The sequence below is a fragment of the Bradyrhizobium ottawaense genome (genome assembly GCF_900099825.1).
Classification (GTDB): domain Bacteria; phylum Pseudomonadota; class Alphaproteobacteria; order Rhizobiales; family Xanthobacteraceae; genus Bradyrhizobium; species Bradyrhizobium ottawaense_A.
The window spans coordinates 1247915-1305585 of record NZ_LT629693.1; the positions used below are offsets into that span (position 1 = coordinate 1247915).

The following is a 57671-nucleotide window of genomic DNA, read 5'->3' on the forward strand; positions in this document are numbered from 1 at the left end:
TCGAACTGACGACGGCCAACGTCGCCGACAACCAGCCGCAGCCGTTCGATGCGCAGCGCGCGCTGGAACTGCTGGATGTTTCATTCCAGCATCCGATCAAGCTGATCGCGAATGCGCTGGGCGTGCCGCCGAAGGCGATGATCGACAAGGGCAGGAAGCATAATGTCCCGGTCGCGGCTTTGGTCGGCGCCAAGGAACACGCGCTGCGCCAGGTCGCGGCCGGCGTCGACATTCTGGTGGTGCAGGGCACCGAGGCCGGCGGCCATTGCGGCGAGGTCTCGACCATGGTGCTGGTGCCCGAGGTGATCAAGGCGATCAAGCCGATCCGCGACGTGCCGGTGCTCGCCGCCGGCGGCATCATGACCGGACGCCAGATGGCGGCCTGCATGGCGATGGGCGCGGCCGGCGCCTGGACCGGCTCGGTCTGGCTCGCCACCGTCGAGTCCGAAACCACCGAAATCTTCCGCGAGAAGATGATCGCGGCCTCCTCCCGTGACGCCATTCGCTCCAAGGGCCGCACCGGCAAGCCCGCGCGGCAACTGCGCTCGGTGTGGACCGATGCCTGGGACCGTGGCCCCGACAGCCCCGGCGCACTGCCGATGCCGCTGCAAAGCATCATCAGCCGCGACGCCTTCAACTCGATCGACCGCGCCGCTGCCGCCGGCAATGCGCAGGCACGCGACCTCGTCAGTTATTTCGTCGGTCAGGGCGTCGGCCTGATCGACAGCGTGAAATCCGCCGGCGCCGTGGTGCAGGAATTCAAGGAAGATTTCGTCGACGCGGTCGAGCACATGAACGCGTTAATGGAGGAGTGATCCCCTCTCCCGTCATTGCCTGCAACAAACGCGAAGTGTTTGTGCAAGGGAGCGCAGCGACGAAGCAATCCATACTTTCTTTGCCGCGCCATGGATTGCTTCGCTTCGCTCGCAATGACGGATGAAAGAGCGGCGCCCGCGCAAAGAACCAATCGTCCAGAAAGCAAAGCAAGAAAAAATGTCAAAAACCTCCCTCCCCGAAGACCGCATTCCCGTCATCGTCGGCGTCGGCGAAATCGTCGACCGGCCGGCGGATATTGCCGCCGGCCTCGAACCGCTCACGCTGCTCGAACAGGCGGTGCGGCGCGCGGAAGCCGACAGTGGCGCCAAGCTGCTGGGCGAGCTCGGCTCGCTCGACGTCGTCAACTTCCTGAGCTGGCGCTACCGCGATCCCGAAAAACTACTGGCGGCGCGGCTTGGCGTCAGCCCCGCGCACAACTATTACGGCCCGGTCGGCGGCGAGAGCCCGATCCGCTACATCCATGAGGCGGCGCAGCGGATCGCGCGCGGCGAATGCAGCGTGGCCGCGGTCTGCGGCGCCGAAGCGCAATCGACCGCGACCAAGGCCGAGCGCGGCGGCATCACGCTGCCGTGGACGCCGTTCGCGAGCGACGTCGAGGAGCCGAAGCGCGGCGCGGTATTCCAGAAGCCGATGGCCGTAAAACTCGGCGTGTTCCGCCCGATCACGGTCTATCCGCTCTATGAGTCCGCCACGTCAGCGCATTGGGGCCAGACTCCACGTGAAGCGTTGGCGGAATCCGGGCGACTCTGGTCGACCTACTCGAAGGTGGCGTCGGAAAATCCGAACTCCTGGATGAAGAAGGCGCTCGCGCCGGACGAGATCACGACCGCGACGGCGGACAATCGCCTGATCGCCTGGCCCTATACCAAGCTGATGGTGGCCAATCCGACCGTCAACATGGGCGGCGCGGTGCTGCTGACCTCACTGGCCAAAGCCCGTGCGGCCGGCGTGCCCGAGGATCGCCTGATCTATGTCTGGGGTGGCGCCTCGGCGGAAGAGCCGCGCGACTATCTGGTGCGCGACCAGTTCTACGAAAGCCACCCGCAGAACGCGGTGCTGAAGGCGGTGATGGACCTGGTCGAGGGCGACGGCAAAAAGTTCGACGCGATCGAATTATATAGCTGCTTTCCCTGCGTGCCGAAGATGGCGCGGCGGACGCTGGGCCTCGGCCCCGACGTGCAGCCGACCGTGACCGGCGGGCTGACGTTCTTCGGCGCGCCGCTCAACACCTACATGACGCATGCGGCCTGCGCGATGGTGCGGAAGCTGCGTGACGGCGGCAAGCTCGGCCTGCTCTACGGCCAGGGCGGTTTCGTCACCAAGCATCACGGCCTGGTGCTGTCGCGCGAGGCGCCGAAAGCAGCGCTATCGCAGAACACCAGCGTGCAGACGGAGGCTGACCGAGCTAAGGGCGCGGTGCCGGAGTTCGTCACCGAAGCCTCGGGCAAGGGCAAGGCCGAAAGCTTTACCGTGATCTACAAGGGCAACGGCGAAGTCGAGCACGGCGTGGTGATGATGCGCACGGAGCAAGATGCCCGCGCGCTGGCTCGCGTCCCCGCCAATGACGCCGCGACGCTGGCGCATCTGTTGAATATGGACCGCACCCCGGTCGGCACGCTGGGCAATGTGGTGACGGCGGAAGACGGCGTGCTGGAATGGCGGGTGGGGTAGCAGCTTTTGCCGTCATGGCCGGGCTTGACCCGGCCATCCACGTCTTTGGCGCAACCAAAAGAAAGTAAGTCGTGGATGCCCGGGTCAAGCCCGGGCATGACGAAAGAGAGAGAGAGAGAGAGAGAGAGAGAGAGAGAGAGAGAGAGAGAGAGAGAGAGAGAGAGAGAGAGAGAGAGAGAGAGAGAGAGAGAGAGCCGCCCCTACCCCTTCACGTCCTGCTTTTCCGACGCGGTGGGCTTGCCCTTGGCGCCGGGGCCGACCACGCGGACCGGATCGCCGTCGGCGAGGCCGTCCGGCGGCGCGGTGATGATGCGGTCGTCGGCGGCGACCCCCGAGGCCAGTTCGATCTCCTTGCCGAGATCGCGGGCGATCGTCACGGCCTTGAACAGCACCTTGTCGTCGGGGCCGACGGTCGCGACCCGCAGGCCGTTCTGGTTGAAAATCAGCGCGCTGGAGGGAATGTGCAGCGGCACCGCGTCGCGCTGCAGGTTGAGGCGGACATTGGCGTAACCGCCGGGCATCAGTTCGCCCGCGGAATTGTCGAGCGCCAGCTGCATCCGCGTGGTGCCGGAGGAAATATCGACCGATTGCGAGGACGCCTCGACGGTGGCCGCAAACGTCCGGTTCGGATATTCCGGCATGGTGAGTGCTGCCTTGGCGCCGATCTTGATCGCGGGCACGAAGTTCTGCGGCACGTTGACATAGACGCGCAGCTTGGTGATGTCGGAGACCACGAACATTGCCGGTCCGGCGCCGCCGCCGGCATTGATCAGCGCGCCGACATCGGTGTCGCGCGCGGTGACGACGCCGTCGAACGGCACCGTGATCTTCTTGTAGCCGGCGAGCGCTTCCAGCCGTTCGACATTGGCCTGACCGGAATTGACGGCGGCCACCTTGTTGGCGAGGTCGGCGGTGCGCTCGTCGATTTCCTGCGCCGACACGAAATTCGAGGCGACCAGCGTCTTGCGCCGGTTCAACGTCGCTTCCGACAGTCTGGCACTCGACTGCTGGCTGACGAGATCGGCTCTAGCCTGCAGCAACTGCTGGTCGAGGTCCGGCGCCTCGATCTCGGCGATCACCTGGCCGGCCTTGACCTTGGCGCCAATATCGGCGCTCCAGCTCTTCAGGTAGCCGCTGACGCGGGCCAGGATCGGCGCACGCGAATAGGCCTCCAGCCGGCCCGGCAGATCGATGGTGGGCGTAAGCGCCCGGCCGCTCGGCAGCGCCACGGCGACCGTCGGAACCGCCTGTTCGTCGGTCCATTCCCTCAGCCTGGAACTTGAATCCTCGCGTGCGCGGATGCCGGTTGCAACGACCAGTCCTGCCACGACCACCGCCGCAACCCCGAATATGCCCAGTTTCCGGTGCGAGACCGGGGGGCGCTGTTCAGTGGGCGGCATGCGGAATCTCCGGTGAGGCGGCGACTTTGGCGCCTTGCTTCTTGTGTACCATACTAAATACCACGGGAACAAACATCAGGGTCGCGATGGTGGCGAAGATCAGCCCGCCGATCACGGCGCGGCCGAGCGGCGCGTTCTGCTCGCCGCCCTCGCCCAGGCCCAGCGCCATCGGCGCCATGCCGATGATCATCGCAAGCGCAGTCATCAGCACCGGGCGGAAGCGGACAAAACCGGCTTCCAGCGCTGCAGCTACGGGATCGCCGAGTTCCTCGTAGCGCTCGCGGGCAAAGCTGATCACCAGCACGCTGTTGGCGGTCGCAACGCCCATGCACATGATGGCGCCGGTCAACGCCGGCACCGACAGCGTGGTCTGGGTCGTGAACAGCATCCAGACGATCCCGGCAAGGGCTGCCGGCAACGCGGTGATGATCACGAACGGGTCGGACCAGGACTGAAAGTTCACCACGATCAGGAAATAGATCAGCACCACCGCCCCGAGCAGTCCGAACAGCAGGCCGGAGAACGCGCTGTTCATGGTCTGCACCTGGCCGAGCAGCACCACCGACGAGCCCTTCGGCACATCCTTGGCCGTGTCGGCGATCAGGGCCCTGACGTCGGCGGCGACCGCGCCGAGGTCGCGCCCCTGCGGGGTGGCGTAGATCTGCACCATCGACTGGATGTCGTATTGCGAGACGACGGCGCTCGAGGTCGCGCGCTTGACGTCCGCGATGCCGCCCAGAATCGGCGATTGCGGATTGCCGCTCGCCGTGATCGGCAACGCCTGCAGCGCACTCAGCGAGTCGATCTGGTATTGCGGCGTCTGCATCACGATCGAATAGGACACGCCGTTGTCCGGGTTGAGATAGTAGGTCGGCGCGACCTGTGAACTGCCGGCGAGATTGACGACGAGGCTGTTGGTGACGTCGCGCTCGGTCAGCCCGACATATTGGGCGCGCGTCCGGTCGACATCGATGTTGAAGGTCGGGTTGTTGGGCGACTGCTGGATGCGCGCATCGGCGATGCCGGGGATCCGGCGGATCCGGCCCAGCAACTTGCTGGCATAGGCGAAATTCGCCTCGACGTTGGCGCCGCGGACCTGCAGGTCGATCGGCGCCGGCGCGCCGAAATTCAGGATCTGGCTGACGATGTCGGCCGGCAGGAACGCGAAGCTCAATCCCGGAAACAGCCGGGGCAGCTGCTCGCGCAGCAGCTGGACGTATTCCGCCGTCGGCTTGTGACCTTCCCTGAGCTTGACCTGAACGTCGGCATCCTGCGAGCCGATCACACCGGTGTTGTTGTAGGTCATGTTGATGCCGGAAATCGGCATGCCGATATTGTCGGCGAGCGTTTCGATCTCGCCGGGCGGGATGATCTTGCGGATCGCCTTCTGCACGTCGGCGAGCTGGTTGGCGGTTTCCTCGACGCGGGTGCCGACCTGGGTGCGGACATGCATCAGGATGTTGCCGGCATCGACCGCGGGAAAGAAGTTGCGGCCGAGAAACGGCACCAGCAGGAACGACAGCGCGACCACGGCGAGGAAGCCGGTCACGAACAGCGGCCGGCGCCCCAGCGCCATCGACAGCAGATCGCGGTAACCGGCGCGGATCCGCTCGAAGCGGGCCTCGAAGGCGCGCTGGAAGCGCACCAGCGGATTGCGCGTCGGCGGCGGCCCGCCGTCATGATGGACGTGCGGCTGCAGCAGATATTTCGCCATCGTCGGCACCAGCGTACGCGACAGGATGAACGACCAGATCATCGCAAACATCACGGCTTCGGCCATCGGCACGAACAGGAAGCGCGCCACGCCGGTCAGGAAGAACATCGGCACGAACACGATGCAGATGCACAACAGCGACACGAAGGCCGGCGTCACGATCTGGTTGGCGCCGTCCATGATCGACTGCTCGACCGGCTTGCCCTGCTCCAGATGGTAGTTGATGTTCTCGATGGTCACGGTGGCGTCGTCGACGAGAATGCCGACCGCGAGCGCCAGCCCGCCGAGTGTCATGATGTTGAGCGTCTCGCCGATCGCCGACAGCATGATGATCGCCCCGAGCACCGACAGCGGGATCGAGACCGCGATGATGACGGTGGAACGCCAGCTTCCGAGAAACAGCAGGATCATCACGCTGGTCAAAAGCGCTGCGATAACGCCTTCGGTCGCTACCCCCTCGATCGCGCCGCGAACGAACACCGACTGGTCGCCGATGAAGCCGATCTTGAGCGCATCCGGCAGCGAGTCCTTGACGTCGATCACCTTCTGCTTGATGCCGGAAATGATATCGAGCGTCGAGGTCGCGCCCGCCTTCAGCACCATCATCAGCACCGAGCGGTTGCCGTCGACATGCACGATATTGGTCTGCGGCGGGTTGCCGTCGCGCACGGTGGCGACGTCGCGGACATAGACCATGGCGCCGTTGACCGCCTTGATCGGCAATCCGCCGAGGTCTTCCATCTTCAACGGCGAGTTGTTGAGCTGGATGATGTATTCGAACTGGCCGATCTTCTGGGTGCCGACCGGCGTGATCAGGTTCTGCGCGGCCAGCGCGTTGGCGACATCCTGCCCGGACAAGCCGCGGGCCTGCAGCGCCGTCGAATTGAGGTCGATCTGGACCTGGCGCTGCTTGCCGCCGAACGGATAGGGAATGGCGGCGCCGGGTACCGTGACGAGCGGCGTGCGCAACTGGTTGATGCCGATGTCGGCGAGGTTCTGCTCGGTGAGGCCCTCGCCCGACAGCGCGACCTGGATGATCGGCACGGTGGACGCGCTGTAATTGAGGATCAGCGGCGGCGTGGCGCCCGGCGGCATCTGCTTGATCAGCGTCTGCGAGATCGCCGTCACCTGGGCGTTGGCGGTGCGGATATCGACATTCGGCTGAAAGAAGATCTTGATGATGCCGAAGCCGTTATAGGAATTGGCGACGATATGCTCGATGTCGTTGACGGTGGTGGTCAACGCACGCTGGAACGGCGTGGTGATGCGTCCCGACATCTGATCGGGCGGCAGGCCGGTATACTGCCAGACCACCCCGATCACGGGGATCCGGATGTCCGGAAAGATGTCGGTGGGCGTACGCAGCGCAGCCAGCGGACCGATGATCAGGAGAAGCAGCGCCAGCACGACAAAGGTATAGGGCCGGCTCAGCGCAATACGTACCAGTGCGATCATAGAAGAACTATTCCCGGAGCCTGCCGCAGGACAGGAATCGGCGCTGCGATGGCCAATTCGTTCGGCCTGATTTAGCCGAAATGGGGCCAAAAGGCCAAGGGCCGGCGGCGCGGGCGCCCTTCACTTCCCTGGCATAGCTTGCCGGGACGGTGGGGCCGGCTCCGGGCAAACGAAAACCCGGCCGTTTTGGCGGCCGGGCTTTCGGATTGAGGTCCGTCGGACGGTGTCAGGCCGCCCGGACCGTATCCAGGAACTTGCCGACCTCGAGCTTGAGGCGGTTGGAGTCGCCCGACAGCGACTGCGCCGCCGAAAGCACCTGGGTGGACGCCGAGCCGGTCTCCGAGGCGCCGCGCTGCACGTCGGTAATGTTGGAGGAAACCTGCTGGGTGCCTTGCGCGGCCTGCTGCACGTTGCGGGAGATCTCCTGCGTCGCCGCACCCTGCTCTTCCACCGCAGCCGCAATGGTCGAGGAAATCTCCGACAGTCTTTCGATGGTGCTGCTGATTGCCTTGATCGCGCTCACCGAGTCCTGGGTCGCCGCCTGGATGCCGGTGATCTGCTGACCGATCTCGCCGGTCGCCTTCGAGGTCTGCTCGGCCAGCGCCTTCACTTCCGACGCCACGACCGCGAAGCCTCGGCCGGCTTCACCGGCACGGGCCGCCTCGATGGTGGCGTTGAGCGCGAGCAGATTGGTCTGCTCGGCGATGGTGTTGATCAGCTCGACCACGTCGCCGATGCGGCTCGCCGCCTTCGAGAGTTCGCTGACGCGGTCGTTGGTAGCGCGCGCCTGTCCAACCGCCTCGGTCGCCATCCGCGCCGATTCCTGCACCTGACGGCTGATCTCGTTGACGGACGACGCCATCTCCTCGGTCGCCGACGCCACCGATTGCACGTTGGTGGAAGCTTCCTCGGAAGCCGCCGCCACCATGGTCGTCAGTTGCTGGGCCCGTTCGGCGCTCGATGTCAGCGTGCCGGCGGAGGCTTCGAGCTGGGTCGACGCCGACGACACGGTCTGGACGATCTCGCCGACCGCGCCTTCGAAATCGTTCGCCAGCTTGATCATTTCGGCCTTGCGCTGCTGTGCCGCGACCTGGTCCTGCCGGATCTTGGTCTCGGCTTCATCGCGCGCCTTTTGCTCGGCATTTTCCCGGATGACGACGACCGTCTTGGCGAGGTCGCCGATCTCGTCGCCGCGGCCGGCGCCCGGGATCACCACATCGAGATTGCCGCCGGCCATCTCGCCCAACGCCCCGTTGAGGCGTGTCATCGGGCGCGCAATCCCGAGGAAGGAGAATATCATCGAGGCGATCAGCGAGCCGATGACGATAACGGTCATGACCAGGTTGATGCGATTGGCCTGCGCCATTTCGACCGCGACCTCGTCCTTGGAGACCACCGAGTTCTTTTGCGCGTTGTCCACCACCAGTTCCATCAGGTCGGCGGCGTCGGCAACAACCTTGACCGTGCGATTGACAACGATGTCGGTCTTCAATTGCTCCGTCTTGATCACTTCTTCATTGGCGGCGAGGAACCGCTTGACGACCGAAGACAACGAACTGATCACGACGAGCAACTCGCGGTCGTCGGCTTCGCCGCGCAGCTTGTTGAATACGTCTTTCAGCGAGGCTTCGGTCTTGGCCATCGCCGCGATCATGCTGGCGTCGCCGGTAGCGCCAAGTCGCCAGACCATGGCCCGCAACGAGTTCACTTTCGCATCGGCCTGAAACAGCAGCCGTTCGATGTCACCGCGATTGTCCAGCTTGACCAGCGCCGGCGAAGCCAGTTCGGTATCGAGCGCCTTGGTCCATTCGGCCGAAATCACCTGACGCTTGTCGATCTGCGCCAGCAGCGTGGCCTGTGCTTTCGCAAGGTCCTCAACGGCGGCCGTGAAACTATCCATCGAGGACTTGATCTTCTGCAGCCGCGCCTGGGTCTCCGGCTTCTGGGCGGTCGTCAGCGCGATTTCGATTTGCGTCGCTATCGCGGCCTTGTACCGCTGCAGATCGGCGACGGTCTTTTCGACGTCGGCGGGCGTCCTCGCCAATCTGACATCGCGGGCCGTGAGCTGAATCTTGCGCAATTCGAGATGTGCCGCGAGCGAGACGTCGGCCACCTTCTGGGAGCGGGCGGCGCGCTCATTGGCACCCAATACCGTCGCTTCCGTCATCATCTGGTTGGCCGCCATGCCGACCGCCAGCAGGACGCTGATCGCGCCGGCCAGACCCAGCTTGTAACCGATACGATTGAGCTTGATCATGTCCGTGCCCCACATTTCCCAGGAAATCAGCGATTTGCGACGGCAAGCGGAAGCCGGCGACCAGCGCGCGGATTGAGAGGATATCGGGCTTGGGACTAGGTCTGGTTAATTTTAGTTCAGTGGAACTACGGAACACTCATTCCGATTCTGCGACAAAAGTTCGCGCATCACGCGAAAACCCGGCTCCTGTTCGGAGCCGGGCTTTGGTCGTCATCGATCAGCTGTCAGGCCGCCCGGACCGAGTTCAGGAATTTGCCGACCTCGAGCTTGAGGCGGTTGGAGTCGCCCGATAGCGACTGCGCCGCCGAAAGCACCTGGGTGGACGCCGAGCCGGTCTCGGTGGCGCCGCGCTGCACGTCGGTGATGTTGGAGGAGACCTGCTGGGTGCCTTGCGCGGCCTGCTGCACGTTGCGGGAGATCTCCTGCGTCGCTGCGCCCTGCTCTTCCACCGCGGCGGCAATGGTCGAGGAAATCTCCGACAGTCTCTCGATGGTGCTGCTGATTGCCTTGATCGCGCTCACCGAGTCCTGCGTCGCCGCCTGGATGCCGGTGATCTGCTGACCGATCTCGCCGGTCGCCTTCGAGGTCTGTTCGGCCAGCGCCTTCACTTCCGACGCCACGACCGCGAAACCGCGGCCGGCTTCACCGGCACGGGCCGCCTCGATGGTGGCGTTGAGCGCCAGCAGGTTGGTCTGTTCGGCAATGGTGTTGATCAGCTCGACCACGTCGCCGATGCGGCTTGCCGCCTTCGACAGTTCGCTGACGCGGTCGTTGGTGGCGCGCGCCTGTCCAACCGCCTCGGTCGCCATCCGCGCCGATTCCTGCACCTGGCGGCTGATCTCGTTGACGGACGACGCCATTTCCTCGGTCGCCGACGCCACCGATTGCACGTTGGTGGAGGCTTCCTCGGAAGCCGCCGCCACCGTGGTGGTCAGCGTTTGCGAGCGTTCGGCGGTTGCGCTCAAGGTGGAGGCCGAAGCTTCAAGTTCGCTGGATGCCGACGACACGGTCTCGACAATCTTGCCGACCGCGCCTTCGAAATCGTCGGCCAACCGGATCATGTCCGCCTTGCGCTGCCGCGCCGCGATCTGGTCCTGCATGGCCTTGGCTTCGGCTTCATCGCGGGCCTTCCGCTCGGCATTCTCCCGGATGACGGTGACGGTCTTGGCGAGGTCGCCGATTTCGTCGCCGCGGCCGGCGCCGGGAATCACCACATCGAGATTGCCGCCGGCCATCTCGCCGAGTGCGCCATTGAGACGCGTCATCGGACGCGCGATGCCGAGGAAGGAGAACGCGACCGAGACGATCAGGGATATCATCACAACCATGGCCATTCCCATGCTGACCTGGCTGGCCCAGGCCGTCTGAACGGCGGCTTCTTCCTTCGAGGCCTTGTTGTTGGTCTGCGCCGTTGAAACCGCGGCTTCCATCAGCTCGCCGGCCTCGTTGACGAATTTGAGCATGCGGTTCTGGACGATCTCCTCCTTCAGCGCTTCCGTCTTTACGGATTCGTCGTTGGAGGCCAGGAAGCGTTTGACGACCGATTCCAGCGACCCGATCATGGCCTGGAATTCCTTGTCGTCGTCCCTGCCCTTGACCTGGTTCAGGATTTCTTCGAGCGCCGCCCGGGTTTGACTGACTTGCTGCGGGATATCAGCCTCGCCGGTCGCCCCGAACCGCCAGACCAGTGCCCGCAAGGCATTCACCTTGACATCGGCCTGGTGCAGCAGGCTCTGCATATCGGCAAAATCGTCAAACCTCGAGAGGATCTGCGAGTTCAGCGTCTTCCCGATCGCCTTGGTCCACTCGGCCGAGATGCCGTTGCGCTTCTCGATCAGCCCCAGCGCGGTGCGCTGCGCGGTTGCGAGTTCCTCGGTGCCGGCGATGAAGCTCGCCATCACCGATTTGATTTTCTGCAGCCGCTCCCGGCTTTCTGGCCGGAGCGCGGCAGCATAGGCGGCATCGATTTCAGCGGCTTCGGCTGCGGCAGCCTTGCGCATGTCGGCCAGGCTCCGGTCGATATCGGCAGGTGTCCGCGCCAGTCTGAGATTACGCCCGGCCAGCTGGACCTGACGTAGATCCGCCTGCGCGGCGAGCGCCCCCTCGGTGACCCGTTGGGCGCGATCGGCGCGATCATTCACGCCGGCGACGTTGGCTTCCGTCATCATCTGGTTGGCGACCATGCCGATCGACAGCAATACGCCGACGGCGCCGGCAAGACCGAGTTTGTTTCCGATGCGATTGAACTTGATCATGCTGTCGGGTCCTTGCTGTTTCTCGTCTCGCGTCGACGAATCGCGCGCCTGGTCGAGCCATACCGCGCGCGTCGATAGGACAGGTTAATTTTAGGCGCCGGGAGTTAAGAGCCATCAAATTTTGGCGGGCGCGCGAACGTAAAAAACCCGGCTCCTGTTCAGAGCCGGGCTTTGATCTGTCATCGCACGAATGTCAGGCTGCCCGGACCGAGTCGAGGAACTTGCCGACTTCGAGCTTGAGGCGGTTAGAGTCGCCCGACAGCGACTGCGCCGCCGAGAGCACCTGCGCGGAGGCCGAGCCGGTCTCGGTGGCGCCGCGCTGCACGTCGGTGATGTTGGAGGAGACCTGCTGGGTGCCCTGGGCGGCCTGCTGCACGTTGCGGGAAATCTCCTGCGTCGCCGCACCCTGCTCTTCCACCGCGGCTGCGATGGTCGAGGAGATCTCCGACAGTTTTTCGATGGTGCCGCTGATTTCCTTGATCGCGGTCACCGACTCCTGAGTCGCGGCCTGGATGCCGGTGATCTGCTGGCCGATTTCACCGGTCGCCTTCGCGGTCTGTTCAGCGAGGGCTTTCACTTCCGATGCCACGACCGCGAAACCGCGGCCGGCTTCACCGGCACGGGCCGCCTCGATGGTGGCGTTGAGCGCCAGCAGGTTGGTCTGGCCGGCAATGGTGTTGATCAGTTCGACGACGTCGCCAATGCGGGAAGCCGCCTTCGACAATTCGCTGACGCGATCGTTGGTGACGCGGGCCTGGCCGACGGCATCGGTCGCCATCCGCGCCGACTCCTGCACCTGGCGGCTGATCTCGTTGACCGAGGACGACAGTTCTTCGGTCGCCGACGCCACCGACTGCACGTTGGTGGAGGCTTCCTCTGAGGCCGCAGCCACCGCGGTGGTCAGCGTCTGCGAGCGCTCGGCGGTCGCCGACAGCGTGCCGGCGGAAGCCTCTAACTGGGTCGAAGCCGACGAAACGGTCTGGACGATCTCGCCGATCATGGATTCGAAATTGCGGGTGATGCTGTCGACGCGGCGGCCACGCTCGATCTTGGCTTCGGCGTCTGCGGCGGCGGCCTCATCGGCGGCCTTCTTGGCGATCAGCGCCTCCTTGAACACCTGCAGCACGTCTGCCATGGCGCCGATTTCGGTCTTCTCGCCCTGATGCGGCACTTCCGCGCTCAGGTCGCCCTTGCCCAGCGCCTGCATCGGGGTGACGATCGAGGCAATGCCGGTCGAGACGTCGCGAACCAGGTAGAAGCCCACGCCGATACCGATGATGACGGCCGCACCGAGGATCACCGCGAGCATCATGAAGGCGGATGCGTAATTGTCGGCGGCATCCTGGGCCGCGGTGCCGGCGCCCTTGTTGTTGAGATCGATGTCCTTTTTCAGGATCTCGTCGGATTCGATCCCGATCTTGTTCACTGTCTTGGTGTTGAGCTCATGGGCCTCGTGGGGAATCTTGCCCGCTTCCTTGCGGGACAGCGCCATCACCTCCTCGGTGCCCTTCTTGTAGGCCGTCCACTTTTCGACCCACTGGTTATACAGCGCGCGCTCTTCCGCGTTGACAATCATCGTCTCGTAGGTCGCGCGGATCTTGGTATTGCCGTCGACGACGGTAGCCAGGGTCTTTTCCGCGGCCTGCTTTTCCTCGAGCGTTTCGGAGAGCATGTGTTCGCGGATCACGTTGCGATAGGTGATGACGCCGGCGCGCAGTTCGCCCAGCACCCGGACGCTCGGCATCCAGTTGGTCACGATATCGACCGTGTTGGCGTTGATTGCCCGCATGTTCTTGACCGCGAGCAGGCCCATGCCGGTCATCGCGACGAGCAGGAAGCCAACGACGGCGATGATTTTGGTCCGGATCGAGTACTTCGCGAGCATGACTGGGGGATCTCTTGATCTTGGGCGGGGGCGGCCGATTGTGACGGGGCGGTGAAGCTGATGAATCGCAAGGAATTGGTGCGGGCATCAAACCCGACGCGTCCTCAAGTTGCGTTAATTTGTCGTTCCGTAAAATTACGGTACGCGACAGACCTCACCAGGACATGAATGCAGCGAACTGATCAGCGCATCAGCTTCAGCGCATCGGAGAAAAATTCTGCCCCACCGAAATTGCCCGATTTCAGTGCAAGCAGCATCGCACCGTCTTTTACGCCGACCGCGCGCAAAACCGGCACGCCTGCAGCGATTTCTGCGCCAACGAGGAAGCCGGGAATACGCAAACGATCGACGACAGCGCCCGACGTTTCACCACCCGCGACCACCAGACGCCGCACGCCGGATCGCACCAGACCTTCGGCGATATCCGCCATCGCCTGCTCGATGGCATGTCCGGCTGCATCGCGGCCATGACGTGATTGCAGGGCTTGGACCTGATCCGGCGTCGAGCTGCTCGCGATCAGAACGGGGCCGCGGCTGATTCGCTCGCCCGACCAGGCCAGCGCGCGCCGCACTTCGTCGGGCCCGGCGATGACCTGCTCGGGGTCGAGGTGCAGCACGGCCATGGTCTTCTCGGCGTTTGCAATCTGCTGCAGCGTCGCCTGCGAACAACTGCCGGCGAGGCAAGCCGCCGGTCCGCCGACTGCGGATTCAGATACCGTTGCCGCCGCGCCCGCCTTGACCTTGCCGGAGGCCACCAGCGCCCGGGCAATGCCCAGCCCGATGCCGGAGGCGCCAACCGACAGGCGGTGATCCAGCGCGACGCTACCGATGGTTTCGAGATCGCGATCGAACACCGCGTCGATTACGGCGGCGCCAACATCATTCGCGGCCAGATCGGCGAGACGTCCGCGAACGGCATCTGCACCGCGCGTCAGGGTTGCAAGGTCGACCAGGCCGACCCTGGTCTTGCTCTGGCGCGCCAGCACCCGTACCAGGTTGGAGTCGTGCATCGGGTTGAGCGGGTGGTCCTTCAGCGGGCTTTCGTTCAGCGGCACGGGGCCTACGAACAGGTTGCCCATATAGACGGTGCGGCCGGTTTCCGGGAAAGCCGGCGTCACCAGCACGATAGTATCGCCGGAATCGGCGCGCAGCGCATCCATGACCGGGCCGATATTGCCCACGTCCGTGGAATCGAAGGTCGAGCAGATCTTGAACAGCACGTGACCGGCGCCGCGCCCGCGCAGCCATTTTTCGGCGGCACGCGATCGTGTCACTGCCAGATCAGCCTCGATCGAGCGGCTCTTGAGCGACACCACGACGGCATCGACCTCGGGCAGCGCCAGATCGTCCGAGGGCACGCCGATGGTCTGCACGGTCCGCAGGCCCTGGCGCGTCAGCGTGTTGGCGAGGTCGGAGGCGCCGGTGTAGTCGTCGGCGATGCAGCCCAAAGACAGTTTCACGGCTTCACTCCGGCATAGGGCTTGAACCAGCCGAGGCCGTCAGTGGTCTTGCCGCGCGGATTGTATTCGCAGCCTACGAAGCCGCCATAACCGAGCCGGTCGAGCTCGGCGAACAGGAAGGGATAGTTCAGCTCCTCGCCGTCGGGCTCGTTGCGCGAGGGAATGCTGGCGATCTGGATATGGCCGATAACAGGCATCATCTCGCGCAGCCGCATGGTGACGTCGCCATGGATGATCTGGCAGTGATAGATGTCGAACTGCAGTTTCAGATTCGGAATCTTCAGCTCAACGATCAGATCGCGGGCGAACAGAAAATCATTGAGGAAATAACCGGGAACGTTGCGCGGGTTGATCGGCTCGATGACGACGTCGAGTCCGTGGGGGGCGAAGAACTCCGCGGCTACCGCCACCGATTTGTAGAATGCCTCGACGGCCTTGGGTTCGCTGCGGTTGGCGATGCCTGCCATCAGGTGAACGCGCTTGACGCCGGTCGCCTTGGCGTAAGGCAGCGCGGTGTCGAGACTCCGCTTCAGATCGTCAAAGCGCGCCGGCAGCGCGGCAAAACCTTTTTCGCCGGCCTCCCAATTGCCCGGCGGCAGGTTGAACAGCGCCTGCGTCAGGCCATTCTTGCGCAGCCGTTCGCCGACGGCCTCGGCGGGATGATCGTAGGGAAACAGGAACTCGACGGCCGTGAAGCCCGCCTTCGCCGCCGCATCGAAACGGTCGAGAAACGGGACCTCGTTGAACATCATGGAGAGGTTGGCGGCAAAACGGGGCATGCGTTGTTCTCTTTCAATTTTCGCGAATGTGGCCGTGGAGAGCTCACCCGTAGACCGCCGAGTGCCAATATTTCCTCTTGTCCCGAAAATACTCGTCTTTCTGCTCCTCACAAAGAGGCTTGAGGGGATGACAATCCACACCGTACCTCGTCATGAGAGCAATGAGATCGCGCAGGCTCTCCTCGCCGATCGGACGTTCAACAATCAATTCAAGGCCGCGGCCTTTGCCTGTCACTCCTTTGATGGCAGGAATCGACTCCAACCACGCAAAGAAGTGGTCTTCGTCGGTTTGACTGTAGAAGGGACTTGGCCCGTCGATGAGAAGAACTGCCTTGGCGGTCTCGTCCATTGTTCTATCCGCTCGTATATTTATTCGCCCGGCAGCTGCGTGCCGGTGACGCGGGCATACATCCGCGCCACCGAGGCGTCGTCGTCGCGACCCATGCCGGCGCCGGCCGTCATCAAAAACATCTGCAGCGCCGCGGCAGCGACCGGCACCGGGAATTTCGCCGTGCGCGCCATGTCCTGGATGATGCCGAGGTCCTTGACGAAAATCTCCACCGCGCTGCGCGGCGTGTAGTCGCCGTCGAGCACATGCGGCATGCGGTTCTCGAACATCCAGGAATTGCCGGCCGACGCCGTGATCACCTCGTAGACTTTTTTGATATCCAGCCCCTGCTTGGCGGCGAACGTGATCGCTTCCGAAGCGGCTGCGATGTGGACGCCGGCCAATAGCTGGTTGATCATCTTGAAGGCGGCGCCCTGGCCTGCGGCATCTCCGAGTTCGTAGAGCTTTGCCGCCATCGCATCGAGCGCGGGACGCGCTTTCGCAAACGCGGCCGGACTGCCCGAAGCCAGGATGGTGAGCTCGCCCTGCGCCGCGCGCTGCGCGCCGCCCGAGATCGGCGCATCCAGATAATGCCGGCCGCTCGCTTCCAGTTGCTTCGCCAGCCGCCGCGCGACGTCGGGGTCCATGGTGGCGGAGGAGACGAACACCGCACCCTCAGCGAGGGTTTCGGCAACGCCGCCAGTGCCAAACAGAATGGTTTCGGTCTGGGCGGCATTGACGACCACGCTGACGACGATATCGGCTCCCGTCGCCGCTTCCGCCGGCGTTTTGGCGCCCTTGCCGCCGTCGGCCACAAACCGCGCGACGGAATCGGCCGAGACGTCACAGCCGGTGACGTCGAGTCCTTTGCGGCGCAGCGAGGTCGCCATGCCGAACCCCATCGAGCCGAGCCCGATGACGGCGACGCGCGGTTTTGCGGATTCGGGCATGCGGCGATCCCTCGATGGTTTCTGGTTAGCGGCTTTGCCTCTGCGTAACACGGCTTGGCCGCGCTGCCAAAGCGTGAGACAACCCGGAAAACAGGGAAACCGGGATGAGCGATAGCAGGCTGCGCGAGGAAATCTGCCGTCTCGGCCGCTCGCTGTTCGAACGCGGGCTGACGCCGGGTTCCTCCGGCAATATCAGCGTCAAACTCGACGACGGCGGCTGGCTCGTGACACCCACCAATGCCTCGCTCGGCTTCCTCGACCCGGCGCGGCTATCGCGGCTCGGCGCCGACGGCAAACTCCTGACCGGCGACGCCCCGACCAAGGAAGTGCCGCTGCATACGGCGCTCTACCAGACCCGCAGCGCCGCACGCGCCGTGGTGCATCTGCACTCCACCCATTCGGTGGCGCTGTCGATGCTGCCGGAGATCGACCCGCGCGCCGCGTTGCCGCCGATGACGCCCTACTACCTGATGAAATGCGGCCACACCGCGCTGCTGCCCTATTATCGCCCAGGCGATCCCGCGGTGGCCGACGCCATCAAGGGACTGGCCGGGAAATACTCTTCCGTGCTGCTCGCCAATCACGGCCCGGTGGTTTCAGGCGATACGCTGGAAGCCGCCGTGTTCGCGATCGAGGAACTGGAAGAGACCGCAAAATTGTATCTGCTGTTGCGCGGACTCAATCCGCGTTATCTTTTGCCGGAGCAGATAACAGATTTGACCAAGACGTTTGGACTGACGCTGCCGAACCACAATCACTAACATTTCGTGGAGGATACACATGTTGAGATTCCTTGGTATCGCCTTCGGGGCTCTATTGTTAGGTGGCCTGACGGGATCGGCCGCACCGGCGCAAGAGACGGTGCAGAGCATGCTGGCCGTACAGATCCGCGCGCAGGGCTTTTCCTGCGACAAGCCGCTCGGGGCGAAAAGGGACGCCAAGCGCTCGAAGCCGGACTATGAGGTATGGGTTCTCAGATGCGCCAACGCGACCTACCGCGTAAGCCGCGCGCCGGACCTGGCGGCGAAGGTCCAGGTCCTCCGATAGCGCTTCGTGCCCGGGCGCTGCACCGCGTCCGGGACACGGTACTCACATCCCCAGATACGCCCTGCGCACATCGGGATTGGCGCTGATCTCCGCGGCACTGCCCTGCATCAGCACCCGGCCGGTCTGCAGGATGTAGGCGCGGTCGGCGATTTCGAGACACTCCGACATTCGCTGCTCGACGATCAGCACGGTCATGCCGGCGTCGCGGATGCGCTTCACCGCCTGGAAGATTTCATCGACCAGTTTCGGCATGATGCCCTGCGACGGTTCGTCGAGCATCAAGAGCCGCGGCCGCGTCATCAGCGCGCGGCCGATCGCCAGCATCTGCTGCTCCCCGCCGGAGAGCGTTTCGGCGCGCTGGTCGAGCCGCTCCGACAGGCGGGGAAATAACTGAAACACCAGATCCAGCGGTCCCTCGCGGTTGGCCTCGCCGCGGTAGAGATAGCTGCCGAGCCGCAGATTGTCGCGCACCGACAGCCGCGGGAACAGCCGGCGGTTTTCCGGCACATAGGCGATGCCGCGCGAGGTGATGACATGTTGCGCCATGCCGTCGATGCGCGCGCCATCGAAATTGACGGTGCCGGAGCGCGGGCGCTCGGCGCCGGCGATCGATTTCAACAACGTCGACTTGCCGGCCCCGTTGGCGCCGGCGACGCAGACGATCTCGCCCTTGGCGACCTCGATCGAGATCGCGGAGATCGCGACCAGCCCTTGATAGGCGGTGGTGACTTCATGCACCGACAGCATGACGGTCCCCCAGATAGGCGCTGATGACTCGGGGATCGCGGACCACATCGGTCGGCTTGCCCTCTGCCAAAACCTTGCCGAGATCGAGCACGATGGCGCGATCGACCAGCGGCATCACGATTTCCATGACGTGCTCCACCATCAGCACGGTGACGCCGGTTTCCCGCACCCGCCGCACCAGTTCGACGCCGGTTTTTGCTTCGACCGGCGTCAAGCCCGTGAGCACCTCGTCGAGCAGCAGCAGTTTCGGCTCGGTCGCGAGCGCACGCGCAACCTCGAGCCGGCGCTTTTCGGACGGCACCAGGTCGCTCGCCGGTACGTTGGCGCGCGGGCCAAGACCGCAGAATTCCAGCACCTCATGCGCCTTGCGGCGGGCATCCCGCATCACGGTGTTGCGGATCAAGGCGCCGACGATGACGTTGTCGATGACGGTCATGGTCTCGAAACTTTTCACCACTTGAAAAGTACGCCCGACGCCGCGCTGGCAGCGCACGGCGGCCGGCAACGCGGTGACGTCCTCGCCGTCGAACATGATCGAGCCCTGGGTCGGCGGCAGCACGCCCGCGATCAGATTGAACAGCGTCGACTTGCCGGCGCCGTTGGGGCCGATCAGGCCGACGATCTCGCCACGGCCAACCGAGATCGAGACGTCGCTGTTGGCGACGAGGCCGCCGAACCGTTGCCAGACGCCGCGGGTTTCCAAGAGAGGCGTCGTCATCGCGCCGCCTCCTTGCGCTTGGGTGCGAACAGCCCGATCAACCCTTGCGGCCGCGCCAGCGAGATCGCAACGATCAGCCCGCCATAGACGATCAGGTCGACGCCGCGGCCGGAGCCGCCGATGAAGGAGCGCGTCAGCTCGGTGAGCGGGATCAGGATGACGGCGCCCAGCATCGGCCCCCACAGCGTGCCGATGCCCCCGACCACCGCGGGCAGCGCCATCAGCAGCGAAAACTGGAAACCCATCACGCTTTCAGGGTCGATATAGGAGACGAACTGCGCGTAGAAACCGCCGCCGACCGCGACGAGAAAGGCCGACACCGCCGCCGCCCCCATCTTGGAATTGAACACGACGACGCCGAGGCTTTCGGCGGCCTCCGGGTTGTCCTTTACCGCGCGCCACCAATAGCCCCATTTGGAATCTTCCAGCCACCAGGTGACGAACCAGGCGACGCAGGCCAGCGCCAGCGCAAAGTAGAAGTATGGCAGCTTGCTGCGGGTGAACTGGAATTTGAGCCAGCTGTCGCCGCGCACGGGAATATCGATGCCGAGCGCCGCCCCTGCCCACTCCCAGTTCTGGAACAGGAGCAGCGCGATTTCAGCGATCACGATGGTGGCGATGACGAAATAATGCCCGCGCAGCCGGAAGCAGGGATAGCCGAGCGCCATGGCGATAACGGCCGAGATCAATCCGCCGCCGAGCATGCCGAACCACGGCAGCACGCCGAACTTGGTGAACAGCAGCGCGGTGGTATAGGCGCCGAGGCCGAAATAGAGCGCATGACCGAGCGAAATCTGCCCGCAATAGCCGGACAGGATATTCCAGCTCTGCGACAGCGCCGCATACATCAGCGTCAGCACCATGATGTTCTGGACGTAGACGTCCTTGACGAACATCGGCACGGTGGCGGCCACGGCGGCGAGGCAGAAGGCGACGATCAGGTCGCGGCGGCGGCGTTTTGCGAATTCGGTATCCATCACATCGACCCGAACAGGCCACGCGGCCGGACAAAGACGACCAGAAGATAGACCGCGTAGATGCCGACCGATTTCAGCGACGGCGGCAGGATCATGGCGGTGGTGGCTTCAACGAGACCGACGATGATGCCGCCGGCAAAGGCGCCGAATACGCTGCCAAAGCCGCCCAGCGCCACCGTGACATAGGCGATCAGCGCGAAGGAAGCGCCGACATCGGGATAGATGTAGAAGAAGATCGACATGATGGCGCCGGCGAGACCGACCAGTGCCGCCCCAAGACCCCAGCCCAGCGCGAACACGCGGTTCTTGTCGATGCCGACCAGCGCCACCGCGCCGGCGTCCTCTCGCGTTGCTTCGAGCGCGCGGCCGAAGTCGGTGCGGTTGATGAAGAAATACAGCGCGCCGAACGCCGCGATCGACACCGCAGCACCAACCAGTTGCGGCTCGGGCAGGAAGATGCCGCCGATCGAGATGGTTTTGCCGCCGAGCCATGAATGCGGGACGCTGCGATAATCCGGCGTGAAGAAGAACTGCGCCAGCCCGCGCATGACGATGGCAAGGCCGAAGGTGGAGAAGATCTGCACCATGCCGGCATTGGCCTTGGCGCGGACCGCAAACCGCACGATGAACAGATAGACCACCGCCCCGAACACGAACAGCGCGGCCGCGACCAGCGGCGCCGCCAGCAAGGGATCGATCGCGAAGAATGCGAACAGGAAGAACGTCACATACATCGCGATCATCAGGAATTCGCCGTGGGCGAAGTTGACGACGTCCATCAGGCCGAAGATCAGCGCGAGCCCTACGGCAATCAGCCCGTAGAGCAGCCCCATCAACAGGCCGCTCGCCAGACTCTGGATGATGGTCTCGGCGGTCACCGGCGGCGCCTCAGGTCGGAGGCACCACCATCAATACCCGTCATTGCGAGGAGCGAAGCGATGAAGCAATCCATTCTTTCTTTGTGCAGCAACATGGATTGCTTCGCTTCGCTCGCAATGACGAAGAATGGAGGACTCTGGATAATGGTCTCGGCTGTCATGGCCCCCGCCCCCCGTGCCGGCCGATTACTTCATCGGCCAGGTGGCTTCAGCCACGGCGGCTTGCGGCGGGGAGATGGTGACGAACTTGCCGCCGATATATTGCAGCAGCACCGGATCGGCGTCGTTGTTCTGGCCCAGGTCGTCGAACTTGATGCGCTTCCACGGCATGATGGTCTGTTCGCCGGGAATGTCGGTCGCGACCAGCGCGTCGCGGATTTTCTCGCCTTCGGTGGACTTGGCGCGGTTGATGGCTTCCGCCATCACGATCAGACCCATGAACTGCCGCGACGTCAGATCGTTGAAATCCTTGCCCGACTTCTCCTTGAACATGGCGTTGACCTTGCCGACCATCGGCCGCTTGGCGGCGAGATCGAGCGAGAAGGTGCCGCGCGAGATCACGCCTTCGAGCTTGTCGCCGACGGCGTCGTACAGCGCCTTCTCCGAGAAGCCGGCGTCCTGCGCCACGATGGCGTTGGGCTTGTAGCCGAGCTCGGCCATGGTCTTGACCAGCAGGATGCCGTCGGTGGTGTAGCTCGAGGGCATCAGCACGTCGGCGTTGGCCGCCTTGAGCTGCTGCACTTCTGATGACAGCGACGGCGAGTTCGAGCGGTATTTGATGTCGGCCACGATCTTGTAGCCGCGCTCGCCGGCGAGCTTGGTCTGCGCGTTGGCGGAGTCGGTTCCGAAGATCGTATCCTCGTGGAACAGCGCCAGCGTTTCGATCTTGGTACCCTTCTTCTTCATGGCATCGAAGAAATCGAACATCGCCTGCGAGTACATCTCGTCATGCGGCGCGGCGCGGAAATAATATTTGAGGCCGCGGCGATGCAGGCTCGGCGAGGAATTGTCGGCCGAGATGAACGGAATCTGATAGCGCTCGCAGACCTGGCTGACGGTCACCGCTACCGCGCTCTGATAGGTACCGATGACGGCGCAGACCTTTTCCTGCGTGATCAGGCGTTCGGTCTCGGCGCGGCCCTTCTGCGGATCGGACTGGTGGTCGGCGAACACGAGGCGAATCTTGGCGCCGCCGAGACCGGGCAACCCTTCGCCTTTCGCCAGCGGCAGATCGAAATCGTAATCCTTGTTGATGATTTCAAGCGCGGTCTCGTAGGCCTTCTGGGCATCGACGCCCTGCTGGGCGCTGGCGCCGGAGAACGGATAGATGATGCCGATCACCACTTCGGAGGTTTGCGCGCGGCTCGCGATCGGCGCCAGCGCGGCGGCGGCAGTGGCTCCAAGCAACACATTACGGCGCGTGATGTTCATAACAAAATCCTCTGTTAGCCCAGTGTTATCGATGAAACGGTTGACGGTTACGGTAAAGCCTCAATGAGCGGCATGGACTGCTTCAAAGCACGGCAAGCTGCTTGTTCAGGAGATCGGTCACCAGCATCAGTCCGGGCGCATGCGTGATCGCAAACGGCAGCTTCGCGGCCGCGATGACCGATTGCGGCGTCACGCCGCAGGCCCAGAACACCGGGATCTCGTCGTCCGCGACCGGAACCGGATCGCCGTAGTCGGGCCTTGCGATGTCGGCGATGCCGATCGATGAGGGATGGCCGAGATGCACCGGCGCGCCGTGCACGGCGGGAAAGCGCGAGGTGATCTGCACCGCGCGGATCGCATCCGCCGGCTTGAACGGCCGCATCGACACCACCATCGGACCCGCGAACGGTCCCGACGGCTGACAGGCGATATTGGTGCGGTACATGGGAACGCGGACATTGCGCTCGATGTGGCGGATCGGCAGGCCGTCCGCCCGCAGCGCCTCTTCAAACGAGAACGAGCAGCCGATCACGAAGGCCACGAGATCGTCGCGCCAGTGCGCCATGATGTCGGTCGGCTCTTCCACCACTTCGCCGTCGCGCCAGACCCGGTAGCGCGGCAAATCGGTGCGGATATCGAGGTCGATCCCGAGCGCGGGAATGCGGGGATCGCCGACATCGGACATGCCGATGATCGGGCACGGTTTGGGATTGAGCTGGCAGAAGCGGTGAAAGGCGCTGGCGAGTTTCTCGGGCATGATGGCGAGATTGCCCTGGACGAAACCGTCGGCCACGCCGGCCGTGCTGGAGGCCATGCCGGTGCGGCAGGCGTGCCGGGCCAAAACGCTCGGCGATAAATTCGACGCATCGTGGGCGGCTGGTTCGGTTCTCGCCAAGCTGGTCATCGTTGCAACAGCTCCAATCGGGTCGACATCTACTCCCGCATATGGCTATGATAATGTCTAATCTTGTTTTTTGATCAAGATCGATAAATCTGATTTATCGACTTGTAGGCAGAGTATGCATGGCTGATTTCAAGGCAATTGAGACCTTCATGTGGGTGGTGACGCTCGGCAGCTTCCGCGGCGCCGCCCAGAAGCTCAACACCACCCAGCCGGCAATCTCGCAGCGGATCGCCCAACTCGAACGCGAAGTGGGGGTGCGGCTGCTGCAGCGCGACCGCCGCATGGTGCTGCCGACGCCGAGCGGCCGTCAAATGATGGTCTACGCCGAGAAGCTGATCGGGCTGCGTTCGGAAATGCTGGCGGTGGTCGGCGACCGCTCGGCCATGCGCGGCGTGCTGCGGCTCGGCGTTGCCGAGACCATCGTGCACACCTGGCTGTCGCAGCTGATCAAGAGCGTCAATCACGCCTATCCCAATCTCTCGATCGAAATCGAGGTCGACATTACGTCGAACCTGCGGACCCGGCTATTGGCGCAGGAAATCGAACTCGCGTTCCTGCTCGGGCCGCTGACGGGGCCGACCGTCAGCAACCGCGCGCTGTGCGATTATCCCGTCGGCTTTCTGGCAAGCCCCGCGCTCGGGCTCGGCGACCGCAAGCTGACGGTGCACGACCTGGCGAAATTCCCGATCATCACCTTCCCGCGCAAGACCCCACCCTACGAGCAGGTGCGCTCGCTGTTCAACCGCCCGGACCTGCCGCCGATGCGCCTCCACGCCAGCGCCTCGCTCGCTACCGTCATTCACATGGCGATCGAAGGGCTCGGCATCGCGGTGATTCCGACCGCGATCGTCGAAAGCGAACTGGCCGACGGCCGGCTGCAACTGCTGACGACCGACCAGCAGATGCCGCTCCTGACGTTTTCGGCGAGCTGGCTCGCCTCCCCCGACACCGTCGCGGTGGAACGCGTGGCCGAACTCGCCGCCAACCTGGCGCGAGGCGGTGTCATTGTTGACGCGCCTCGGCGGGCGCGTCATTGAAATTGTTCACGCATGCGTATCGTCAGATCCCGGAATGACCCCATGACAAAAATCGCCTCGAACCTGCAGATCGATTCAGCCCGGCTGTGGGGCACCATTCACGAAACCGCGAAATTCGGCGCCACACCGAAAGGCGGCGTACGGCGGCTGACGCTGGGGCCCGAGGACAAGCAGGTGCGCGACTGGTTCCGCAAAGCCTGCGAGGCCGCAGGGCTCGAAGTCCATGTCGATACGCTCGGCTCGATGTTCGGCCTGCGCAAGGGCCGCGACATGTCGAAGGCTCCGGTCGGGCTCGGCTCCCACCTCGATACCCAGCCGACGGGGGGCAAGTATGACGGCGTGCTCGGCACGCTGGCGGCGCTCGAAGTGGTTCGCACGCTTAACGATGCCGGCATCGAAACCGAGACGCCGATCTGCATCTGCAACTGGACCAACGAGGAAGGCTCGCGCTTCGCGCCGGCGATGATGGCGTCGGCCGCCTATGTCGGCGATTTCACCACCGACGACATTCTGTCACGCAAGGATATCGACGGCGTCACGGTCGGGGAAGCGCTCGACAGTATCGGCTATCGCGGCGAAAACCCGGTCGGCCGCCAAAAATTCTCTGGGTTTGTCGAGCTGCACATCGAACAGGGTCCGATCCTCGAAGCCGAGAACAAGACCATCGGCGTGGTCGATTCCGGCCAGGGCGTGCTGTGGTACGACGGCAAGATCACCGGCTTCGAAAGCCATGCCGGCTCGACGCCGATGCCGCTGCGCCGCGACGCGCTGGCGACCTTGTCCGAGATCGTGCTGGCGATGGAGGCCGCAGCAAAGAAGCACGGCCCGAAGGCGGTCGGCACCATCGGCGAAGCCGTGATCGCCAATCCCTCGCGCAACGTCATTCCCGGCGAAATCGCCTTCACCGTGGATTGCCGCAGCGCCGACGCTGGGATCATGGACACACTCGACAAGGATTTGCGCGCCGCGATTGCCGAAATCTCTGCACGGCGCAAGGTCGATGTGAAGCTCGATCTGGTCTGGCGCAAGCCGCCAACGCATTTCGATCCCAAGCTGGTGGATGCGGTAGAAGGTGCTGCAAAGATGCTCGGCTATTCGCATCGCCGCATCACCTCCGGCGCCGGCCACGATGCCTGCAACCTCAACACCAAAATTCCGGCGGCGATGGTGTTCGTACCCTGCAAGGACGGCATCAGCCACAACGAACTCGAGGACGCCACCCAGGCCGATTGCGCGGCGGGCGCCAACGTGTTGATGCATACCGTGCTGGCGCTGGCCGGCGTCGCATCCTGATAAATAACAAGAGGGGAAGTGCCGTGCGCGGAGTTTTTGTCGACGCCAATGAATCGCTGGCCGTGATTTTCGAACGGCTGCACAAGCCGGGCGATCCCGAGGTGCGGATCAACCGCGATCCCGATATCAAGCCGGAAGACTATCCCAAGCTGCTCGACGGCGCCGAAATCGCGATCGTCGATCACACCGCACTGCCGACCGAGATCGCCAAGCAATGCAAGGGGCTGAAGCACGTCGTGTTTCTCGGCACCGGCGCGCGCAGCTACATGAATCCGGAAGAACTCGCCGAACTCGGCATCACCGTGTACCTGATCAAGGGCTATGGCGACACCGCGGTGGCCGAATGCGCTGTCGCGCTGATGTGGGAAGCTGCTCGCGGATTGGCGAAGATGGACCGCGGAATACGCGCCGGCAACTGGCTGCGCGACGACGGCATGCAGTTGACCGGCAAGACGCTCGGCCTGATCGGTTTTGGCGGCATCGCCGCGGAGGTGGCACGGATCGCGCTCGGCAGCGGCATGCGCGTGATCGCCTGGAACCGGTCGCCGAAGAAATTTCCGAAGGTCGAATTCGTCGAATACGAGGAATTGCTGACCGAAAGCGATGTGATCTCGATCCACCTGCTGCTGAATGACGAGACCCGCGGAATGGTGTCGCGCGCCTGCTTCGAGGCGATGAAGTCAGGCGCCATCCTGGTCAACACCGCGCGCGGTGCCATCGTCGACGAAGAAGCCATGATCGATGCGCTGAAGTCCGGCCAACTCCGCCACGCCGGGCTCGACGTCTTCAACACCGAGCCGCTGCCGGCGGATCATCCGCTGACCAAATTGCCCAACGTGACGCTGTCGGCGCATTCGGCGTTCCGCACGCCGGAAGCAAGCGAGAATTTGATCCGGGCAGCATGGGAGCATTGCCGGCGGATCGCGAAGTAGCGTCGTCCCAGCGAAGGCGTAGGGTGGGCAAAGGCGCGCTTGCGCCGTGCCCACCATCCTTTAGCCGTGATCGAGCATGGTGGGCACGCTACGCTTTGCCCACCCTACGAATTCAATCCACCATCTCTGCCACAGCCTTGCCGCACGCCGTCGTATCGGCATTGCCGCCGAGATCCCGCGTGCGCAGCGTGCGCTCGCCGAGCGTGCGTTCGATCGCAGCGACGATCGAGTCCGCCGCCTGCTTCTCGCCGAGATGCTCCAGCATCATCGCACCCGACCAGATCATGCCGATCGGGTTGGCGATGCCCTGCCCCGCGATATCAGGCGCCGAGCCGTGAACCGGCTCGAACACCGACGGGAACAGCCCAGGCGGATTGATGTTGCCCGACGGCGCGATACCGATGGTGCCGGTGCAGGCCGGACCGAGATCAGAGAGGATGTCGCCGAACAGGTTCGAGCCGACCACGACGTCGAACCAGTCGGGATGCAGCACGAAGTTCGCGGTGAGAATGTCGATGTGGTACTTGTCCCACTTCACCTTGGGATAATTCTTCGCCATCGCCTCCACGCGCTCGTCCCAATAGGGCATCGTGATCGAAATGCCGTTGGACTTGGTCGCGGAGGTCAGGTGCTTCTTCGGCCGCGACTGCGCCAGCTCGAACGCAAATTTGAGGATGCGGTCGACGCCGATCCGGGTCATCACGGTCTGCTGGGTGACGAATTCGCGGTCGGTATCCGGGAACATACGGCCGCCGACGGAGGAATATTCACCCTCGGTGTTTTCGCGCACCACCCAGAAATCGATATCGCCGGGCTTGCGGTTGGCGAGCGGCGACGGCACGCCGGGCATCAGCCGCACCGGGCGCAGATTGACGTACTGGTCGAACTCCCTACGGAACTTGATCAGCGATCCCCACAACGAAATGTGATCGGGGATTTTCGCGGGCCAGCCGACCGCGCCGAAATAGATCGCGTCGTGCTTGCCGATCTTGGCCTTCCAGTCCTCCGGCATCATCTCGCCGTGCTTTTCGTAATAGTCCCAGGACGCGAAGTCGAAATGATCGAAATGCACGGCCACGCCGTGCTTTTTCGCCGCCGCCTCCAGCACGCGCAGGCCTTCCGGCACCACTTCCTTGCCGATGCCGTCGCCGGGAATGACCGCGATCCGATAGGTTTTCTTGCTCATCCTTGGGATTCCTTACGTCTCTTGCCGTGGCGGGAACACGGCCTGTTTTGATGGCCTTGCAATGGACCAAACTGCGCCACGGTGCAACGCTGCAGTGCAATGTTGACCGGCATGGCTGCCACCGCCTACCAATTTCCAGCCTGCCAATTTCACCGCCCTCGACCTCCCTCCTCAGCCAGCGAGTATTCCCATGGATCTGCATTTGCGCGGCAAGCGCGTCCTGATCACCGGCGCCTCCAAGGGCATTGGCGCCGCCGCTGCCGAAGCCTTCGCCGAGGAAGGCTGCGACGTCATGCTCGCGGCCCGCAATGGCGAGCAATTGAAGGCCCTGTGCGAGCGCCTGCGCTCGGCGCACCAGATCGGCGCGACCGCCCATGTCGTTGACCTACGCAAGCCGGAAGACATCGCGAAGCTCGTCAAGGACGCCGCCGACATCGACATCCTCGTCAACAATGCCGGCGACATCCCGGGCGGCTCGATCGACAAGATCGACGAGGCGACCTGGCGGCACGCCTGGGAGCTGAAAGTGTTCGGCTACATCAACCTCACCCGCGCGATCTACGCCCAGATGAAGGCGCGCGGCCACGGCGTCATTGTCAACGACATCGGCGCTGCCGGTGAAAAATTCGACGCCAACTACATCTGCGGCAGCGCCGGCAACGCCGCGCTGATGGCGTTCACCCGCGGGCTCGGCGGCAAGAGCCTCGCCGACAATATCCGCGTGGTCGGCATCAATCCCGGCCCGGTCGGGACCGACCGCCACGTCACGCTGCTGAAGACCCGCGCCAGGAACCAGTTCGGCGACGAGAACCGCTACAAGGAATTCCAGAAGAACATGCCGCTCGGCCGTCCCGCCCACGCGCGCGAGATCGGCGACCTGATGGCGTTCCTGGCGTCGGACCGCTCCGGCTATACGTCGGGGGTGATCGTGACGGTCGACGGCGGACATACGTCGGGGTGGGGTTAGCGGACGCCGCACATTCGCACCTCATCCTGAGGAGCCGCGCAATTGCGCGGCGTCTCGAAGGATGGGCCGCGGGCCTCATGGTTCGCCTGGCGATGCGAAGCATCGTCCAGAGACGGCGCCAAGGCGCCTCCTCACCATGAGGGTTTGCCGACAATGACGGTTAGGACGTCTTCTCAAGCAACAAAAAGCGAGCAAACCGATGAGGCGCAGAGACTTGTTACTGGGCGCGGGCGCGACGATCATCTCAGGTCGCGCTTCCGCTGCGCAGGATACTTTCCCCGACCGGCCGATCACCATTACAAACGGCTACGGCCCCGGTGGATCGACCGACATCGCGGCTCGCTTGATGATCGAACAGATGCCGCCAAATCTGGGCGGCAACGCCCGGCTTGTCGTCGAAAACCGTGCCGGCGCCAGCGGCACGCTCGCAAGCGCCTGGATGACGCGGCAACCGCCGGACGGCTATTCCCTGCTCATCTCGGAATCGTCGTCGTTCGCCATCTGGCCAAGCATGCATGAAAGCGGCACGCCCTACCGGCCGCTGCAGGATTTCACCTGGATTGCCGCCATCTGCACCGCTCCGATGGTGTTGCTGGTCAAGCCGGACTTTCCCGCGCGCAACGCGTCGGAAGCGTTCGAGGTACTGCGGTCAGATCGCTCGGCACAACTGGACTATTCGAGCTCGGGCGCCGGCTCCATTCCGCATATCGCAGCGGAAATGCTGAAATACGTGTTGGGTAAAGGCGCGCTGTCCCGGAATATTCCCTATCGGGGTGGCGCGGCGGCGGTGCTCAGCATCGCCAAAGGCGAGACCGCCTGGGGCGTTGCCTCGCTCGGTTCTGCCGCCGGCCAAATGCAGGGAGACCTGGTTCGGCCGCTCGCCGTGACGGGTGCCACGAGATTTCCAGCCTTCCCGGATGTTCCGACCTTTGCCGAAGTGGGACTTCGGGACATGGAGATTGATATCTTCTATCTCCTGAGCGGCCCTGCTGGCCTGCCCCCCGAGATTTACGCACGTCTCAATCGGGCAAGCGTTGCGGCCCTGACCCACCCGCAAACTCGCGAGCGCTTCCTCGGCGCCGGTATGCAGGCCTGGAATGCCGAGAATACACCCGAGAGCGCGCGCCGCATTGTCGAGGCCGAACTGGCGCGCTTTCGATCGATCGGCGAGCGAACCGGCATCAAGATAACCGGAGGCTGAGGTCGTCATTGCCTGCGACAAACGCGAAGCGTTTGCGCAAGGGAGCGAAGCGACGAAGCAATCCATGTCTCAGCTCGCGTAGATGGATTGCTTCGCGGAGCCTGTCATCGGGCGGCGCTTCGCGCCGACCCGTTGGCTCGCAATGACGGCTGAGCAACCGTGCAGTTTTTTCGTCATGCCCGGGCTTGTCCCGGGCATCCACGTCTTTTCGATCGAGCGGCAAGGAAGTCGTGGATGGCCGGGTCAAGCCCGGCCATGACAGAGAGTGCTACGTCCGCTCGAACAACTGCCGGATCAGCGTCGTGATCCTCCCCTGCGGCGACATCATTTCATCCATGATGGTGAAGTGATTGGCGCCGGGGATTTCCTCATAGGTCACCGGCAAACCATATCTGGCACGATGCCCGGCAAAATCCGCGGTCTGCTTGCGCAGCAGCGGCAGTTCGGCGCTGCCGACCACCAGCGACAGCGGCTTCAACGGCCCGCCCGCCTGCATCATCGGCGAGTTGCGGCGCATGGTCGGCCCGTCCGCTTTCAGCTTCTCGTTGAGATAGGAATGGCGGATCGGATCGAGATCATAGATGCCGCTAATCGCCATCCCGGCCCGCACCTTCGGATGCGACAGCGCCATCGAAGTGAGATGGCCGCCGGCGGACCAGCCGGACACCACGATGCCTTCGGTCGCGGCGCCGAGCGCCGGCAATTGCCCAGTGAGATAATCGATGCCGGCATGGATTTCAGCGACGATCTCGTCCAGCGTGGCATCCGGCGCCAGCGTGTAGCCGATCAGCGCGACATTGATGCCATGCGCCATCGGTCCCTCGGCCACGATCGTAAACACCTCCTTGGCGCGCGCCTGCCAGTAGCCGCCATGAATGAACAGCAGCGTCGGCGCCTTGTCGGCGGCTTTCAGGAAATCGATCCGGTTACGCTCGCGCGGGCCGTAGCGGAGGTCGATATGCGCAGGAAGGCGCTTGCGCAGCTCGCCAGACCGCTGTTCCCAGCCCGCCACCATCTCGATGCTGCCGGGGACATGCTCGCCGTTGTTGAGGCCGCGGTCGCGCTCCTGCTGGCTCATGGTGCGCCAGTCCAGCGCCGAAAACAGCGTCGTCATGCCTGATATCTCCATCCAGCAACTTCAGCGCGTTCCACTTTGCCGGAAAATGTTCTACAGCACCATTCACGCGAAAGAAACGAAGCGGGAGAAACGCGAATGGCGGATCAGGGGCTGATAAAGGAGACGGCCGTTGCCGTAGTCGGCAAGCTCAAGTCGGGTGAAGTCAGCCCGCTCGATCTGCTCGATATGCTGGAGCAGCGGATCGCCGAGGTTGACGGCAAGGTCAACGCGCTGCCGACGCTCTGCTTCGACCGCGCCCGCAGCCATGCCAGGGCGCTGATGAAGAAGCCGGTCTCCGAGCGCGGCCTGCTCGCAGGGCTGCCGGTGCCGATCAAGGATCTGACTGCGGTGGCCGGCGTACTGACGACGCAGGGCTCGCCGATTTACAAGGACAACGTCCCGGCCAAATCCGACATCCTGGTCGAACATCTCGAAAACAACGGCGGCGTGATCTACGCCAAATCGAACACGCCGGAATTCGGCGCCGGCGCCAACACTTTCAACGAGGTGTTCGGCGCGACGCGCAATCCGTGGGACACCTCGCGCTCCGCCGCCGGCTCCTCGGGCGGCGCCGCGGTGGCGCTCGCCACCGGCACGGCGTGGCTGGCGCATGGTTCCGACATGGGCGGCAGCCTGCGCAACCCGGCGAGCTTCTGCGGCATCGTCGGACTGCGTCCGAGCATCGGCCGTGTCGCGCATACGATCGCAGCCGCGATCGATCGCAATCTCGGCGTCCAGGGCCCGATGGCCCGCAATGTCGAGGATATCGCACTCATGCTCGATGCCATGAGCGGCGAGCATCCCGCCGATCCCCTGTCGCTGCCGCTGCTTCCGAGCTCGTTCCTGTCCGCCGCGCGCTCCGGCAACAAGCCGAAGCGGGTCGCCTATTCGCCCGACCTCGGCATCACGCCGGTCGATCCGGAAGTCGCCGCCATCACCCGCAAGGCCGCGCAGCGTTTTGCCGAAGCCGGGGTCATCGTCGAGGAAGCCCATCCCGACCTGCGCGAGGCCCATGAATGTTTCCATGTGCTGCGCGCCTTCGATTTCGCGCTCTCCAAGGCGGCGCTGCTGCGTTCCAAACGCGACCAGCTCAAGCCGGAAGTGATCTGGAATATCGAGGAAGGCCTCAAGCTGACGGTCGAGCAGCTCGAACGCGCCGAGGCGCAGCGCGTCGCCATGACCGCGCGCACGCTGGAATTCTTCGAAAAGTACGACCTGCTGCTGGCGCCCGCGACCATCGTGCCGCCGTTCCCGGTCGAGAACCGCTACGTCGCCGAATGCGCCGGCAAGAAATTCGACAATTATGTCGAATGGCTCGGCATCGTCTACGCGATCACACTGGTGTGCTGCCCCGCGCTGTCGCTGCCCTGCGGATTTACCGCCTCGGGCCTGCCGGTCGGGTTGCAGGTGGTCGCGCCCAACCGCGGCGAGGCCCAACTGCTGGCCGGCGCGAAGCTGCTGGAAGATATTCTGGGCCTGCGCGGCACGACGCCGATCGATCCGCGGCCGCCGAAGTAGTCCCTCATGGTGAGGAGCGCGTCTTCGCGCGTCTCGAACCATGAGGCCCCGATCTCGCCCGCGGCCATCCTTCGAGACGACCGCTTTGCGGTCTCCTCAGGATGAGGGGCGCGATTTGTGCACCAGCGAACACAGGCGGCCAGAGATTGCGATCCGGACAAGCTGAGAATACAACGTCGAGACAGATCATTCGCGGAGAACGGACATGACGGATCAGGCCATCAAACCCGCGGACGATCGTCTCGACATTCAAGACGTCGAACGGCGGATCAAGGCGATCTTCATCGGCTCGATAGGCAATCTCGTCGAATGGTACGATTTTTACGCCTATACCGCCTTCGCGCTGTACTTCGCGCCGGCGTTCTTCCCGAACAGCGATCCGGTGGTGCAGCAGCTCAATGTGGCCGTGCTGTTCGCCGCAACGTTTTTGATGCGGCCGCTCGGCGGCTGGCTGTTCGGCTACATCGCCGACCGCTACGGAAGGCGGCTGTCGCTGACGCTGTCGGTGGTCTGCATGTGCTTCGGCTCGCTGATCATCGCGGTAACGCCGACCTATGCGTCGATCGGCATTGCCGCACCGGCGATCCTGGCGCTGGCGCGAATGATCGAAGGGTTGAGCCTGGGCGGCGAATATGGCGCCAGCGCCACCTATCTCAGCGAGGTCGCCGACCCCAAGCATCGCGGTTTCTATTCCAGCTTTCAATATGTCACGCTGATCGGCGGCCAGCTCACCGCGATCATCGTGCTGCTGCTGTTGCAGAAGGTATTCCTGACGCCGGAAGAGCTGCGCGCCTGGGGCTGGCGGATTCCGTTCGTGATCGGCGCGCTGCTGGCGATCTTCGCTGCCGTGATGCGACGCAATCTGCATGAGACCGATGCCTTCGTCGAAGCCAAGAAGCTCTCCAAGCCGACCGGCTCGATCCGTGGCCTGCTCAAATATCCGCGCGAGGTGTTGCTGGTGGTCGGCCTCACCGCCGGCGGCACCGCGGCGTTCTACACCTTCACGACCTACATGCAGACCTTTGTGAAACTGTCGGTCGGGCTCACCGAGGACCAGACCACGTTCGTCATCTTCGGCTCGCTGATCTTCGCGACCGTGCTGCAGCCGCTCTACGGCGCGCTGTCCGACCGGATCGGCCGCAAGCCGCTCCTGATCTTCTTCGGCCTCGCCGGCACGCTGGCGACGGTTCCGATCCTGACCACGCTGAAGGAGACCAAATCGCCGTTCACGGCTTTCCTGCTGATCTGCGCCGCCTGGATTTTCGTCGCCGGTTACACCTCGATTAACGCGATCGTGAAGGCGGAATTGTTCCCGACCAATGTCCGTGCGCTCGGCGTCGGCCTGCCCTATGCTATCACCGTCTCCGTATTCGGCGGCACCGCACCCGCGGTTGCGCTCTACTTCAAGAGCCTCGGGCATGAAGACTGGTTCTACTACTACCTCAGCGGCATGATCTGCCTGTCGCTGATCATCTATTCCACCATGCGCGATACCAAGCATGAATCGGCGATGCATCGCCACGAATGACCGGCCCTGATATGACCGACGACCCCGAGCCGCCGCCGGAGAGCAAGCTGACGCGCAGCAAGGCGCGTTGGGCGCGCGAGGGGAAATTTCTCACCGGAAAGATTTCGCGCCCCGAAGACCAGCGGCTGCCGCCGGGACAGCATCTGACCCGGGACTGGCCGACGCTCGATCTCGGGCTGACGCCGAATATTTCGCGCCAGCTGGCGTCTCGACGTCCATGGCGCCGTCGAAAATCCGATCTTCTGGGATTTTGCCCAATTCACGGCGCAGCCGCAGACACAGTTCCTGTCCGACATCCATTGCGTCACCACCTGGTCGCGTTACGACAACGCGTGGGAAGGGCTCGCGACCCGCGATCTCCTGATGGCGTGCCGGCCACGCGACGAGGCGCGCTTCGTGGTGCTGCATTCCCACGACGGCTACACCACCAATCTGGCACTGGAAGACTTTGCCGCCGAGGACGCCCTGCTCGCCCATAGCTGGTCGGGCCAGCCGCTGGAGCAGGAGCACGGCGGACCGGTGCGGCTGGTGGTGCCGCATCTCTATTTCTGGAAGAGCGCAAAGTGGCTGCAGCGCATCGAGTTCCTCGACCACGACGTATCAGGCTATTGGGAAGTCCGCGGCTATCACAACCGCGGCGATCCCTGGGCCGAGGAACGTTATTCCGGCGATTGAAGCCAACCAAATCCAGGGAGAATGCCGGTGCCGACCGAACGCTTTCAATTCACGGGAGAAGGTGGACATCAACTTGCCGCCGCGCTGGACCTGCCGGATGGGCAGGTAGCGGCCTATGCGCTGTTCGCGCATTGCTTCACCTGCGGCAAGGACGTACTGGCGGCCAAACGCATCGCAACCGCGCTTGCGGCCAAAGGCATCGCGGTGCTGCGGTTCGACTTTACGGGCTTAGGCTCCAGCGAGGGCGATTTCGCCAACTCGACCTTCTCGTCGAACGTCGCCGACCTCGTCCACGCCGCCGATCATTTGCGCGAAACCCGCGGCGCGCCTTCGATCCTGATCGGTCACAGCCTTGGCGGCGCCGCGATCCTGGCCGCGGCGGACCAAATTCCGGATGCGAAAGCGGTCGTCACCATCGCCGCGCCCTCCGATCCCGCGCACGTCACCCATTTGTTCAAAGACCGCATCGAGGACATCCGCACGCACGGCCAGGTCGAGGTTCAGCTCGCCGGCCGGCCATTCAACATCAAACGCGAATTTCTCGACGATATCGCGGAGCGCGGCCTGATGGCCCACGTCGCCAGGCTGCACAAGGCACTCCTGATCATGCACTCGCCGACCGACGACACGGTCGGAATCGACAACGCCACCAACATTTTCCTGGCCGCCAAGCATCCCAAGAGTTTCGTCTCGCTGTCCGGTGCGGATCATCTGTTGAGCGACAAACGCGACGCCGGTTATGTCGCCGATGTCATCGCGGCCTGGGCCGAGCGTTACATCGAGCCCGTCGCTATCGCGCCGGTCGCCGCTACGACCGAAGGGCCACGGAACGTCGTGGTGCGCGAAACCCGTAACAGCAAATTCCAGCAGACGGTCACATCAGGCCCGCATCAGATGCTGGCCGATGAACCCGTCGCCGCGGGTGGTGCGGACACCGGGCCGGGGCCATATGATTTTCTGCTCTCCGGTCTCGGCGCCTGCACGTCGATGACGATGCGAATGTATGCCGACCGCAAATCGCTGCCGGTCGAACGCATCACCGTGACGCTGAAGCACAACAAGATCCACGCCGAAGACTGTGCCGAATGCGAAACCAGGGAGGGCATGCTCGATCAGATCGACCGGGTAATTGCAATCGAAGGCGCACTCGATGCCGATCAGCGTAAGCGGCTGATGGAAATCGCCGACAAGTGCCCGGTGCATCGCACGCTCACGTCAGAGGTGCGGATTTTGACCAGGGAAGCGGATTAGACCGCCGCCAGCGGTCGCACCCGCAGCGCGCCGCGAAGGCCGGCGGCGGTGCCCAACATGATTCCGGCGACGGCCACGAACGACGCCAGCGCCAGCGTCGAAAACCCTGTCAGCCCCTGCCCGACCGAGCAGCCGAATGCCATCACGCCGCCCGCGCCCATCAGCGCGGCGCCGCCGGCCGAGCGCAGCATGTGGCGCGGGGATTGATAGCCCTCGAGATGGAACCGTCCTGTGACCAGGGCGGTGACAAGGCTGCCGGCGAACACACCGAACACCGTGACGATCCCGAAATTCAACGTCGATCCCGTCGACAGCATGACGTATTGCAGCGCGTCCGCGATCGGCGCGATGAAGGTCAGCGACGTCACCGGGGTCGGGTTGAAGTCATCGGCACCGAGATAGCCGGTCGCGAACCAGCCGGCCGCGACGAGCAGGCCGACCACGAGACCGGCCGCGATCTGGCCCGGCGACTGCCGGAATGCCGGATGCACAAAAGCAAAGATCATCAGCGCGGAAGATATCGCCCAACCCGCCAGCATGTGCGCCGTCATCTCGCTCATGCCCGCGACGGCCAGCAGCGCCGGAATCGAATTCGCCTTTACGCCGGCCTGCGAGGCGGCGACCATCGCGACCCGCGCCGGCGCGATCAGACCCTTCAGCGTCATCTGCGCGAAAATCGCCAGCACGACCACGACGACGAAGGAGCGCAGATTGCCGCGCCCGAGCAGCACCAGCGCCCGCGAACCGCAGCCGTTCGACAGCACCATGCCGTAGCCAAACAGCAGCCCACCAAAGAACATCAGCGGCGCCGAAAATGACGGCTGCAGATAAATCGACTTGCCGATGTCAACGAAGCCGCCTGTCGCTAGCCATTGAGTCGCGGCGACCGCGACACCCATCGCCAGCGCGTAGGTGCGCACCAGCCGGCCGTCGCCCTCCGCCCACCAGCCGCGCAGGCTCGACATCATGCAGAAGCCGGAGAGCAGCCCGACCGCGCCGTAGATCAGGCCGATCACAAGGGCGGAGAGGATGATGATGCTGGCAGAGTCCATGAATTCGCTCCTGTCAGGCCGGCCGCAGGATCACGCGGTCGCGCGACGAACCGGCGACCGCGACGAAGGCTGCCTTGGCCTGTTGCAGCGGATAGATCGCGTTCGGCTTGATTGGAAACGGCTTGAGATGCCCGCCGGCGAAGCCGGGGCCCAGCTCCCTGAGCACCGCGCCGGTCGCGATCGACGACAGGCCGAGCGTATCGATACCGACATAGGTGTGCTGGCCGCGATAGAACTCCAGGATGTTGAACTGCACGATGCGGTCGACCGCGGCGATCAGGATCTGCCGCCCGCGCAACGCCAGCGACTTGTGCGCGGCCTCAAAATAGGGATCGCCGACGGTGTTGAACACGATATCGGCGCCCTTGCCCCCGGTCAGTTCGCGAACGCGCGTGGCGACCTCGGTTGTGGAGGCGTCGATAACCTCGACCTGCGAATTGGCGTGACCTTCGTACGGCTCGTTCCTGCGGACGACACCGATTACGCGGGCGCCGTGCCAACTCGCGATCTGCGTCGCAGCCTGGCCGACCTTGCCGTTGACGCCCATGACCAGCACGGTCTCGCCGTTCGTCGGGATACCGGCGCGGCGCAGGCCTTCCATCGCGGTGACGAAGGGCACGCCGATGCCGGCCGCCTCCTCCCAGGAAAGCCCCTTCGGCTTTTCCACCACGGCGTCGGCTTCGACCGCAAGATGCGTCGCATGCGTTCCGTCGCGGCGGATACCGAGGTCACCGGAGGAGCCGAACACCTCGCGGCCGATCCACCCTTGGGGGCCATCGATCACGACACCTGCGTAGTCGCGGCCCGATGTGCGCGGAAACACGGCGTAAGGCATCAGCCCGGTCGCCGCCTTCACGTCCGACGGATTGACGGCGGCAGCCTTGACCTCGATCAGCAGCTCGTTCTCGGCGCGCGACAGCGCATGCGTTTCGATCACGGGCGCCAGCGAAGCGGCGTCGGCGACTTTGGCGGACAGCCGCACGCAGCGCGCTTGGACTGTCATTGAGTGAGCGTCTGGCTTTTGGGCAACCGGCATCAAGGAACGTCCGACCTGTCGTTCGTGAGGGAGAAACGGTTACCCTTTCGGCCGCTTGTCGTAAACCCGTTTCGCCTTGCCGAGCGAACGTTCCAGCGTGTCGGGGGCGACCACCTTGATCTGCGTGCTGATGCCGATGGTGTTCTTGATGAAGACTGCGACCTTTTCGGCTTGCGCCTCAAGCCCGCTGCCGTCCCAATGTTCGTGGCGGGCTTCGGCGAGCACGGTCATCTCGTCCATCCGTCCCTCCCGCGTCAGTTCGATGATGAAATGGCCTCCGCACCAGTCGGTCGCCAGCAGCGCTTCCTCGATCTGGGTCGGGAACACGTTGACGCCGCGCAGGATGATCATGTCGTCCGAACGCCCCGTCACCTTTTCCATGCGCCGCATGCCTGGCCGCGCCGTGCCCGGCAACAGGCGGGTCAAATCGCGGGTGCGGTAGCGGATGATCGGAAAGCCTTCCTTGGTCAGCGAGGTGAACACCAGCTCGCCCTTCTCGCCATCGGAAAGCACCTTGCCGGTCTCGGGGTCGATCACCTCGGGGTAGAAGTGATCCTCCCAGATATGCAGGCCGTCCTTGGTCTCCACGCATTCCTGCGCCACGCCGGGGCCCATCACTTCGGACAGGCCGTAGATATCGGTCGCGTCCATGTCGAAGGCGTGCTCGATCTCGGTACGCATGGCATTGGTCCAAGGCTCGGCGCCGAAGATGCCGAACTTCAACGACGATTTGCGCGGATCGAGCCGCTGCTTCTTGAATTCATCCAGGATCGCCAGCATGTAGCTCGGCGTCACCGTAATGATGTCAGGCTTGAAGTCGTTGATCAGTTGCACCTGCCGCTCGGTCATGCCGCCGGAAACCGGCACCACCGTGCAGCCGAGCTTTTCGGCACCGTAATGCGCGCCCAGCCCGCCGGTGAAAAGGCCGTAGCCATAGGCGTTGTGCATCAGCATGCCGGTGCGGCCGCCGGCGGCGCGGATCGAGCGCGCCATCACGTCGGCCCAGATATCGATATCGCCCTGGGTGTAGCCGACCACGATCGGCTTGCCCGTGGTGCCCGAGGACGCATGGATGCGAACCAGTCTTTCGCGCGGCACCGCGAACATGTTGAAGGGATAATTGTCGCGCAGATCGGTCTTGACGGTGAACGGAAATCTGGCGAGGTCGGAAAGTTGCTTGAAGTCGTAAGGATGGATACCGGCTGCGTCGAACGACTTCCTGTAGTGCGCGACATTGTCGTAGGCGTGCTGCAGCGACCAGGCCAGGCGCCTGGTCTGCAACGCCATGATCTCGTCGCGCGAGGCGCGCTCGGCCTGGTCCAGTTCGGGAACATAGCCGGTCGTCCTGGATTGAATGCTCGTCACAGCCATCGCGCATGTCTCCGTATTGCTCTACTTCGCTTCGCCAGCCGCCACCGGCAGCCAGGTGCCGGCGATGGTGCGGGAATGGCCGCGGAACTCGGCGATCACGACCTCGCCTGATGTGACGCGGACGTCGTAAATTCCGGAGCGGCCGCTGCGCGAAATTTCCCGCGCGGTCGCGACCAGCACATCGCCGAGCTTGCCCGGGCGAATGAAGGTGATGTCGCACTGCGCCGCGACGGCGCGTTCGTTTCGCGAATTGCAGGCAAAGGCAAAGGTGGAGTCGGCCAGCAGAAAGATAAAGCCACCATGGGCGATGCGCTGGCCGTTGACCATGTGCGGCAACACCGGCATCGACATCACAGCCTGCCCCGGCTTGATCTCGACAATTTTCATGCCGAGACCCTTGCTGGCGTCGTCTTCCTTCCACATCGCATCCGCGCAGGCGCGCGCGAGGTCGTCGGGCGAAAGCGCGATGTTCATAGCGGTGTTCCCGCTCGGCGAGACGATTCCACGACGTTTCTCTCCTGTGTGTACGGGCCTGTTGATCAGGCCTCGTGGGTAGTCAGTTAGTCTTCTAGCCTAGCAGTGTTGGGACGAAGCACCGGAGGTGTCAACGATCCCGAGTCTTTCCTCTTCCGTCATTCCGGGATGGTCCGAAGGACCAGACCCGGAAGTTCGAGATTCCGGGTTCGCGTCTGCGACGCGCCCCGGAATGACGTCGTAATCAAACGTGGTCGTAATCCACCACAACCCTGTCCGACACCGGCCGGGCCTGGCAGGTCAGGATGAACCCCGCCTTCAGTTCCCATGGCTCCAGCGAATAATTCACCTCCATTTGCGCCTCGCCCTCGACCAGCTTGGCGCGGCAGGTCGAGCACATGCCGCCCTTGCAGGCGAATGGAAGGTCCATGCCGGCGCGCAGGGCGGCGTCGAGGATCGATTCGTCCTCGGCGACGGGCACCTCGCGGCGTTTGCCGTCGATGGTTAGCGCCGCCATCGCCTTGGGCGGCGCGGAGGCCTCGACGACCTTCTTCGCGCGCGGCTTGCCACCAAACTCCGAGACGAAGCGCTCGACGTGAATGCGGTCTTCGGCAATACCGATCTCGCGGCAGGTCGTCTCGATATCTTCGCTCATTCCGGTGGGACCGCAGATGAAGACGTGATCGACACTTGCGGCCGGGACCAGCGAGCGCAGCAACACCCTCACCTTCTCGCCGTCGAGCCGGCCATGCAGGATCGGGATATCCTGCTCCTCGCCCGAGATCACATGAAATACCGAGAAGCGTTGCAGGAAACGGTCCTTCAATTCTTCCAGCGCTTCGCGGAACAGCATGCCGCCGGCGGAGCGGTTGCCGTAAAACAGGAAGAAGCGGCTGTCCGGCTCGCGTGCCAGCACGCCCTTGGCGATCGAGAGGATCGGCGTGATGCCCGAGCCTGCGGCAAAGCCGACATAGACCCGCGCCTGTTCCGGCGCATGCGCGATGCCGAAGCGGCCGGTCGGCGTCATCACGTCGAGTTGGTCGCCCGCCTTCAGTTCATCCGCAGCCCAGCTCGAAAATGCGCCGCCATCGACCTTTTTCACGGCGATACGCAGTTCGCCGTCGTCGGGGCCCGAGCAGATCGAATAGGAGCGGCGGACTTCCTCGCCGTCCATCGTCGTGCGTAGCGTGAGGTACTGCCCCGGCGTAAAGCTGTAGTCGTCGGTCAGCTCCGAGGGAATCGCAAAGGTCATCGATACCGCGTCGGCGGATTCCCGGCGCAGATCGTTGACGGCGAGTCGGTGAAAGCGTGGTGCGAGCGACATGGTCAGTGACACTTGAAATAATCGAAGGGTTCACGGCAGCTCTTGCAGCGCCACAGCGCCTTGCAGGAGGTCGAGCCGAATTCGGAAAGCACTTCAGTATTGGTTGAGCCGCATTGCGGACAGGCCACCTGCTGCTCGCCGAACAGCGCACGGCGCGAACTCGACGCCTGCGGCGGCGCGATGCCGTATTCCCGAAGCTTGTTGCGGCCGCCTTCGCTCATCCAGTCGGTGGTCCAGGCCGGCGACAAGATCGTGCGAACCGTCGGCCGCGCGAAGCCGGCACGCTCGAGCGCCAGCTCGATCTCGAGCGTGATCATGTTCATCGCCGGGCAACCGGAATAGGTCGGCGTGATCGCGACCTCGATCCTGCCGTCATGAACCTGAACGTCGCGCAGCACGCCGAGATCGGCGATGGTCAGCACGGGGATTTCGGGATCGACCACTTGCGCCGCCGCTTCCCAGGCGCGCTGGCGCAGATCGTTGTCGTTGGCGAGTGCGGTTACCATGTCGCCCCCGGAAACGTCCGCTGCAGCGATTGCAACTCGCTCAGGAGATGCCCGAGATGCTCGCTATGGTGGCCGCTGCGACCGCCCTGCTGCATCCAGTCGTTTTTCGGCAGCGCCAGCGTGGCTTCGTCGACGACATCGGAAACAGTCTTCAGCCATTGGGTGCGCAGACCCGCCGGATCGGTCGCGATGCCGGCATCGATCAGGCCGCGCTCGCTGTCGTCGACCGCGAACATCTCGCCGGTGAAAGCCCAGAGATCGTCGATTGCGGTCTGCGCGCGGCGATGACTTTCCCCGGTACCGTCGCCGAGACGGACGATCCATTCCGAGCAATGCCGGACATGATAGGCACTTTCCTTTTCCGACTTCGCCGCGATCGCCGCCAGCGTCGGATCATCAGATTTCATCATCGCGCGCCAATAGAGATCGGCGAACACCGAGTAGAAGAACTGACGCACCATGGTGCGCGCGAAATCGCCGTTCGGCTGTTCCAGCAGCAGCAGATTGCGGTACTGCCTGACGTCGCGCAGATAGGCGAACTTGTCTTCGTCGTTACCCTTGGCTTCAACCTTCGCCGCATATGAGTAGAGTTCGCGGGCCTGGCCGAGCAGGTCGAGGCCCATATTGGCCAGCGCCATGTCCTCTTCCAGCATCGGCGCGTGGCCGCACCATTCCGACAGCCGATGCCCCAGGATCAGCGCATCGTCGGCGCGGCGCAGGGTGTAGAGCACCAGCGGGGTTTCGGAGACTTTGATCGAGGCGGTGGCCATGTCGCTATCCACTTGCTCATCCTCATCCTGAGGAGCGCGGAACGCGCGTCTCGAAGGATGGGTTGTCGGAAAGTCTGTGGCCTCATGGTTCGCTTGGCGATGCGAAGCTTCGTCCAAAGACGGCGCTTCGCGCCTCCTCACCATGAGGGTCTTGATCACATATGTCCGACTTCGTCGGGCACGTCGTAGAAGGTCGGGTGCCGGTAGATCTTGGACTCCGCGGGCTCGAACATCATGCCCTTCTCGGACGGGTCCGACGCGGTGATGGCGTTCGACGGCACCACCCAGATCGAGAGCCCCTCGCCGCGGCGGGTGTAGATGTCGCGCGCGGCCTGCAGCGCCAGGGTGGTGTCGGTAGCGTGCAGCGAACCGACATGCTTGTGCGCCAGCCCGTTGCGGCTGCGGATAAAGACTTCCCAGAGCGGAATGTTTGGCGTGGCCATGCTGATCTCCTTCTCTGCTCCCTACTCGGCGGCTTGCAAGGCAGAGCGCTGCCGGCGTTTCTCGGCATAGGCCAGCGCGGCCTCACGCACCCAGGCGCCTTCCTCGTGCGCCTTGCGCCGCGCCGCCAGCCGGTCCCGGTTACAGGGACCGTTGCCGGCCAGCACCGCGTTGAACTCGCTCCAGTCGATCGCGCTGTATTCCCAGTTGCCGGCTTCGTTCTGCTTCATGCCGGGATCGGGAATGGAAAGCCCGAGGAACTGCGCCTGCGGCACGGTGGCGTCGACGAATTTCTGGCGCAGCTCGTCGTTGGAAAAACGCTTGATCTTCCATTTGGTCGAAGTGTCGCTGTGCTGGCTCGCCTTGTCGGGCGGACCGAACATCATCAGCACCGGCCACCACCAGCGATCCAGCGCGTTCTGCGCCATCGCCTTCTGGTCTTCGCTGCCGCGGCACAGCGTCAGCATGATCTCAAAGCCCTGGCGCTGGTGGAAGGATTCTTCCTTGCAGACGCGGATCATCGCGCGCGCATAGGGACCATAGGAACAGCGGCACAGCGGAATCTGGTTCATGATCGCGGCGCCATCGACCAGCCAGCCGATGGCGCCGATGTCGGCCCAGGTCAGCGTCGGATAATTGAAGATCGAGGAATATTTCGCTCTGCCTGAGAGCATCAGGTCGACCAGTTCTTCGCGCGACGTGCCGAGCGTCTCGGCCGCGGCATAGAGATAGAGGCCGTGGCCGCATTCGTCCTGCACCTTGGCCAGCAGTGCCGCCTTGCGGCGCAGCGATGGCGCGCGGGTAATCCAGTTGCCTTCGGGGAGCATGCCGACAATTTCGGAATGGGCGTGCTGGGAAATCTGCCGCGTCAGCGTCTTGCGGTAGGCCGCCGGCATCCAGTCGTTGGGTTCGATGCGTTCGTCGACGTCGATCCGCGCCTGAAACTGCGCGGCCCTGGTCGCGTCCTCGACGTGACTGATGTCAGCATCCGCCGTGTTGAGCGCTTGCGTGTACATGGCCGACCTCCCGGAGTTTTGTTGGGAGGAAATATATAACATAAATTCTAATATGCAAGATATTTCTGTAATACATTACGCGCGACCTAGCCAGGCCGTGTACTCATAAATCGAGGTTCGCGAGCGCAGCTTGACCCATTTCCGCTATGCGGCGCTTTGCGGACTTAAACCGGACCTCCCCTGAGGTCCGAAAAGTCCCAATGGGCGACATAGCCTCTTATCGATTGCGTAAAGCCTAAGCCGTCAAAAGCGTTTCCGTTGTTACGGGCCATCCGATGTCGCTATTCCCCTTCGAGGAAGTGTCCCAGGGCCTTTAACGGGCGCAACCTATCAGAAATGATCTTCAGGATGGCCAGCATCGGAACGGCCAAGATCGCCCCAAGCACGCCCCACATCCAGAACCAGAACACCAGCGACAAGATGATCAACACCGGGTTCAGGGTGAAGCGCCGCGCAAGCAACATGGGCGTTACTGTTTCGCCCTCCACCAGGTGAATTCCGAGGTAAATGGCCGGCGGCAGCAATGCCCACCACAAGCTTTCGAAGCTCAGCAATCCGACCAGCACGAAGATGCAGACCCCTAATAATGGCCCTATAATTGGAATGTAGTTGAGCAGGAAGGCTGTGGCGCCCCACAACAAGGGGTCTCCCAGGCCGCAAAAATACATCGCGGCCGCCGTCGTGGCACCCACTGCGGCATTCATGGCCGTAATCGTGACCAGGTAGCCCGATATGTCCTCTTGGATCTGCTGAGAGATATCTACGGCTTGTCGCTTGTTGCTGAACGTCGGCAGGACTTCAACGATTCGTCGAAGGAATATGTTGCCCGCCACCAAGAGAAAGTAGAGCACCAAGACAGTTGTAAACAAGCCATCGAGTACCGAGCGCGTCCCTGCGAAAAGTGCACCCGTTATGCCAAGATCGCGACGAACCGAAACGATCGAACCCCGGCCGGGGGGAGCATCTGCAGCTTGCTCGGCCTGTTGGATGACCTTTTGCAACGCTTGGATTGGGCCGCTTATAACCTGCAGATGGGCCTCCAGGCGCGGTAGGCCCTCGGGCAGCCGCTCAGCCCAGGTCGTGGCCGGTACCGATAAGGCCGCCACGAGACCTACAAGTGCTCCAATGACCAGGAAGACGGTCAGGAGCGCTCCGACAGCGCGAGGCAAATGCAAACGCCCCAAGAGACGGACAGCGGGTTGAAGAAGGAGGTTCAACATAAAGGCGAGCACGACGGGAAGGATGATCGAGCTTGCTACGTAGAGCGCCGCCAAGACACCCAACGCGAACAAACCACCGAGAAAGAACGTCCGCGGATCGGACGGCAGCGGCATCTCGGTCTCGTCGGCGGCCTCGGTCGCCGCCGCATGCGGCTCCGGCAGATCAACATCCAGCATCGACGATAAAGTGGGACGCTCCGGTGGTGGTCGTTTGGCGGTAACCATTGGGGTTATCCTTCCGAACGGAAGCCGGGTGTGCGAAGCAACGACCTCGGAGCGCTTCGGGCGCGGGATGCCCGCATAAATTACGTGGCCCCAAACGTGGCGTGCGAAACCGAAACTTTCGTTCCCCAAGCTCCGCTCAATGTCACCACTTGAGCATCAAGCTGTTTTGGTGGCGACCTCGCAGGGCGGGAGAGCCAACCGCACTCTCAGTCTCGGCGCGCCCAATCAGCCGCCGAAGATAGTTCAATCATATACCCGTTATGTCAGGTGGGCGACGCAATTTGACGCCGTCTCAGGCTCAAAGGTGCCCTAGGCGACGTTACGCCCATGTGGCGGACCGAACGCGCTTGAGAGCTAACGCTCCGTACAATTTGTTGGGTCACCTGCGTCCGAACAGTCCGCCCACCACGCCGCCAATCAGTCCACCTGGACCGCCACCACTGCGGTGATGTTGCGCACTACCCCCACCGGGACGACGGGCCGGCCGGTCGTCATCGGATTTGTCGCTACTGCTGGGACTGGCGTTCGGCGCTGAGACGGACTCGGTCAGTAGCGCCTGATGCTGCAGCGAGTTGAGGAAGCCAGTCTTGGGATAGCCGCGTGCCGCCTGCCAGCGCGTGATGACGGACCGGGTCGACTCGTCGAACCGTCCGTTGACCTTGATGTCGAAGCCGAGACCGGTCAGCCATACTCAAGCATTGTCTTCCCATCTCCCACCTTGGCGAGAAATACCTTGGGATCAAATGCAGCCTGGATTGTCTTGTTCGCCATGTCTGGTCCGCGGTGGAACGCCTACTCCAGCCCGTCAGGCCAGGGACGTCCGCAATAGAGTCCCGCGCGACGAAGGCTTTTTTTGCGGCGCGAGAGCCGCGACCCAACAGTCGCAAAGTCGACTAGATCACAACTGGAAAGCTCCCAGTCGTTTTGCATTCCGAGCACTCGAACGTGCGGACTTCATGACCGGGTTCAGTAGGCTCGATGCAAGCCAATCGCATAGGCTTGCCACACTTCGAGCAAGGGAGAATTCCGATCTCCGCACGGCTGTATAATGGATTTCGTTGGATAGATGACATCATGCTTCCCCTGTATTGGGCGGGAGCATTACCGATCTCTCTGTCGCCGAAAACTGCCTGTTCGGACGGCGATGCAGCCAGTATGCTCTTTCCGAGTTCGGAGGCACTGGTCAATATAGCTCACTTTCATGCAGTTATATTTATTGCGAGCTACGCCCAGGACCTTCGTCGGCTGACACCATTTGCTCTTTGTCTAATACTGGACACACGACAACTGGTACACGCCATGAAGAAAGTTCTCTTAGCGACGGTCGTTATTCTCGCATTCGCTGCACCCTCCTTCGCAGCTGAACCGGCCAAGACTGTCGGTCAAGCGCCGCCATCAGGCGCTTCCTCGTTCTACCTGGCTCAAGATACCGCGACGATGAAGTGTCAAATCGTCGAGGCCCAAGCTGCCGCAGGCGGCAGCTTGAAAGTAGTCGGTACGGCTCATCCGACAAAGGCATCGGCTGAGACCGCTTTGACGGCTGACAAAACCTGCAAGTAATAAAACGAAGGCGCGAGCCTTCGGGATCCATTTTCGCCGTGTTGACCTAGTGATGGGCTGCCGATGCGCGTCGCCCCCAGCATCCGATCGATGGCGGCCTCAGCATGTACCACCGTGCTGAGGCCGACTCTTCGGGAAACCCCACTTCAAAGAACCTGCTTTCTTTTGAATCAAACGCCTTCAGGACCTCGCACCAGGCGCGTCCGCTACAGGAGTAAGACCCACATGTCGCTCGGACTTATACTCATCATTATCCTCGTCATCTTTCTGCTCGGCGGCTTCAGTGGTCGTTTCGGCGGCTACGGCTACGGATACGGTCACGGTGGGGTCGGTATAATTGGTATCATCCTGATCATCCTCGTCGTACTGCTACTCATGGGTCGCCTCTGATCTGCCAGTCACCGAGGTCCGTTAGACTGTATGTCCCCTCCACAAAATGAGGCGACTCACCCTCGATGTTGCGACGAGGGTTGCCTGGATGGACCGGGCAGAGCCTCAAACAAGGAGGGCGAGTCGTGGGTCATCATACTGAGGTCTTTGTCGGAATCGATACGTCAAAATCGCGCAATGCAATAGCCATTGCCGATGGCGGCCGTGGCGGCGAGGTACGATATCTCGGGGAGTTTTCTGCCACAGAGGCAGCGATCCGAAAGCTGGTGGCAAAGCTTGCGGCGAAATGCTGTCATCTGACGTTTTGCTACGAAGCAGGGCCGACAGGATATGGCCTCTACAGACTGCTCAAGAGCCTCGGCCATGACTGCCTGGTGGTGGCCCCCTCGCTCGTTCCGAAGAAGGCCGGCGATCGAGTGAAGACGAACCGGCGCGATGCGGTAAGCCTCGCCAAGCTGTTGCGCGCGGGCGAGCTCACCGCGGTGTGGGTGCCGGACGAGCGCCATGAGGCTATGCGCGATCTCTCGCGCGCCCGTCAGGCAGTGAAGAAGGACCTCCAGGGCAAGCGTCAACAGATCTCGTCATTGATGCTGCGGCTGGGACGCATCTATCCGGGCAAGACAACGTGGGGACCAGCCCACATGAGATGGCTGATGTCACAGAAGCTCGAGCATCGCGAGCAGCGCATCGCATTCGAAGAGTTACTTGAGGGGATACGCCAGGAAAGTGAGCGGATGGAGCGTTTGGAAGATGCCATCCGCGAGGTAGTACCCGAGTGGTCGCTTGCCGAGGTTGTCGCGGCGCTGCAGGCGATGCGGGGGATTGATCTCATTGCGGCTGTGGGGGTGCTGGCCGAGATCGGTGATCTCTCCCGCTTTCAAAATCCGCGCGAGCTGATGGGCTATCTGGGTCTGGTGCCCACGGAAAGCTCGACTGGCGATAAGGTCAAGCGCGGCGGCATCACCAAGGCCGGTAATGGGCGGGCGCGACGTATTCTTGTCGAAGCGGCCTGGAGCTATCGATATCCGCCGCGCGTAAGCCGAGACAAGCAGCCAAAGGTGGAGGCCGCACCGAGACGCGCGCGAGAGATTGCGTGGAAAGCGCAAACCAGATTGTGCGGACGCTTCCGCTCACTCGAGCGGAAGGGCAAGCGGCGAACCGTAATCGTCACGGCGATTGCCCGAGAGCTATCCGCCTTCATTTGGGCAATCAATCGAGAGCTCATGCCACCTCGGCAGGCGTAACGTCGTTGGGGGCTGTGGACCGCTCGAGTCGTGAGGTGCGCTCGACCGGCCCACAGCCCCCTTTGTTGCAATCAGGATCAGGGGAGTCGCAGACATCATCAATTGTGCAGAGGTGAAGGTGGGACCACGGCAGGGGAATTCCTGAAACCCATTATGTGGCCGATCATCCGATCGACGCCCGACGTTAGACCAGGGACAGCCCCAGACGAAAAAACGGAAATGCGGTATCCAACCCGCGCATCAGAGCCTGTTCACCGACGTCTTTGGGTCCCGCCTTCTCCTCTGCACGATTCATCGGCGCAAGAACTTCACGATGAGTCCTCGTGGAGATGGGAAACCGTGCGCTGTGTGCTTGACTGGGGACATCAGAATGGGATGGTCGGGCCGTGCTCCTGCCCCGCCAGCAAGCGAAGCTGGCAAGGGGCGCCAAAGACAATGAGCACGCCATGTCTCAGATACTCAATACCGCGATAAAGCGTCGTTCTAGTCGCCGCGTAGTCACGTCCGGTCTGCCCCGATAGACGGACGATTGGGGGGCCGGCTCGCCCATGAGCGTGGGGTTGATCCTTAGAGAGGTCCAATCGCGTGCCGCCCTATTTTCATGTGTGCTACGTAGTTGGGTGCCAAAATGGTAGCAGGAGAAGCCGATCATGACTGACGATCAGGTCAATCTCGTCGTTCAGCACCTTTGCCAGCAATTGCACTTGGCGCTCCGATTGAAGGAAAGTGAGGCACATCCACCAAACGCCAAGGATATTGGATTTGATCCTGCCTCTGTAAGAACTGTATTGCTGACCGGGTTGCGTTCGGCGGGTGTCACGACCCACCACGAGGCAGCCGGGGCGAGCTAAGAGCCGCCGTGGTGCTAAACGCAAAACGCGGGACAGAAGCCCCGCGCCAATGTCTCAGAATGGGATGGACCGGCCGTGCTCCCGCCCCGAACCGCTCAGAGAATGAGCGGGGGGCTTAGCAGCACGAGGAGCACATCGCTATGTCCCATAAGACAGCCGCTACAGGCGCACACACCATCGGCATCGATACGGGCAAGAACACCCTGCATTTGATCGGCCTCGACGACAAGGGGGCAATCGTTTTGCGGGAGAAGATCGCCCGCGGCCGGATCGCAGCCCGGTTCGCCAATGTGCCGCGGGGCCTGATCGGAATCGAAGCTGGCATGGCGACCCACTACGTGGCTCGCGAGCTAATTGCGCTCGGTCATGACGTAAGGCAGGTACCACCAGCTTATGCCAAACCGTTCCGGCAAGGCCACAAGAACGACTTCAGAGACGCCCACGCGATCGCGGAAGCTGTGCAGCGGCCGTCGACACGCTGCGTTCCAGTTAAGACCGACGATCAGCTTGATCTACAAGCACTGCACCGGGTGCGATCTCGCCTGGTCGGCCAACGAACGGCTGTGATCAATCAGATCCGCGGCTTTCTCCTGGAGCATGGCATTGCGGTACGTCAGGGGCTTCGCTTCCTCCGCCAACAGCTTCCAGACATCCTGGCAAAACGCGGCGACGTGCTGTCACCTCGCATGATCAGGATCATAGAAGATCTCAGCGGCGATTGGCGGCGTCTTGATGAGCGTATCCAGCACATCACCGAAGAGATCGAGGTTTTGGCAAATAGCAGCGAGAGTTGCCGCCAATTGATGACCGCTCCGGGCATCGGCCCGCTCATCGCCAGCGCCATGGTAGCGGCCATTGGCAATGGTGCTGCCTTTGCCAAGGGCCGTGACTTTGCCGCCTGGCTCGGCTTGGTACCGAAGCAAATGTCGACCGGCGATCGGACGATCCTCGGGCGCATCAGCAAGCGCGGCAATCGCTATCTACGTACGATGTTAATGCAGGGTGCTCGCGTTATTTTGCTCAGGCCAGCAAACTGGGCGAAGCATAGCTTTGGGTTATGGCTCACCGCCGCAGCACAACGCTTACACCATAACGTCCTGGCAACCGCACTTGCCAATAAGCTGGCGCGGATCGCTTGGACTGTGTTGGCACAAGGTCGCAGCTACGAAGCGCGCGTCGAGCCAAAGGTCGCATAGGATCAACATGTTCGAACTCGCCGAGGGGATGTCCGACGCTGATCCCTGACGTAACTGATACCTGCCGAGGTCTGCGAGTTGGATGGAGGAAATGGAGAAACGGTCTCGCCGTCGTACCCGTGATCTGGTGACCCAAGCGGCCTCTCAGGGCCTTTCTCAGAATGAGATCGGGTGCGCGCGGATATCCATGATGGCCAGGAGCATAAACGCTCCATGCAAGGGCCGGATACAGATGCGCAAGACCAGCCCCCTCCATTTGTTCACATTCGGCTTGCAACGCACGGCCGGTCCATACAGTTGGGTCAATCTGAGACCTCGCACCAACAGCTAGGCATGTCCGCTATCCGGCCCATCTCGGACCTGCTATGCGCTTATGAATCCACGCCCTAGCACTACTTTGGCAGATTTATTCACGCTGCTGCTTTCCGCCGATTTGTCTTCTACAGTACGGGCATCGCTGAGGTCGTGGTTGAACGATGAGATCGACGATGGCTTGGCGTACGGCCGGCAGGCTCGGCTGAGGCGGTGGACCGTTGATTCTTTTTTTTCCGCCCCGCTTGTGCGAGACGGCGATGCTGGAGGAATGCGTAAGCGATCATGGTCATGAGCGCATGACGATGAAGGCCCTGCCAGGATCGTCCCTCGAAGTGATCAAGCCCGAGTTCCTCTTTCAACTGCTGATGGGCCTGTTCGCAAATCCATCGAGCTTTGATCGTGGCAGCTAACGTGCGCAGATTCATCTCGGCCGGCATATTGGCGAGATAATATTTCTTCTCCCCCGACGTCCTGTGTTCGCCGATAAGCCAGGCTTCGTCCCCCGGAAGATGCTGCTGGCCCATGTCCTTGATCCGCTGCGGAGGTCCATCAGCGGTCCGCACGCGAATCGCGGCGAAGCGAGCTTCCAGCCGGCCCTTGGTCCCGTTTCGCCAACTCACATTTTGCCACTTAGCATTGGCCAGCATGTCTTCGGCTGCCCTCGACAGGATATCGGGAATGTGCCGCTTGCGGGGACGACCTCGACCGGCGACCGGCCAGATCAATTTAACCTCCACCGGATAAACCTTCTGGTGACGAGGGATACCGACGGCCCAGGCCAGGCCGCGTGTCGTTAGCCCCTGACGGAACGGCGCGCTGAGGCCGTAACCGGCATCCGCCAGCACGCAGCCAAAGCGCATACCGGCTGCCATCACGCGATCGATCTCCGCCAAGGCGATCTCTGGCTTGGTCCGCGCTGCGCGGTGCTCGACTGGAACGCCCGCACGCTTCAAACGCACCGGATTGCTCGTCCAACTCTCGGGAACGAAGAGACGTAACGCCACCATGACCGGCACTTCACCCCGCGCAAGCGTCAGCGACACCAACGTTTGGCAATTGGCCGTCTTGCCGAGAGATGAGGCATATTGAGGAGCCACACCAACCGAACGATCGCCCTTCTTCGGCATCGCGGTGTCGTCAATGACCAGCACCGCATCACTGCCGCCAACGAGGCGATCGGCCTGAACCAGCAATTCCGACTCCAATGGCGCCGCATCCCAGACACCATCAGCGATGAAATGATGCAACTGGTCATAGTCGCCCGGTGCCAGCCGCGCCGCCATCGGCTGGACGCTCTTGCGATCGCCTGGTCCAATCAGTCCCGAGATATAAAGCGGACACATCCGTCGCCGGGCCTTGTGACCCAAGCGATCCAGGAATGGCTTGAGCCAGCGTCCAAGCTCGTCTTCCCACTTCGGTGTCGTGTTCACCATGGTCGGCCCTCCAAAAGCCGACCACCCATGAATCATTGAAAATCTGATTCGGGAATCCAGTTTCGCCGATCAATTGCAATAATCTGCCAAAGTAGTGCTAGCTAGCCGAACCGCCGGGCCAGTTCCGCCCCCGCCCTCGGCAAGGCTCCGCTCTCGTTCGTGGCATGCCGGTCAAGCCATTGTTCGGATGCGGGAAGCAGCGCGCGGTAGATCTCGCCGCACAGCGTCCGGGCGGCCCTGCCCGGCCAGTCCGCCGGCAGCAGCGCGGTCGGCAGCAGCGGGTCGCGCAGCACGACGCGGCGGTAATGGTGGATCAGCAGAATTCGCGCGGTGAAGGCGTCGGCGTCCGCCAGCCGCTCGCCGCGCCCGATCCAGCCACGCAACGGCTCGAAGGTTTTCATGAACTTTTGATAGGCATCGGCGGTGCGCTCGAGCGGCCAGCTTTCACTGAGCAGGCGCCTGCCGGAATCGTCCTCGGCGGAGACTTCGAGACGAATGGCGTTAGCTGCTTCCTCCGGCACCGGCACGCCCGACGGCGCGACCCAGACGCCCGGCAACGGACTGCCGAAGCCGGCATTCTTCAGCGCCTCGCGCGAAGCATCGCGGTCGCCGCCATTGCCGATCAGCAGCAGCTCGAATCGTCCGGTCCAGTCGGGGGCCGGCGGCCCATAGATATGCCTGGTCGCGATATCGAAGGTCTGCCGGCCGCTCTGCACCAGGCGATAAAAACTGTTGCGGCCGACTTTGTGGCGCTCGAACCAGCCGTCGGCGGCGAGCCGCGACATCGCGGTGCGCACCACGCTGGCGTCGATGTCGATTTGCCTAAAAAATTCCAGCAGCGTGCCGAGCCAGACCGAACCGCCGCGCGGCACGATGGCATCGCCGAATACGGTGATGACGATGGAGCCGGTGCGCGACGGTTCGCGCTTCAACTGTTCGATAATGCGGGCAAGCGGCTGCGCCATACGTCAACGCATACCGCGTTTTATGGATTTACGACAATGGCCGCACGGGCCGGGCCTGCATCCTTCGAGACGCGGCCAAGGGGCCGCTCCTCAGGATGAGGTCATGGATCGGTCCTCATGGTGAGGAGCGCGGCGACGCCGCGCGTCTCGAACCATGCGCCACAGCAAAACGCGCCTTACCGATGCGGGTTCGGATACACCAGGCTGCGCCAGCCGGAGCGGTCGAACGGCGACCATTCGCCTTCGGCCTGCGCCAGCCGATCGGCCACCGCGTAGACCGCAGCCGGATGATGGCCCATGCCGCAATGGCTGCTTTCGATCTCGATGCTTTCGGAGGTCGCAGTGGACTGCTCCATGCAGCCCTGCCAGGCACAGACGCCGTCGGTGCGGCTGAAGATCGCGGTGGTCGGCACCGGCGGCGTGCCGGCCAGCGATCCGCCAAAGCGATTATCCTCTTCGTCGGCACTGCGGCCGCTCGCCATCTCATAGACGCGCCAGGCGTTGGTCGCCTTCGGGCCCGAGGCAAACGGGCTGCCGAGCGTGATCACCGAACGCACGCGGTCCGGCATCATCTTGGCGAGCTGGCGGGCGTAGAGGCCACCCAGGCTCCAGCCGACCAGCGAGACCTTGCGGCCGTGGGTGTCGTTCAATTCCTGCACGAGATCGACCATCGCGTTCTGCACGCCATGGCGCAGTCCGAGATTGCGACCCTGGCGCCAGCCGCTGACGGCATAGCCGCGGCTCTTCAGGAAGCTGCGCAGCGGACGCGTCGAGGTGTCGGATGCCACCAGTCCGGGCAGTACCAATACGGGATGGCCGTCGCCTTTCGGGGCAAGGCTCAGCAGCGGCAACGCGCCGAGAAACGCACCCAGTTCGGAAATGGCTCGCCCCTCCAGGAACATCAGGGTTCTGGATGGCGGGGAAAGCGCCTGCGCAGCAACGGACATCATATCTCCTCTCAGGTCGGCCCCTTACGTCGCGGCAGCCGCCAATGGTTCATCAGGAAGATGCAGATCTGTTAGAATCGTTCCGCAACGCAACATCGTTCCATAAAAAGCTAAGGAACAGATTTTACTTCTACAAGCGGGCCACATCACACCGTGAACAACTAAAAGCGTTGGCGTGATGAATTAGTCACAGCAGCCGAAGCAGGTATTCGAGCGTATAGAGCACCAGGCCTGCAAGCCCGCCGATCAGCGAGCCGTTGAAGCGGATGTACTGCAGGTCGCAGCCGATATTGATCTCGATCAGCGAAATCAACTGCCCCATGTCCCAGGACTTCACCTGATCGGAGATGAAGGTGGAGACGCCGCTCTTCTGTTCGGCGACCACGGTTCGCAGCACGGCCACGAGACCCTGGTTGATCTCGGCGCGCATTTCGGCGTCGCCGGCCAGCGCCTCGCCGGCCGCCATGAACATGCGCACCAGATGCTGTTGCAACACCTGGGTTTCTCCCGAGGCGCTGCGCTCGAAGAACGAGCGCGCGTTGGCCCAGATGTGGCGCGCGAGATCGGCCAGTTCCGGCCGCGCCAGCAAATCGCGTTTCAGGCCGTCGATGCGATCGGCATAGCTGGGATCGGTGCCGAGGCGGTCGACGAACGACAGCACCATGCGATCGAACTCGCCGCGGAACGGGTGCGCGGGATCGTTGCGGACCTCCTCGAAGAAGGCGCTGGCCGACGCCACGATCTTGTTCACCAGAAACCTGTCGGCGCGATAGAGCTTTAAAAGCGTCGGCAACTCGTCGCGGATCTTCTCGCGGATCATGGCCATGGTCTCGGCCTGCGTCAGCGACGCATGCACCGCGCGCAGGATATCGTCGAGCAGGCCCTGATGGCGGCCTTCCTTGACGAAGGCGCGCAGCGTTCCGGCGGCGAGCGGCGCCAGGTCGATCGACATCAGTTGCGAGGTGATGCGGCGGCTGACGAACGTCATCAGGCCGGAATTTTCCGTAGCCGCAACCGCTTCCGGCAACAGCCGCAAGGCGAAGCGCGCCAGATCCTCGCTGCGCTTGCGGTCACGCAGCCAGTCGGCAATGAACGAACCGAAATCGATCTGGCGCAGTTTGGCGTCGACCGGAGCGGCTTCCAGAAAATGCTGCTCGATGAATTCGCCGAGCTTGTCGGCGATGCGGTGCTGGTTGCCCTGGATGATCGCGGTGTGCGGGATCGGCAGCCCCAAAGGCCTGCGAAACAAGGCCACGACAGCATACCAGTCGGCGAGGCCGCCGATGGTGGCGGCTTCACAGAAGGCCGCGGCGAAGCCGAAAGCGGGATGCATCGGCTGCAACGCCTTCGCCGCCAGGAACAGCGCAAACGTCGCCGCCAGCACCAGCGTCGCCAGCAACTTCACGCGCCGCAACTCGGCGGCGCGGGCAGCGTCGCCGGGGGCATCGATGACGAAGGTGGCGGGAACGGTCATGAGGGCTTTCGACTCAACGGCAATCCTCATCCTGAGGAGCGGCGTCTTCGCCGCGTCTCGAAGGATGGAGGCCCCATCGTGGCCTCATGGTTCGAGACGGCGCAAGGGCGCCTCCTCACCATGAGGGTCTGAATTGATCTATGGAGACGCCGGACAAAAAGAAGGCCCGCCTAAAGCGGGCCTTCCAAAAGGGCAGTTGTCAGGCTGATCGCGATCAGGCGGTCTTGGAATAGACCTTCGAGAAGTTGTCCTGCGCGGTCTTGGCACCTTCGGTGACGAGCTTGCCGAGATATTCGGTGGTGGCCTTCGCCCGCGAGACGAGAACTTCGCCACGCGCACGGACCATGTCCGACTGGATCTGGGCGGCTTCGCTCAGCGACTTGGCCGAAGCGAGCTTGTCGATGCCGGCGAAGAACGCTTCCGCGTCCTGAAAGAGCGCCTGCTGGATGTTACGGCTGATCTTGGCGGCCTCGGAGACCGAACCGGCAACGGCGGTCTCGATCGCGGCGGTCACCTTCTCGGAACCGGCATGGATGTCGGCGGCGCGAACCTTGGCGGTCTCGGCCTGCTTCTTCACGAAATCACGGGCAGCTTCCGGAACTTCCATGTTCTGGAGCTTGGTGAACGCCTCGGTGACGGGCGCGAAGGCTTCCTTGACGGTGTTCAGCACGGAATTGGTTTCGGTGGTCATGGGGTTTCTCCATCCTCAGGTTTGAGCTATGGGCTCACCCCGTCCGGTTTGGCCCGGGGCGAGATCCTTGTGCCACAGTTAATGGTGCGGCGCAATATAGATGCTGCACCGCGATATCACGAATGCGTGATAAGGCTGTTCGGTGGGCGTTTTGCCCAACGAACCGGCGAAAGTTCCACTTTAGGCTAATGCTGAAGCCGCCCCATTCTACTTTGCATGGGGTTGTTTTCGCGATTTTGTGGTCGAGCGCTGCGGTGTCGCGCCGAAGAAGCGCTGCTTCCTCGGCACGAGATCGTTAGTGCTGAACCGCTCCGGGCAACCCGTAGGCTTCCATCTGTGCCCGGACCTGCGCCACATTGTGGCCGAGCACGACGATGTCGTGCTTCTTGCCTTCGATGTCCCGGACGTGGTCCCGCAGCAGGGCTTCAGCCTTGAAGCCGAGGCTCTCGAACAGCGCGATCGCCGCCTGTTGGTCCACCGTCATCTGGACGGTGAGCCTCTCCAGGCCCGAGCCGAGCGCCAGGGCAAAGGTCTCCTGCGACAGGGCGCGGCCGACGCCCTGCCCGCGGACGTCCTGCGACACCACCATCCGGAGTCCGCCGACATGGGGCGACCAGGAATGCGGATCGCGCACCAGCGTGCCGCAGCCGACCACCGCCCCGCCCTTCACCGCCAGCAGGCTCGTGATAGCGCCGCGCTCGATCTCGTTGATCCAGGCCGACAGCACCTTCGGCTGGCTGATATTGCGCGGCAGGAACAGCAGATCATGTGT

At 63.1% G+C, this 57671-nt stretch carries 52 protein-coding genes and 1 pseudogene (2 of these 53 running past the window's edge); 18 read left to right on the forward strand and 35 right to left on the reverse strand.

Annotated features, from left to right (window positions below; all coding sequences use genetic code 11):
- On the forward strand, positions 1 to 815 hold the 3' portion of the coding sequence (locus BLR13_RS05970) for a nitronate monooxygenase (protein WP_074826587.1). Its footprint begins 319 nt before the window's first position; the window shows 815 of its 1134 coding nt (coding positions 320-1134); its start codon lies off the left edge, out of view; it ends in the stop codon at positions 813 to 815.
- Positions 816 to 993: 178 nt separating this feature from the next.
- A complete protein-coding gene (locus BLR13_RS05975) occupies positions 994 to 2508 on the forward strand; it encodes an acetyl-CoA acetyltransferase (RefSeq protein WP_074831851.1) in 1515 nt (504 codons plus the stop codon).
- Positions 2509 to 2708: 200 nt separating this feature from the next.
- Here BLR13_RS05975 and BLR13_RS05980 read toward each other — a convergent pair whose 3' ends face one another.
- From BLR13_RS05980 to ltnD, 9 genes are all read right to left on the reverse strand, one after another.
- On the reverse strand, positions 2709 to 3908 hold the full coding sequence (locus BLR13_RS05980) for an efflux RND transporter periplasmic adaptor subunit (protein WP_074826584.1): 1200 nt from the start codon (positions 3906 to 3908) through the stop codon (positions 2709 to 2711).
- Positions 3895 to 7077, reverse strand: a complete 3183-nt coding sequence (locus BLR13_RS05985; protein ID WP_074826581.1) for an efflux RND transporter permease subunit — start codon at positions 7075 to 7077, stop codon at positions 3895 to 3897. Before BLR13_RS05985 ends, BLR13_RS05980 begins: the two co-directional genes overlap by 14 nt.
- Before the next feature lie 226 nt (positions 7078 to 7303).
- Positions 7304 to 9331: a methyl-accepting chemotaxis protein gene (locus BLR13_RS05990; protein WP_074831850.1), complete on the reverse strand. Its 2028-nt coding sequence runs from the start codon at positions 9329 to 9331 to the stop codon at positions 7304 to 7306.
- 227 nt (positions 9332 to 9558) lie between these two features.
- Positions 9559 to 11589, reverse strand: coding sequence for a methyl-accepting chemotaxis protein (locus tag BLR13_RS05995; protein ID WP_244525105.1), 2031 nt, complete (start codon positions 11587 to 11589; stop codon positions 9559 to 9561).
- A 193-nt stretch (positions 11590 to 11782) separates the two neighbouring features.
- The gene (locus BLR13_RS06000) at positions 11783 to 13474 is read right to left on the reverse strand and encodes a methyl-accepting chemotaxis protein (protein WP_074826578.1); all 1692 of its coding nucleotides are present in this window, start codon (positions 13472 to 13474) and stop codon (positions 11783 to 11785) included.
- A 182-nt stretch (positions 13475 to 13656) separates the two neighbouring features.
- Entirely contained in the window at positions 13657 to 14934 is a 1278-nt protein-coding gene (gene otnK / locus BLR13_RS06005; RefSeq protein ID WP_074826575.1) for a 3-oxo-tetronate kinase, read from the reverse strand.
- Positions 14931 to 15713 (reverse strand): 2-oxo-tetronate isomerase, encoded by a 783-nt coding sequence (gene otnI, locus BLR13_RS06010; RefSeq protein WP_074826571.1) that lies wholly within the window; start codon positions 15711 to 15713, stop codon positions 14931 to 14933. The genes otnK and otnI overlap by 4 nt, the downstream gene beginning before the upstream one ends.
- 43 nt (positions 15714 to 15756) lie before the next feature.
- Complete coding sequence (locus BLR13_RS06015) at positions 15757 to 16062, reverse strand: hypothetical protein (protein WP_074826569.1); 306 nt, start codon at positions 16060 to 16062, stop codon at positions 15757 to 15759.
- Between the two features lie 20 nt (positions 16063 to 16082).
- Entirely contained in the window at positions 16083 to 16991 is a 909-nt protein-coding gene (gene ltnD, locus BLR13_RS06020; RefSeq protein ID WP_074826566.1) for an L-threonate dehydrogenase, read from the reverse strand.
- Between the two features lie 104 nt (positions 16992 to 17095).
- Here ltnD and BLR13_RS06025 point away from each other — a divergent pair, with 104 nt between their 5' ends.
- Positions 17096 to 17752, forward strand: a complete 657-nt coding sequence (locus BLR13_RS06025; RefSeq protein ID WP_074826563.1) for an aldolase — start codon at positions 17096 to 17098, stop codon at positions 17750 to 17752.
- A gap of 19 nt (positions 17753 to 17771) precedes the next feature.
- On the forward strand, positions 17772 to 18038 hold the full coding sequence (locus BLR13_RS06030) for a hypothetical protein (protein ID WP_074826560.1): 267 nt from the start codon (positions 17772 to 17774) through the stop codon (positions 18036 to 18038).
- A 42-nt stretch (positions 18039 to 18080) separates the two neighbouring features.
- On the opposite strand, the gene BLR13_RS06035 is transcribed toward BLR13_RS06030, so the two are convergent.
- The 7 genes from BLR13_RS06035 to BLR13_RS06060 form a co-directional block, all read right to left on the reverse strand.
- Positions 18081 to 18785 (reverse strand): ABC transporter ATP-binding protein, encoded by a 705-nt coding sequence (locus tag BLR13_RS06035; protein ID WP_074826557.1) that lies wholly within the window; start codon positions 18783 to 18785, stop codon positions 18081 to 18083.
- Positions 18769 to 19503 carry an ABC transporter ATP-binding protein gene (locus BLR13_RS06040; RefSeq protein WP_074826554.1) on the reverse strand — a complete coding sequence of 245 codons (735 nt, stop codon included), beginning with the start codon at positions 19501 to 19503 and terminating at the stop codon, positions 18769 to 18771. Before BLR13_RS06040 ends, BLR13_RS06035 begins: the two co-directional genes overlap by 17 nt.
- Positions 19500 to 20480: a branched-chain amino acid ABC transporter permease gene (locus BLR13_RS06045; RefSeq protein WP_074826552.1), complete on the reverse strand. Its 981-nt coding sequence runs from the start codon at positions 20478 to 20480 to the stop codon at positions 19500 to 19502. Before BLR13_RS06045 ends, BLR13_RS06040 begins: the two co-directional genes overlap by 4 nt.
- A complete protein-coding gene (locus BLR13_RS06050; RefSeq protein WP_074826549.1) occupies positions 20480 to 21358 on the reverse strand; it encodes a branched-chain amino acid ABC transporter permease in 879 nt (292 codons plus the stop codon). The genes BLR13_RS06045 and BLR13_RS06050 overlap by 1 nt, the downstream gene beginning before the upstream one ends.
- Entirely contained in the window at positions 21355 to 21519 is a 165-nt protein-coding gene (locus tag BLR13_RS41040; protein WP_171944991.1) for a hypothetical protein, read from the reverse strand. Before BLR13_RS41040 ends, BLR13_RS06050 begins: the two co-directional genes overlap by 4 nt.
- Before the next feature lie 25 nt (positions 21520 to 21544).
- Complete coding sequence (locus BLR13_RS06055; protein ID WP_074826547.1) at positions 21545 to 22789, reverse strand: ABC transporter substrate-binding protein; 1245 nt, start codon at positions 22787 to 22789, stop codon at positions 21545 to 21547.
- An 82-nt stretch (positions 22790 to 22871) separates the two neighbouring features.
- On the reverse strand, positions 22872 to 23693 hold the full coding sequence (locus tag BLR13_RS06060; RefSeq protein WP_074826544.1) for a putative hydro-lyase: 822 nt from the start codon (positions 23691 to 23693) through the stop codon (positions 22872 to 22874).
- Positions 23694 to 23812: 119 nt separating this feature from the next.
- Between BLR13_RS06060 and BLR13_RS06065 the strand changes: the two genes are divergently transcribed.
- The 3 genes from BLR13_RS06065 to BLR13_RS06075 are packed head-to-tail and all read left to right on the forward strand — an operon-like array spanning position 23813 to position 26955.
- Positions 23813 to 24730 (forward strand): LysR family transcriptional regulator, encoded by a 918-nt coding sequence (locus tag BLR13_RS06065; protein ID WP_074826541.1) that lies wholly within the window; start codon positions 23813 to 23815, stop codon positions 24728 to 24730.
- A 42-nt stretch (positions 24731 to 24772) separates the two neighbouring features.
- Positions 24773 to 26023, forward strand: a complete 1251-nt coding sequence (locus tag BLR13_RS06070; RefSeq protein WP_074826538.1) for a Zn-dependent hydrolase — start codon at positions 24773 to 24775, stop codon at positions 26021 to 26023.
- 23 nt (positions 26024 to 26046) lie between these two features.
- Positions 26047 to 26955 (forward strand): NAD(P)-dependent oxidoreductase, encoded by a 909-nt coding sequence (locus BLR13_RS06075; protein WP_074826534.1) that lies wholly within the window; start codon positions 26047 to 26049, stop codon positions 26953 to 26955.
- Positions 26956 to 27067: 112 nt separating this feature from the next.
- On the opposite strand, the gene BLR13_RS06080 is transcribed toward BLR13_RS06075, so the two are convergent.
- On the reverse strand, positions 27068 to 28141 hold the full coding sequence (locus BLR13_RS06080) for a tartrate dehydrogenase (RefSeq protein ID WP_074826529.1): 1074 nt from the start codon (positions 28139 to 28141) through the stop codon (positions 27068 to 27070).
- Between the two features lie 190 nt (positions 28142 to 28331).
- Here BLR13_RS06080 and BLR13_RS06085 point away from each other — a divergent pair, with 190 nt between their 5' ends.
- A complete protein-coding gene (locus tag BLR13_RS06085) occupies positions 28332 to 29108 on the forward strand; it encodes an SDR family oxidoreductase (protein WP_074826526.1) in 777 nt (258 codons plus the stop codon).
- A gap of 199 nt (positions 29109 to 29307) precedes the next feature.
- Entirely contained in the window at positions 29308 to 30309 is a 1002-nt protein-coding gene (locus tag BLR13_RS06090) for a Bug family tripartite tricarboxylate transporter substrate binding protein (protein ID WP_083387639.1), read from the forward strand.
- Positions 30310 to 30577: 268 nt separating this feature from the next.
- On the opposite strand, the gene BLR13_RS06095 is transcribed toward BLR13_RS06090, so the two are convergent.
- Positions 30578 to 31423 carry an alpha/beta hydrolase gene (locus BLR13_RS06095; RefSeq protein ID WP_074831847.1) on the reverse strand — a complete coding sequence of 282 codons (846 nt, stop codon included), beginning with the start codon at positions 31421 to 31423 and terminating at the stop codon, positions 30578 to 30580.
- A gap of 99 nt (positions 31424 to 31522) precedes the next feature.
- On the opposite strand from BLR13_RS06095, the gene BLR13_RS06100 reads away from it, so the two are divergent.
- From BLR13_RS06100 to BLR13_RS06115, 4 genes and pseudogenes are all read left to right on the forward strand, one after another.
- A complete protein-coding gene (locus BLR13_RS06100) occupies positions 31523 to 32944 on the forward strand; it encodes an amidase (RefSeq protein WP_074826520.1) in 1422 nt (473 codons plus the stop codon).
- A gap of 205 nt (positions 32945 to 33149) precedes the next feature.
- Positions 33150 to 34472, forward strand: a complete 1323-nt coding sequence (locus BLR13_RS06105) for an MFS transporter (RefSeq protein WP_074826518.1) — start codon at positions 33150 to 33152, stop codon at positions 34470 to 34472.
- Between the two features lie 11 nt (positions 34473 to 34483).
- Positions 34484 to 35147: pseudogene (locus tag BLR13_RS06110) on the forward strand (sulfite oxidase-like oxidoreductase).
- A 27-nt stretch (positions 35148 to 35174) separates the two neighbouring features.
- Positions 35175 to 36398 (forward strand): bifunctional alpha/beta hydrolase/OsmC family protein, encoded by a 1224-nt coding sequence (locus BLR13_RS06115; protein WP_074831846.1) that lies wholly within the window; start codon positions 35175 to 35177, stop codon positions 36396 to 36398.
- On the opposite strand, the gene BLR13_RS06120 is transcribed toward BLR13_RS06115, so the two are convergent.
- The 11 genes from BLR13_RS06120 to BLR13_RS06170 all read right to left on the reverse strand — a co-directional run bounded on the left by BLR13_RS06120 (position 36395) and on the right by BLR13_RS06170 (position 46518).
- Complete coding sequence (locus BLR13_RS06120) at positions 36395 to 37450, reverse strand: YeeE/YedE family protein (RefSeq protein WP_074826512.1); 1056 nt, start codon at positions 37448 to 37450, stop codon at positions 36395 to 36397. The genes BLR13_RS06115 and BLR13_RS06120 overlap by 4 nt on opposite strands.
- A 13-nt stretch (positions 37451 to 37463) precedes the next feature.
- A complete protein-coding gene (locus tag BLR13_RS06125) occupies positions 37464 to 38453 on the reverse strand; it encodes a quinone oxidoreductase family protein (RefSeq protein ID WP_083387638.1) in 990 nt (329 codons plus the stop codon).
- A gap of 72 nt (positions 38454 to 38525) precedes the next feature.
- On the reverse strand, positions 38526 to 39857 hold the full coding sequence (gene paaK / locus BLR13_RS06130) for a phenylacetate--CoA ligase PaaK (protein WP_074826506.1): 1332 nt from the start codon (positions 39855 to 39857) through the stop codon (positions 38526 to 38528).
- Between the two features lie 21 nt (positions 39858 to 39878).
- The gene (gene paaI / locus BLR13_RS06135) at positions 39879 to 40331 is read right to left on the reverse strand and encodes a hydroxyphenylacetyl-CoA thioesterase PaaI (protein ID WP_074826503.1); all 453 of its coding nucleotides are present in this window, start codon (positions 40329 to 40331) and stop codon (positions 39879 to 39881) included.
- A 244-nt stretch (positions 40332 to 40575) separates the two neighbouring features.
- The gene (gene paaE, locus BLR13_RS06140) at positions 40576 to 41655 is read right to left on the reverse strand and encodes a 1,2-phenylacetyl-CoA epoxidase subunit PaaE (RefSeq protein ID WP_074826500.1); all 1080 of its coding nucleotides are present in this window, start codon (positions 41653 to 41655) and stop codon (positions 40576 to 40578) included.
- A 2-nt stretch (positions 41656 to 41657) separates the two neighbouring features.
- Positions 41658 to 42161: a 1,2-phenylacetyl-CoA epoxidase subunit PaaD gene (gene paaD, locus BLR13_RS06145; protein ID WP_074826493.1), complete on the reverse strand. Its 504-nt coding sequence runs from the start codon at positions 42159 to 42161 to the stop codon at positions 41658 to 41660.
- Positions 42155 to 42931 (reverse strand): 1,2-phenylacetyl-CoA epoxidase subunit PaaC, encoded by a 777-nt coding sequence (gene paaC, locus BLR13_RS06150; RefSeq protein ID WP_074826490.1) that lies wholly within the window; start codon positions 42929 to 42931, stop codon positions 42155 to 42157. The genes paaD and paaC overlap by 7 nt, the downstream gene beginning before the upstream one ends.
- Before the next feature lie 155 nt (positions 42932 to 43086).
- Complete coding sequence (gene paaB, locus BLR13_RS06155) at positions 43087 to 43374, reverse strand: 1,2-phenylacetyl-CoA epoxidase subunit PaaB (protein ID WP_074826487.1); 288 nt, start codon at positions 43372 to 43374, stop codon at positions 43087 to 43089.
- Positions 43375 to 43395: 21 nt separating this feature from the next.
- A complete protein-coding gene (paaA, locus tag BLR13_RS06160) occupies positions 43396 to 44388 on the reverse strand; it encodes a 1,2-phenylacetyl-CoA epoxidase subunit PaaA (protein WP_074826484.1) in 993 nt (330 codons plus the stop codon).
- 281 nt (positions 44389 to 44669) lie between these two features.
- Positions 44670 to 45785, reverse strand: coding sequence for an AI-2E family transporter (locus BLR13_RS06165; protein WP_433994274.1), 1116 nt, complete (start codon positions 45783 to 45785; stop codon positions 44670 to 44672).
- 427 nt (positions 45786 to 46212) lie between these two features.
- Entirely contained in the window at positions 46213 to 46518 is a 306-nt protein-coding gene (locus BLR13_RS06170; RefSeq protein ID WP_079587965.1) for a peptidoglycan-binding domain-containing protein, read from the reverse strand.
- A 293-nt stretch (positions 46519 to 46811) separates the two neighbouring features.
- On the opposite strand from BLR13_RS06170, the gene BLR13_RS41610 reads away from it, so the two are divergent.
- From BLR13_RS41610 to BLR13_RS06190, 5 genes are all read left to right on the forward strand, one after another.
- Complete coding sequence (locus BLR13_RS41610) at positions 46812 to 47393, forward strand: hypothetical protein (protein ID WP_244525106.1); 582 nt, start codon at positions 46812 to 46814, stop codon at positions 47391 to 47393.
- Between the two features lie 225 nt (positions 47394 to 47618).
- Entirely contained in the window at positions 47619 to 47783 is a 165-nt protein-coding gene (locus BLR13_RS06180) for a DUF3309 family protein (protein WP_074826479.1), read from the forward strand.
- Between the two features lie 125 nt (positions 47784 to 47908).
- Entirely contained in the window at positions 47909 to 49027 is a 1119-nt protein-coding gene (locus tag BLR13_RS06185; RefSeq protein WP_074831046.1) for an IS110 family transposase, read from the forward strand.
- Positions 49028 to 49677: 650 nt separating this feature from the next.
- Positions 49678 to 49878: a hypothetical protein gene (locus BLR13_RS39965; RefSeq protein WP_143039785.1), complete on the forward strand. Its 201-nt coding sequence runs from the start codon at positions 49678 to 49680 to the stop codon at positions 49876 to 49878.
- Between the two features lie 140 nt (positions 49879 to 50018).
- On the forward strand, positions 50019 to 51074 hold the full coding sequence (locus BLR13_RS06190; protein ID WP_074826476.1) for an IS110 family transposase: 1056 nt from the start codon (positions 50019 to 50021) through the stop codon (positions 51072 to 51074).
- A gap of 440 nt (positions 51075 to 51514) precedes the next feature.
- Here the strand turns inward: BLR13_RS06190 and BLR13_RS06195 are convergent, their stop codons facing one another.
- The 6 genes from BLR13_RS06195 to BLR13_RS06220 all read right to left on the reverse strand — a co-directional run.
- Complete coding sequence (locus BLR13_RS06195; RefSeq protein WP_083387697.1) at positions 51515 to 52822, reverse strand: IS701 family transposase; 1308 nt, start codon at positions 52820 to 52822, stop codon at positions 51515 to 51517.
- A gap of 101 nt (positions 52823 to 52923) precedes the next feature.
- Entirely contained in the window at positions 52924 to 53787 is an 864-nt protein-coding gene (gene paaX, locus BLR13_RS06200) for a phenylacetic acid degradation operon negative regulatory protein PaaX (protein WP_074826474.1), read from the reverse strand.
- Between the two features lie 176 nt (positions 53788 to 53963).
- On the reverse strand, positions 53964 to 54734 hold the full coding sequence (locus tag BLR13_RS06205; protein ID WP_074831843.1) for an esterase/lipase family protein: 771 nt from the start codon (positions 54732 to 54734) through the stop codon (positions 53964 to 53966).
- Between the two features lie 187 nt (positions 54735 to 54921).
- Positions 54922 to 56208 (reverse strand): DUF445 domain-containing protein, encoded by a 1287-nt coding sequence (locus tag BLR13_RS06210; RefSeq protein ID WP_074826470.1) that lies wholly within the window; start codon positions 56206 to 56208, stop codon positions 54922 to 54924.
- Between the two features lie 214 nt (positions 56209 to 56422).
- Complete coding sequence (locus tag BLR13_RS06215) at positions 56423 to 56899, reverse strand: phasin (protein WP_074826467.1); 477 nt, start codon at positions 56897 to 56899, stop codon at positions 56423 to 56425.
- Between the two features lie 295 nt (positions 56900 to 57194).
- Positions 57195 to 57671 carry the 3' portion of a GNAT family N-acetyltransferase gene (locus BLR13_RS06220; RefSeq protein WP_074826464.1) on the reverse strand. 117 nt of this gene lie beyond the right edge of the window, so the window shows 477 of its 594 coding nt (coding positions 118-594); its start codon lies beyond the right edge, outside the window; the stop codon is at positions 57195 to 57197.

Coding starts and splice junctions, on each gene's coding strand:
- BLR13_RS05975 (WP_074831851.1), top strand. CDS start 994: ATGTCAAAAACCTCCCTCCCCGAAGACCGCATTCCCGTCATCGTCGGC.
- BLR13_RS05980 (WP_074826584.1), bottom strand. CDS start 3,908: ATGCCGCCCACTGAACAGCGCCCCCCGGTCTCGCACCGGAAACTGGGC.
- BLR13_RS05985 (WP_074826581.1), bottom strand. CDS start 7,077: ATGATCGCACTGGTACGTATTGCGCTGAGCCGGCCCTATACCTTTGTC.
- BLR13_RS05995 (WP_244525105.1), bottom strand. CDS start 11,589: ATGATCAAGTTCAATCGCATCGGAAACAAACTCGGTCTTGCCGGCGCC.
- BLR13_RS06000 (WP_074826578.1), bottom strand. CDS start 13,474: ATGCTCGCGAAGTACTCGATCCGGACCAAAATCATCGCCGTCGTTGGC.
- otnI (WP_074826571.1), bottom strand. CDS start 15,713: ATGCCCCGTTTTGCCGCCAACCTCTCCATGATGTTCAACGAGGTCCCG.
- BLR13_RS06015 (WP_074826569.1), bottom strand. CDS start 16,062: ATGGACGAGACCGCCAAGGCAGTTCTTCTCATCGACGGGCCAAGTCCC.
- ltnD (WP_074826566.1), bottom strand. CDS start 16,991: ATGCCCGAATCCGCAAAACCGCGCGTCGCCGTCATCGGGCTCGGCTCG.
- BLR13_RS06025 (WP_074826563.1), top strand. CDS start 17,096: ATGAGCGATAGCAGGCTGCGCGAGGAAATCTGCCGTCTCGGCCGCTCG.
- BLR13_RS06030 (WP_074826560.1), top strand. CDS start 17,772: ATGTTGAGATTCCTTGGTATCGCCTTCGGGGCTCTATTGTTAGGTGGC.
- BLR13_RS06035 (WP_074826557.1), bottom strand. CDS start 18,785: ATGCTGTCGGTGCATGAAGTCACCACCGCCTATCAAGGGCTGGTCGCG.
- BLR13_RS06040 (WP_074826554.1), bottom strand. CDS start 19,503: ATGACGACGCCTCTCTTGGAAACCCGCGGCGTCTGGCAACGGTTCGGC.
- BLR13_RS06045 (WP_074826552.1), bottom strand. CDS start 20,480: ATGGATACCGAATTCGCAAAACGCCGCCGCCGCGACCTGATCGTCGCC.
- BLR13_RS41040 (WP_171944991.1), bottom strand. CDS start 21,519: ATGACAGCCGAGACCATTATCCAGAGTCCTCCATTCTTCGTCATTGCG.
- BLR13_RS06055 (WP_074826547.1), bottom strand. CDS start 22,789: ATGAACATCACGCGCCGTAATGTGTTGCTTGGAGCCACTGCCGCCGCC.
- BLR13_RS06060 (WP_074826544.1), bottom strand. CDS start 23,693: ATGACCAGCTTGGCGAGAACCGAACCAGCCGCCCACGATGCGTCGAAT.
- BLR13_RS06065 (WP_074826541.1), top strand. CDS start 23,813: ATGGCTGATTTCAAGGCAATTGAGACCTTCATGTGGGTGGTGACGCTC.
- BLR13_RS06070 (WP_074826538.1), top strand. CDS start 24,773: ATGACAAAAATCGCCTCGAACCTGCAGATCGATTCAGCCCGGCTGTGG.
- BLR13_RS06080 (WP_074826529.1), bottom strand. CDS start 28,141: ATGAGCAAGAAAACCTATCGGATCGCGGTCATTCCCGGCGACGGCATC.
- BLR13_RS06085 (WP_074826526.1), top strand. CDS start 28,332: ATGGATCTGCATTTGCGCGGCAAGCGCGTCCTGATCACCGGCGCCTCC.
- BLR13_RS06090 (WP_083387639.1), top strand. CDS start 29,308: ATGAGGCGCAGAGACTTGTTACTGGGCGCGGGCGCGACGATCATCTCA.
- BLR13_RS06095 (WP_074831847.1), bottom strand. CDS start 31,423: ATGACGACGCTGTTTTCGGCGCTGGACTGGCGCACCATGAGCCAGCAG.
- BLR13_RS06100 (WP_074826520.1), top strand. CDS start 31,523: ATGGCGGATCAGGGGCTGATAAAGGAGACGGCCGTTGCCGTAGTCGGC.
- BLR13_RS06105 (WP_074826518.1), top strand. CDS start 33,150: ATGACGGATCAGGCCATCAAACCCGCGGACGATCGTCTCGACATTCAA.
- BLR13_RS06120 (WP_074826512.1), bottom strand. CDS start 37,450: ATGGACTCTGCCAGCATCATCATCCTCTCCGCCCTTGTGATCGGCCTG.
- BLR13_RS06125 (WP_083387638.1), bottom strand. CDS start 38,453: ATGACAGTCCAAGCGCGCTGCGTGCGGCTGTCCGCCAAAGTCGCCGAC.
- paaK (WP_074826506.1), bottom strand. CDS start 39,857: ATGGCTGTGACGAGCATTCAATCCAGGACGACCGGCTATGTTCCCGAA.
- paaI (WP_074826503.1), bottom strand. CDS start 40,331: ATGAACATCGCGCTTTCGCCCGACGACCTCGCGCGCGCCTGCGCGGAT.
- paaE (WP_074826500.1), bottom strand. CDS start 41,655: ATGTCGCTCGCACCACGCTTTCACCGACTCGCCGTCAACGATCTGCGC.
- paaD (WP_074826493.1), bottom strand. CDS start 42,161: ATGGTAACCGCACTCGCCAACGACAACGATCTGCGCCAGCGCGCCTGG.
- paaC (WP_074826490.1), bottom strand. CDS start 42,931: ATGGCCACCGCCTCGATCAAAGTCTCCGAAACCCCGCTGGTGCTCTAC.
- paaB (WP_074826487.1), bottom strand. CDS start 43,374: ATGGCCACGCCAAACATTCCGCTCTGGGAAGTCTTTATCCGCAGCCGC.
- paaA (WP_074826484.1), bottom strand. CDS start 44,388: ATGTACACGCAAGCGCTCAACACGGCGGATGCTGACATCAGTCACGTC.
- BLR13_RS06165 (WP_433994274.1), bottom strand. CDS start 45,785: ATGCTGGATGTTGATCTGCCGGAGCCGCATGCGGCGGCGACCGAGGCC.
- BLR13_RS41610 (WP_244525106.1), top strand. CDS start 46,812: ATGCAAGCCAATCGCATAGGCTTGCCACACTTCGAGCAAGGGAGAATT.
- BLR13_RS06180 (WP_074826479.1), top strand. CDS start 47,619: ATGTCGCTCGGACTTATACTCATCATTATCCTCGTCATCTTTCTGCTC.
- BLR13_RS39965 (WP_143039785.1), top strand. CDS start 49,678: ATGACTGACGATCAGGTCAATCTCGTCGTTCAGCACCTTTGCCAGCAA.
- BLR13_RS06190 (WP_074826476.1), top strand. CDS start 50,019: ATGTCCCATAAGACAGCCGCTACAGGCGCACACACCATCGGCATCGAT.
- BLR13_RS06195 (WP_083387697.1), bottom strand. CDS start 52,822: ATGGTGAACACGACACCGAAGTGGGAAGACGAGCTTGGACGCTGGCTC.
- paaX (WP_074826474.1), bottom strand. CDS start 53,787: ATGGCGCAGCCGCTTGCCCGCATTATCGAACAGTTGAAGCGCGAACCG.
- BLR13_RS06205 (WP_074831843.1), bottom strand. CDS start 54,734: ATGTCCGTTGCTGCGCAGGCGCTTTCCCCGCCATCCAGAACCCTGATG.
- BLR13_RS06210 (WP_074826470.1), bottom strand. CDS start 56,208: ATGACCGTTCCCGCCACCTTCGTCATCGATGCCCCCGGCGACGCTGCC.
- BLR13_RS06215 (WP_074826467.1), bottom strand. CDS start 56,899: ATGACCACCGAAACCAATTCCGTGCTGAACACCGTCAAGGAAGCCTTC.